51 protein-coding genes (2 of these 51 running past the window's edge) are annotated in these 57,216 nt (G+C 59.6%); 28 read left to right on the forward strand and 23 right to left on the reverse strand.

Features of this window, described 5'->3' with window-relative positions:
- A protein-coding gene (locus KP004_RS08045; protein ID WP_216801817.1) for a hypothetical protein crosses the window boundary here: on the forward strand, window positions 1-1,073 show its 3' portion. It extends 505 nt beyond the left edge of the window; the window shows 1,073 of its 1,578 coding nt (coding positions 506-1,578); its start codon lies beyond the left edge, outside the window; the stop codon is at window positions 1,071-1,073.
- Between the two features lie 62 nt (window positions 1,074-1,135).
- Window positions 1,136-3,742, forward strand: a complete 2,607-nt coding sequence (locus KP004_RS08050; RefSeq protein ID WP_216801818.1) for a hypothetical protein — start codon at window positions 1,136-1,138, stop codon at window positions 3,740-3,742.
- 90 nt (window positions 3,743-3,832) lie between these two features.
- Here KP004_RS08050 and KP004_RS08055 read toward each other — a convergent pair whose 3' ends face one another.
- Window positions 3,833-4,273 carry a PaaI family thioesterase gene (locus KP004_RS08055; RefSeq protein ID WP_216801819.1) on the reverse strand — a complete coding sequence of 147 codons (441 nt, stop codon included), beginning with the start codon at window positions 4,271-4,273 and terminating at the stop codon, window positions 3,833-3,835.
- A 36-nt stretch (window positions 4,274-4,309) separates the two neighbouring features.
- Between KP004_RS08055 and KP004_RS08060 the strand changes: the two genes are divergently transcribed.
- Window positions 4,310-4,636, forward strand: coding sequence for a hypothetical protein (locus KP004_RS08060; RefSeq protein ID WP_216801820.1), 327 nt, complete (start codon window positions 4,310-4,312; stop codon window positions 4,634-4,636).
- Between the two features lie 216 nt (window positions 4,637-4,852).
- A complete protein-coding gene (locus tag KP004_RS08065; RefSeq protein WP_216801821.1) occupies window positions 4,853-5,500 on the forward strand; it encodes a hypothetical protein in 648 nt (215 codons plus the stop codon).
- A gap of 11 nt (window positions 5,501-5,511) precedes the next feature.
- On the opposite strand, the gene KP004_RS08070 is transcribed toward KP004_RS08065, so the two are convergent.
- The 5 genes from KP004_RS08070 to KP004_RS08090 all read right to left on the reverse strand — a co-directional run bounded on the left by KP004_RS08070 (window position 5,512) and on the right by KP004_RS08090 (window position 9,530).
- The gene (locus tag KP004_RS08070; protein WP_216801822.1) at window positions 5,512-6,084 is read right to left on the reverse strand and encodes a hypothetical protein; all 573 of its coding nucleotides are present in this window, start codon (window positions 6,082-6,084) and stop codon (window positions 5,512-5,514) included.
- A 198-nt stretch (window positions 6,085-6,282) separates the two neighbouring features.
- A complete protein-coding gene (locus KP004_RS08075) occupies window positions 6,283-6,813 on the reverse strand; it encodes a GNAT family N-acetyltransferase (RefSeq protein ID WP_216801823.1) in 531 nt (176 codons plus the stop codon).
- 204 nt (window positions 6,814-7,017) lie between these two features.
- Window positions 7,018-7,299 (reverse strand): hypothetical protein, encoded by a 282-nt coding sequence (locus KP004_RS08080; protein ID WP_216801824.1) that lies wholly within the window; start codon window positions 7,297-7,299, stop codon window positions 7,018-7,020.
- A gap of 194 nt (window positions 7,300-7,493) precedes the next feature.
- Window positions 7,494-9,044, reverse strand: a complete 1,551-nt coding sequence (locus KP004_RS08085; protein WP_216801825.1) for a GspE/PulE family protein — start codon at window positions 9,042-9,044, stop codon at window positions 7,494-7,496.
- 99 nt (window positions 9,045-9,143) lie between these two features.
- Window positions 9,144-9,530 carry a DUF4431 domain-containing protein gene (locus KP004_RS08090; protein ID WP_216801826.1) on the reverse strand — a complete coding sequence of 129 codons (387 nt, stop codon included), beginning with the start codon at window positions 9,528-9,530 and terminating at the stop codon, window positions 9,144-9,146.
- Between the two features lie 116 nt (window positions 9,531-9,646).
- Here KP004_RS08090 and KP004_RS08095 point away from each other — a divergent pair, with 116 nt between their 5' ends.
- Window positions 9,647-9,949, forward strand: a complete 303-nt coding sequence (locus KP004_RS08095) for an addiction module antidote protein (protein ID WP_216801827.1) — start codon at window positions 9,647-9,649, stop codon at window positions 9,947-9,949.
- Between the two features lie 176 nt (window positions 9,950-10,125).
- Here the strand turns inward: KP004_RS08095 and KP004_RS08100 are convergent, their stop codons facing one another.
- The 11 genes from KP004_RS08100 to KP004_RS08150 all read right to left on the reverse strand — a co-directional run bounded on the left by KP004_RS08100 (window position 10,126) and on the right by KP004_RS08150 (window position 21,267).
- Window positions 10,126-10,608: a glutaredoxin domain-containing protein gene (locus tag KP004_RS08100; RefSeq protein ID WP_239026986.1), complete on the reverse strand. Its 483-nt coding sequence runs from the start codon at window positions 10,606-10,608 to the stop codon at window positions 10,126-10,128.
- A 35-nt stretch (window positions 10,609-10,643) separates the two neighbouring features.
- Window positions 10,644-11,441: a hypothetical protein gene (locus KP004_RS08105; protein WP_216801829.1), complete on the reverse strand. Its 798-nt coding sequence runs from the start codon at window positions 11,439-11,441 to the stop codon at window positions 10,644-10,646.
- A 652-nt stretch (window positions 11,442-12,093) separates the two neighbouring features.
- Window positions 12,094-12,321 (reverse strand): hypothetical protein, encoded by a 228-nt coding sequence (locus KP004_RS08110; RefSeq protein ID WP_216801830.1) that lies wholly within the window; start codon window positions 12,319-12,321, stop codon window positions 12,094-12,096.
- Window positions 12,322-12,530: 209 nt separating this feature from the next.
- Window positions 12,531-13,772: an MBL fold metallo-hydrolase gene (locus KP004_RS08115; protein ID WP_216801831.1), complete on the reverse strand. Its 1,242-nt coding sequence runs from the start codon at window positions 13,770-13,772 to the stop codon at window positions 12,531-12,533.
- Window positions 13,773-13,987: 215 nt separating this feature from the next.
- Window positions 13,988-14,440 carry a hypothetical protein gene (locus KP004_RS08120; protein ID WP_216801832.1) on the reverse strand — a complete coding sequence of 151 codons (453 nt, stop codon included), beginning with the start codon at window positions 14,438-14,440 and terminating at the stop codon, window positions 13,988-13,990.
- Between the two features lie 126 nt (window positions 14,441-14,566).
- A complete protein-coding gene (locus tag KP004_RS08125; protein WP_216801833.1) occupies window positions 14,567-15,241 on the reverse strand; it encodes a YkgJ family cysteine cluster protein in 675 nt (224 codons plus the stop codon).
- A 276-nt stretch (window positions 15,242-15,517) separates the two neighbouring features.
- A complete protein-coding gene (locus KP004_RS08130) occupies window positions 15,518-16,270 on the reverse strand; it encodes a hypothetical protein (protein WP_216801834.1) in 753 nt (250 codons plus the stop codon).
- A gap of 167 nt (window positions 16,271-16,437) precedes the next feature.
- Window positions 16,438-17,073 carry a hypothetical protein gene (locus KP004_RS08135; RefSeq protein ID WP_216801835.1) on the reverse strand — a complete coding sequence of 212 codons (636 nt, stop codon included), beginning with the start codon at window positions 17,071-17,073 and terminating at the stop codon, window positions 16,438-16,440.
- A gap of 319 nt (window positions 17,074-17,392) precedes the next feature.
- Window positions 17,393-17,509, reverse strand: a complete 117-nt coding sequence (locus tag KP004_RS08140; protein WP_216801836.1) for a helix-turn-helix domain-containing protein — start codon at window positions 17,507-17,509, stop codon at window positions 17,393-17,395.
- A 192-nt stretch (window positions 17,510-17,701) separates the two neighbouring features.
- On the reverse strand, window positions 17,702-19,681 hold the full coding sequence (locus KP004_RS08145; RefSeq protein WP_216801837.1) for an alpha-amylase family glycosyl hydrolase: 1,980 nt from the start codon (window positions 19,679-19,681) through the stop codon (window positions 17,702-17,704).
- A 209-nt stretch (window positions 19,682-19,890) separates the two neighbouring features.
- Window positions 19,891-21,267 (reverse strand): sigma-54-dependent transcriptional regulator, encoded by a 1,377-nt coding sequence (locus KP004_RS08150; RefSeq protein WP_216801838.1) that lies wholly within the window; start codon window positions 21,265-21,267, stop codon window positions 19,891-19,893.
- 141 nt (window positions 21,268-21,408) lie between these two features.
- On the opposite strand from KP004_RS08150, the gene KP004_RS08155 reads away from it, so the two are divergent.
- The 4 genes from KP004_RS08155 to KP004_RS08170 all read left to right on the forward strand — a co-directional run bounded on the left by KP004_RS08155 (window position 21,409) and on the right by KP004_RS08170 (window position 24,556).
- Window positions 21,409-22,170, forward strand: a complete 762-nt coding sequence (locus KP004_RS08155; protein WP_216801839.1) for a slipin family protein — start codon at window positions 21,409-21,411, stop codon at window positions 22,168-22,170.
- A 216-nt stretch (window positions 22,171-22,386) separates the two neighbouring features.
- Window positions 22,387-23,127, forward strand: coding sequence for a class I SAM-dependent methyltransferase (locus KP004_RS08160; RefSeq protein WP_216801840.1), 741 nt, complete (start codon window positions 22,387-22,389; stop codon window positions 23,125-23,127).
- Complete coding sequence (locus KP004_RS08165; RefSeq protein ID WP_239026987.1) at window positions 23,097-23,912, forward strand: dolichyl-phosphate beta-glucosyltransferase; 816 nt, start codon at window positions 23,097-23,099, stop codon at window positions 23,910-23,912. The genes KP004_RS08160 and KP004_RS08165 overlap by 31 nt, the downstream gene beginning before the upstream one ends.
- A 125-nt stretch (window positions 23,913-24,037) precedes the next feature.
- Entirely contained in the window at window positions 24,038-24,556 is a 519-nt protein-coding gene (locus KP004_RS08170; RefSeq protein WP_216801842.1) for a ferritin, read from the forward strand.
- A gap of 217 nt (window positions 24,557-24,773) precedes the next feature.
- On the opposite strand, the gene KP004_RS08175 is transcribed toward KP004_RS08170, so the two are convergent.
- A complete protein-coding gene (locus KP004_RS08175) occupies window positions 24,774-26,099 on the reverse strand; it encodes a peptidylprolyl isomerase (RefSeq protein ID WP_216801843.1) in 1,326 nt (441 codons plus the stop codon).
- 192 nt (window positions 26,100-26,291) lie between these two features.
- Here KP004_RS08175 and KP004_RS08180 point away from each other — a divergent pair, with 192 nt between their 5' ends.
- Complete coding sequence (locus tag KP004_RS08180; protein WP_216801844.1) at window positions 26,292-26,528, forward strand: YtxH domain-containing protein; 237 nt, start codon at window positions 26,292-26,294, stop codon at window positions 26,526-26,528.
- Window positions 26,529-26,570: 42 nt separating this feature from the next.
- On the opposite strand, the gene ptsP is transcribed toward KP004_RS08180, so the two are convergent.
- Window positions 26,571-28,913 carry a phosphoenolpyruvate--protein phosphotransferase gene (gene ptsP / locus KP004_RS08185; RefSeq protein ID WP_216801845.1) on the reverse strand — a complete coding sequence of 781 codons (2,343 nt, stop codon included), beginning with the start codon at window positions 28,911-28,913 and terminating at the stop codon, window positions 26,571-26,573.
- A 155-nt stretch (window positions 28,914-29,068) separates the two neighbouring features.
- Here ptsP and KP004_RS08190 point away from each other — a divergent pair, with 155 nt between their 5' ends.
- The gene (locus KP004_RS08190) at window positions 29,069-29,860 is read left to right on the forward strand and encodes a tetratricopeptide repeat protein (RefSeq protein WP_216801846.1); all 792 of its coding nucleotides are present in this window, start codon (window positions 29,069-29,071) and stop codon (window positions 29,858-29,860) included.
- A 307-nt stretch (window positions 29,861-30,167) separates the two neighbouring features.
- Here KP004_RS08190 and KP004_RS08195 read toward each other — a convergent pair whose 3' ends face one another.
- Complete coding sequence (locus KP004_RS08195; protein ID WP_216801847.1) at window positions 30,168-31,271, reverse strand: NAD(P)-binding domain-containing protein; 1,104 nt, start codon at window positions 31,269-31,271, stop codon at window positions 30,168-30,170.
- 164 nt (window positions 31,272-31,435) lie between these two features.
- Between KP004_RS08195 and KP004_RS08200 the strand changes: the two genes are divergently transcribed.
- Window positions 31,436-31,792: a YtxH domain-containing protein gene (locus KP004_RS08200; protein WP_216801848.1), complete on the forward strand. Its 357-nt coding sequence runs from the start codon at window positions 31,436-31,438 to the stop codon at window positions 31,790-31,792.
- Between the two features lie 95 nt (window positions 31,793-31,887).
- Here KP004_RS08200 and KP004_RS08205 read toward each other — a convergent pair whose 3' ends face one another.
- Both KP004_RS08205 and KP004_RS08210 read right to left on the reverse strand, forming a co-directional pair.
- Entirely contained in the window at window positions 31,888-32,778 is an 891-nt protein-coding gene (locus KP004_RS08205) for a phosphoribosylaminoimidazolesuccinocarboxamide synthase (RefSeq protein ID WP_216801849.1), read from the reverse strand.
- A 107-nt stretch (window positions 32,779-32,885) separates the two neighbouring features.
- A complete protein-coding gene (locus tag KP004_RS08210; RefSeq protein ID WP_216801850.1) occupies window positions 32,886-34,466 on the reverse strand; it encodes a peptidylprolyl isomerase in 1,581 nt (526 codons plus the stop codon).
- A gap of 242 nt (window positions 34,467-34,708) precedes the next feature.
- Between KP004_RS08210 and KP004_RS08215 the strand changes: the two genes are divergently transcribed.
- The 6 genes from KP004_RS08215 to KP004_RS08240 all read left to right on the forward strand — a co-directional run bounded on the left by KP004_RS08215 (window position 34,709) and on the right by KP004_RS08240 (window position 41,122).
- Window positions 34,709-35,752: a rod shape-determining protein gene (locus tag KP004_RS08215; RefSeq protein WP_216801851.1), complete on the forward strand. Its 1,044-nt coding sequence runs from the start codon at window positions 34,709-34,711 to the stop codon at window positions 35,750-35,752.
- 42 nt (window positions 35,753-35,794) lie between these two features.
- The gene (locus KP004_RS08220; protein ID WP_216801852.1) at window positions 35,795-36,808 is read left to right on the forward strand and encodes a glycosyltransferase family 2 protein; all 1,014 of its coding nucleotides are present in this window, start codon (window positions 35,795-35,797) and stop codon (window positions 36,806-36,808) included.
- A 33-nt stretch (window positions 36,809-36,841) separates the two neighbouring features.
- Window positions 36,842-37,411 (forward strand): D-sedoheptulose 7-phosphate isomerase, encoded by a 570-nt coding sequence (gene gmhA / locus KP004_RS08225; protein ID WP_216801853.1) that lies wholly within the window; start codon window positions 36,842-36,844, stop codon window positions 37,409-37,411.
- A gap of 42 nt (window positions 37,412-37,453) precedes the next feature.
- The gene (gmhB, locus tag KP004_RS08230; protein ID WP_216801854.1) at window positions 37,454-38,038 is read left to right on the forward strand and encodes a D-glycero-beta-D-manno-heptose 1,7-bisphosphate 7-phosphatase; all 585 of its coding nucleotides are present in this window, start codon (window positions 37,454-37,456) and stop codon (window positions 38,036-38,038) included.
- Between the two features lie 93 nt (window positions 38,039-38,131).
- Window positions 38,132-40,360, forward strand: coding sequence for a Y4lR C-terminal helical domain-containing protein (locus KP004_RS08235; RefSeq protein WP_216801855.1), 2,229 nt, complete (start codon window positions 38,132-38,134; stop codon window positions 40,358-40,360).
- A gap of 3 nt (window positions 40,361-40,363) precedes the next feature.
- Window positions 40,364-41,122, forward strand: coding sequence for a TSUP family transporter (locus KP004_RS08240; protein WP_239026988.1), 759 nt, complete (start codon window positions 40,364-40,366; stop codon window positions 41,120-41,122).
- 25 nt (window positions 41,123-41,147) lie between these two features.
- Here KP004_RS08240 and KP004_RS08245 read toward each other — a convergent pair whose 3' ends face one another.
- Entirely contained in the window at window positions 41,148-41,816 is a 669-nt protein-coding gene (locus KP004_RS08245; RefSeq protein ID WP_216801856.1) for a hypothetical protein, read from the reverse strand.
- Between the two features lie 151 nt (window positions 41,817-41,967).
- Between KP004_RS08245 and KP004_RS08250 the strand changes: the two genes are divergently transcribed.
- The 10 genes from KP004_RS08250 to KP004_RS08295 form a co-directional block, all read left to right on the forward strand.
- Complete coding sequence (locus tag KP004_RS08250) at window positions 41,968-42,171, forward strand: SlyX family protein (protein ID WP_216801857.1); 204 nt, start codon at window positions 41,968-41,970, stop codon at window positions 42,169-42,171.
- Window positions 42,172-42,186: 15 nt separating this feature from the next.
- On the forward strand, window positions 42,187-43,137 hold the full coding sequence (locus KP004_RS08255) for an aldo/keto reductase (RefSeq protein WP_216801858.1): 951 nt from the start codon (window positions 42,187-42,189) through the stop codon (window positions 43,135-43,137).
- A 29-nt stretch (window positions 43,138-43,166) separates the two neighbouring features.
- Window positions 43,167-44,057 carry a glycyl-radical enzyme activating protein gene (locus KP004_RS08260; protein WP_239026989.1) on the forward strand — a complete coding sequence of 297 codons (891 nt, stop codon included), beginning with the start codon at window positions 43,167-43,169 and terminating at the stop codon, window positions 44,055-44,057.
- Entirely contained in the window at window positions 44,058-46,418 is a 2,361-nt protein-coding gene (hypD, locus tag KP004_RS08265) for a trans-4-hydroxy-L-proline dehydratase (RefSeq protein WP_216801859.1), read from the forward strand.
- Between the two features lie 15 nt (window positions 46,419-46,433).
- Window positions 46,434-46,649 (forward strand): DUF1653 domain-containing protein, encoded by a 216-nt coding sequence (locus tag KP004_RS08270; protein ID WP_216801860.1) that lies wholly within the window; start codon window positions 46,434-46,436, stop codon window positions 46,647-46,649.
- Between the two features lie 349 nt (window positions 46,650-46,998).
- Window positions 46,999-47,835 (forward strand): CheR family methyltransferase, encoded by an 837-nt coding sequence (locus KP004_RS08275; RefSeq protein ID WP_216801861.1) that lies wholly within the window; start codon window positions 46,999-47,001, stop codon window positions 47,833-47,835.
- Window positions 47,835-48,980 (forward strand): NrtA/SsuA/CpmA family ABC transporter substrate-binding protein, encoded by a 1,146-nt coding sequence (locus KP004_RS08280; protein WP_216801862.1) that lies wholly within the window; start codon window positions 47,835-47,837, stop codon window positions 48,978-48,980. Before KP004_RS08275 ends, KP004_RS08280 begins: the two co-directional genes overlap by 1 nt.
- The gene (locus KP004_RS08285) at window positions 48,977-53,068 is read left to right on the forward strand and encodes a response regulator (RefSeq protein WP_216801863.1); all 4,092 of its coding nucleotides are present in this window, start codon (window positions 48,977-48,979) and stop codon (window positions 53,066-53,068) included. The genes KP004_RS08280 and KP004_RS08285 overlap by 4 nt, the downstream gene beginning before the upstream one ends.
- Window positions 53,069-53,104: 36 nt before the next feature.
- The gene (locus KP004_RS08290; RefSeq protein ID WP_216801864.1) at window positions 53,105-55,093 is read left to right on the forward strand and encodes a response regulator; all 1,989 of its coding nucleotides are present in this window, start codon (window positions 53,105-53,107) and stop codon (window positions 55,091-55,093) included.
- A 430-nt stretch (window positions 55,094-55,523) separates the two neighbouring features.
- A protein-coding gene (locus tag KP004_RS08295) for a chitobiase/beta-hexosaminidase C-terminal domain-containing protein (protein WP_216801865.1) crosses the window boundary here: on the forward strand, window positions 55,524-57,216 show its 5' portion. 125 nt of this gene lie beyond the right edge of the window; 1,693 of the gene's 1,818 nt are visible here — the first part of the coding sequence; the start codon lies at window positions 55,524-55,526; the stop codon falls past the right edge of the window.

Raw genomic sequence — 57,216 nt, forward strand, 5'->3', positions numbered from 1 at the left:
TGTTCCTGCTGCCGTTGATCATGATCCCGTGGGCAAACCTGCACGGCGGCTTCATGGGCGGGTTCATTCTTTTGGGTGCGTATTTCCTCGGCAACCTGCTGGATTCCTTCTTCAGTCACGGTGAGGGGAGGACGGAGGGCCTGCGGAGGCTGCGCGGTCTGGGCCTTGCCATACTCGCCTGCCTCGCGGCGAGCGTCGTGAATCCCTACGGCCTCCATATCCTGCTGTTCCCATTCCAGCTCACCTCGTCCAAGGATCTCATGGACGGTGTTTCCGAGTTCCTTTCGCCCAATTTTCACGAATACTACATCAAGTACTTTGAGCTGCTGCTCTTTGTGTTGCTCGCCACCGTGGGGTTGTCCAGGTTCAAGCTGAACCTCGTCGAGATGATTCTGGTCCTGCTTTTTACCCACATGTCACTCTTCTCGGCCCGGTACATCCCGCTGTTCGCCATCATCGTCGCTCCTATCATCGCCAAGAGGCTGAACCAGGTGCTCAGAGAGTCCGATTCCGGCTTCGCCCGCTTCCTGAAACAGCGGTCGTGTAACATCGCCGCCATCGATGCGTGCACCACGGGATACTTTTGGCCGCTGGCGGCGATCGGGGCGGTGGTGGTCATGGTGTACTCCGGGCGGATCAATTTCCAGTTCAATCCCAAAATCAAACCCATGGCCGCCATCGAATTCCTGAAAAGGGAGCAGATACCGGGCAACATGTTCAACAACGACGAATTCGGCGACTGCCTGATCTATGCGGCGGCGCCGAAATACAAGGTGTTTATCGACGGCAGGCTCGACATGTACGGTGCCGATCGGTTGAAGGAATACTTCAACGTCACCGCTTTCAAACCAGGGTGGGAAATGATCCTGGAAAAATACCGGATATCGTGGATCATCTTTCCTGCGGATGCCACGCTTTCGCGCCATTTACTGATTCACCCCGAATGGAAACTGATATATGCCGACAAGGTGACCAACATCTTCGTAAAGAACGTGCCTCAATACCGGTATCTCATGGAGAAGTATCCCAACGTGCGGCCTGCGGTCCTGGACGACAAGAAAGATGAGGCCTGACCGGTAGGTGCTCCTGCCGGTAGATGCGGCACGGACCCGAAACTAGTGGAGTCGACGGATTTATGGACGATTACGTGTGGTTGAACAGAAGGGTAGACCGGGGTGGCATCGTTTGGGCCACCTTGGGCTCCCTTGCGGTCCACACCCTGCTGTTTCTCGTGCTGTCGTCGGCTGTCATCTACTATCCCCAGACCGGAACCGCCGCCAAGTTCGACATCCTATGGCTATCCCCTTCGTCACTCCCAATGGCAGCCACCGCGGCACCAGACAATGCCAGCGCCGCCCCGGCTGCCACCCCGGTTGGCGTACTCCCCGCGAGCCCCCTCGCGGCCGTCGATCCTCCCGCCACAGAGCCTGATACTGCGGCGCAGGCGAATCTGCCGGACCTGCCCGCTGAGGCGGTAGCGGAAGATACGCAGTTAGAGATGGTGGCCGCCAAGAAAGCCGCAGGCAGGCCGAAGCAGCCTGCGCCGGGTCCGAAACAGACGCCGGCCGTGCTGCCCAAGGTCAAAGCCGAGGAGCAGGACGATGACACCGCCGAGGCGGAAGAATCGGTGACGCCGCCGCCCGATCCGGCCGAGGAGGCCAAGGCCCGCGAGGAGGCCGAGCGCAAACGGCTGGCCGTCTTGCAGGCGGAGCAGGAACGGCAGGCCGAGGAAGAGGCGAAACGCCAACGCAAAGTAGCCGAGAAGTTGGAAGCCGAACGCAAAGTTGCCGAGAAAAAAGAGGCGGAACGCAAGGCCGCCGAAGCGGCCCAGGCGAAAGCGGAGCAGGAGAAGGTCGCGCGCGAGAAGGCGCTGCAGGAGCGTAAGGCTGCCGAAAAGGCGCGACAGGAAAAGCTGGCGCTCGAGCGGGAAAAGGCTGCCGCAGAGAAAGCGGAGCAGGAGCGGAAGACCGCCGAGGCCAAAAGAGTCGAGCAGGAGTTACAGGACAAAAGGCAGGCCGAGTTGCAGCGCCGCGTCGCAGAGAGGGCCAAGCAGGAGAGGCTGGTCCGCGAGCGGGAACGGGTCGCCGCGGAAAAGGCGGAGCACGAGCGTCGTGTGGCGGCCGCCCAGGCCGAGCAGGAGCTACAGGAAAAGCGGGAAGCGGAAAGGGAACGTGTCGCCGCGGAACAAGCCCGGGCCGAGCAAGCGGCCCGTGAGCGGGCACAGTTGGCCGTGGAAAAGGCGCGCCAGGAGCGGGAGGCCGCCGCCGAGAGAAAGCGGCTCGCCGAGCAGACCCTGCAGGAAAAGCGCAAGGTCGAGCAGGAGCGGAAAGCGGCCCAGCGTGCCGAGGCGGAAAGGCTCGCCCGCGAGCGGGAGCAGCAGGAAGCCGAAAAGGCCGAGCAGCGGCGCCAGGCGGCAGCGGAGAAGAAGCGGCTCGCCGAGCAGGCCCTGCAGGAAAAGCGCAAGGTCGAGCAGGAGCGCAAAGCCGCCCAGCGTGCCGAGGCGGAAAGAGTTGTCCGCGAACGGGAGCAGCAGGAAGCGGAGAAGGCCGAACAGCGGCGCCAGGCCGCAGCGGAGAAGAAACGACTCGCCGAGGAGAAGAAAAAGGCGGATCAGGAACGCAAAGCGGCCCAGCGCGCCGAGGCGGAGCGACAGGCGCGCGAGCGCGAACAACTGGCCGCCCTGCAGGCGGAAAAGCGGCGTCAGGCTGCAGCGGAGAAGAAGCGGCAAGCCGAGCAGGCCTTGCAGGATAAACGCAAGGCTGAGCAGGAGCGTAAAGCGGCACAGCGCGCCGAGGCGGATAGGGTGGCGCGCGAACGAGAGCGCCTGGCGGCGGAGAAGGCGGAACAGCAGCGTCAGGCAGCCGCAGAGAAAAAGAGGCTTGCCGAGCAGGCACTGCAGGATAAAAAGAGGGCGGAGCAGGAGCGGGTGGCCGCCCTGAAGGCGCAGCAGGAAAAGCAGGCGCAGGAACGCGCCCAGGCAGCTGCCGCCAAGGCCGAACTGGCTCGTCTGGCGGCGGCCGAGAAGATGAGGGTGGAGCAGGAACAACAGGCGCGTAAGAGAGCCGAGGCCGAGCGCCTTGCCGCACTGCGCGCCCAGGCGGAACAGTTGGCCCGGGAACGGTTGGCCGCGGAGAAGGCGGAGCAGGCCCGTCGTGCCGCCGTAGCGGCAGCCGGGCAACTGCCGGCGCCGGCGAAGCCGGTTGAGGCGAAGAAAGAAACGGTAGGCCCGAGGCCTTCGGAGAAGCCGCCCGAAGAGAAAGGTCTGGTGATCCCCTCCATACACGGCGATCTGAAGCTGATCGTAGCCGGGGGGCACGACGTCAAGCTCACCGTTTCCTTCAAGGAGTACCCCAAGTCGAAAAGGGGGAGGGCGCTGACCCGGACCGAATCCAGGCGTGAGAAAGAGCTGTCGCCCATCGTGGTGAAAACGCCGGAGAAGACCAGGGAAGCGATCATCGAAAAGGCAGGGGAGGGGATCTACACCTTCGCGGTGGAAACCGAAGGCAAAGAGCCGGCGCCTTTAAAGTTAACCCTGAAGGTGTACGAGCAGAGCAAGGCCGCGAAGACGAAGCCGTTGGGAGCCAGGACCATCACCGGCAAGGGAGTAGTGGCCCGCGTGCTCATGCCGGAGGGGATCTTGTGGGAAGACGACGAAGCCTTCACAGGCAGCATGCAGGACAGCGAAGGCATCACCAAGTTCAACGCCGACACCGGCTTGGTCTGGAAAGAGTATGCGCAGTGAGAATCGCGCTTTGCCTTAGGAATTGCCATCAACCACATCCCGTGCCCAAACGTCCCCCTCTTGTTAAAGGGGGGATAGGGGGGATTTGATTTACTCTGCCCCCCTTCTCTTAACGATGAAGAACGCCTTGAACTCCGCCACCTTGGTGTCCCCGTTGAAGATCTCCGCTTCTCCGTGGATCTTGCGTTCATCCTGCGGGATGGCCCGCGCCACGGCGCGTACCGAACCTTCCCTGACCGCGGCAAAAAACTTCAGTTGCAAGTCCACCGTAACGAAGTCGGACCCTTCCGGGAGTATGCTCTTGATCGCCATGGCCACCGCGGTGTCGGCCAGCGACGTGATCGCGCCTCCGTGCATGAGGCCCGCGCCCTGGGCCAGCTTCACTTTGAAGGGCATGCTGAGCACCGCACGTCCGTCCTTCGCCTCCTCGATCTGCATGCCCAGGTAATCCTCGAAAGGAGCGCATGCGATCCATCCCGGCAGCCGGAAATGCGGTGTCGCCGTGGTGATGTCCTCGTCGTAGTTGTACATGTGGTGTCCTCTAACCAGTGAGAATAGGAGTAGCGCATGAAACGGAAAGGAATCAGTAGGAACTGGAAACTGGAATCTCTAGGCGCAGTCGTTATCTGCCTCGCCTGCAGCGGGCCGGCCGTTGCCGATACCCTGGTCATAAAATACGCTTCCGGTCAGGTGCAGACCGTCGCCTTGTCCGGACCCGCTAAAGACATCAAGGACATCACGGTAGCCGAGACCTCGGTCCCACTTTCGGACAAAGTGAAGCAGTTTTTGCTGGGGAAGCAACCCGCGCCCGACCAGCCCCCGAAGAAAGAGCCAGAGGCCGGTGTGAAAAAATCGGGTCCACTGCTGCAGTGGGCGCCTCCGCTTGCGGACTAAATTTTTTGCCCTCGTGCCACCGCCATATTGTCCTAAAGATTTGCTGTTTTCAATATGATATTGATGGTTTTGATGCGTGTGGCGTCGCCTTCGTCTTGCACCACATTTTCCTCTCGGCACATCGGTCACCTTGACAGCCTGAAAAGGTGTGGGTATTTTTCTTAGTGCAACCTAATTGTTTAGGTTTGCCTAGACGGTACTAAGGAGGTGACGACGATGCAGCGTAGGATAAAGCGGAACTATCGACAAATGAATCCGGCAAAATTTCTCGCTTTCCTTTTAACGGTGAGGCGTTCTCTCACCAACAACCGGAACTACCCTGATACTTTCTGGGGGACAAATCTAGCGCTGTTACAGTTGTTTTTCGAAAAGACTGATGCCTATGAAGTGGCCTTCCGGGCGGCCAGCAACGGTGACCGGGTCCTGATTCATGATCGGGACAAAATAATGGGTGAGATCGTCGTCATTCTGGACCAGATCGTTCCACTTCTTGAAGGTGGCTCCGTACTGAACCCTGACGCTCTGTCCACCACAGGTTTCCCAGTCACCCATGAACGTAGGGCACATAACAGGACAAAGTCGCCCCTGACCTCCTCCAACGACTTTAACGTGGAGAACCTCGGTGAACTGGGCAAGGCACTTGGCAGTGCCTCCACCGTACCGGGCGCTTACAATCACGAAATTCATATCAACAGGGGGGACCCTTCACGTGAGGCGGACTGGTTCCACCACTCGATGTTCCCAGATGCCTCCAGAATGCTCATGGAGAACCTGCAAGCAGGTAACACTTTTTTCCGTATGAGACACCACGGTGCAGATGGACCTGGCCCTTGGTCCCCGGTCACCAGCGTGACAATCTCCTGATCTGAAAGCTGCTAAGTAATCCCTTGGGGCGCCACCATGGCGCCCCAAGACTCTTCTCCAGTTGGTAAGCCCCCTGATTTTATCCGGCCCCTCATCCCACCCAATCCTCTTCCTCCCGTCAGGAAGGTCATACCCTCGACGATGAGGCTCACACACTCGACAATGAGGCTCATACCCTCGACGATGAGGCTCATACCCTCGACGATGAGGCTCATACCCTCGACGATGAGGCTCATACCCTCGACGATGAGGCTCATACCCTCGATGATGAGGCTCATACCCTCGATGATGAGGCTCATACCCTCGATGATGAGGCTCATACCCTCGATGATGAGGCTCATACCCTCGATGATGAGGCTCATACCCTCGATGATGAGGCTCATACCCTCGATGATGAGGCTCATACCCTCGATGATGAGGCTCATACCCTCGATGGTGAGGCTCATACCCTCGATGGTGAGGCTCATACCCTCGATTATGAGGCTCATACCCTCGACGATGAGGCTCATACCCTCGACGATGAGGCTCATACCTTCGACAATGAGGCTCATACCCTCGACAATGAGGCTCATGCCCTTGATCATAAGGCTCAGTCCTCGATCCTGAGGTCTGGGGCCGAAGGGGATAGGCTGCTATAGGATGGTGACTGCTACTACGTCCACCCCCTTTGCGAAGGGGGTACAGGGGGGATTTTAGCGTGTGCACAGGTACAACGAAACGGAGCACCTCAACAAGAATGGAGCCTGTACGGGACTCTTCAGCAGCGGCGACCCCGCTATAAATTAGCCATCTATCGGATGGCCGGGCGTGTCCAGCAACAACTGGTAGAAGGCGAGGTCAAGCCAGCGGCCGAACTTGAAGCCGACCTGGGGCAGAGTGCCGACATGCCTGAAGCCAAGCTGCTCATGCAACGCGATACTTCCGGTGTTGGTCGCATCGATGCCGCCTATCATGGCATGCACGTCGTTCTTCCGTGCCGCCGCTATCAGCTCCTGCATCACCGCCCGGCCCAGCCCGTGGCCGCGGTGATCCTTATGCACATACACCGAGTGCTCGACGGTGTACTTGAAGGCTGGAAAAGCACGGAAGGTGCCGTAGCTTCCGAATGCCAGCAGCGTCCCGGTGCCGTCCTCGATCCCGATCACGGGGAACCCGCCGGCCCGCTTGGCGTCGAACCAGCCGGCCATGAACTGCCGTGTCCGCTGCTGGTATTCATAGAGCGCCGTTGAGCTCACGATCGCATCGTTGAAAATTTCCAGTATCGCATCCGCATGTCGCTCGAAGTCGCAGCTCACGACAGATTGTTCGCTCATCGTTTGTTCCTAGATCTTTTGTTTTGCTAGTACCTCTTAAATGTCTCGGATGCGGAGACCGACGGAATTGTTCCAGCGAGGAAGGAATAGGCCTCTCAGGAACAGCATGAAGATGGGAAGGAAATGTAGCTCAACCCTGTTTTAATGACAACAGGAAACGCCCGAGGAGCGTTTCCCGTTTGCCGTGGTTCTCGCGGCCGCAGATCAAGCTACCTCGTAGATGCGGACCTCCGGTGCCGCATCGAGATACGGGCTGAGGGCGGTCACGACGTCGTGGGTGAAGAGGTCGCTCTGGAGGTAGGCCTTTGCATCGGCCACGGTGGCGAAGCCGTGCAGCACCTGGACATCCTCATCCCTCACCAACAGTTCCTTGGACTTTGCGCCCTGCACCTGCTTCAGAAACGGTTCCTTGTATTTGTTGTACACGCCGGCGGCGGCGGGACGATTTTCATTCGAAACTTTCAGGGTGATTTCGAGGTATGCCATGATAGTTCTCCTTGTCGTCGTATTGCGGTGCCTGCTGCTAAGGTGATGATACGCCAGCCTGTGTCGAAAGAAAAATGGTCTTTTCACTCAGGTGCTCGAAGAGTGGGCGGGTTTGGGTTAGGAGCCGTGTCCTCGCAGAGGTCGGGTCAAGCTTTGGAAAAGATCCTGCCCCTCTGGCCCCTTAGGTCCGCCTTTCAAGTCAGTCCACTCGCGCGATTGAGCTCTCGTTCCGCGGTGATGATTCTGTAGGGAACCGCTCGCAGGATCTCGGAAAGCGGGATGATGCCCTGACGGGCCTTGTCGAGCGCGTCGTCCAGTAATGAACGCATCCCTTTCTCTATCGCCCGCCGCCGGATGATGTGGATCGACTGCTCGGACGCTATCATGTCGGCGATCTCGTCATCGGGGATGAAGAGCTCATAAATGCCTGTTCTCCCCTTGAAGCCCGAGTAGCCGCAGGCTTCGCAACCTGAAGCCGTGTGATACCTTCCGTCCTCGGGGGGGAGATTGAAGAGCTGATGCTGTTGTTCCGTGGGGGCAGTGGGTATCTTGCAGTGTTCACACAGTTTCCGCACCAGGCGCTGCGATATCGCTCCCAGCAGCGAACCTGAGACAACGCCGGCATCGATCCCCAAGGTGAAGAGCCTCGAGACGGTTCGTACCGCGTCGTTTGTGTGCAGCGTGCTGAGCACGAGGTGTCCTGTCTGCGCCGCACGCATTGCCGCACCGGCGGTTTCTTCGTCGCGTATCTCGCCGATCAGAATGACGTCCGGGTTGTGGCGCATGAAGGAGCGCGCGTAATCAGCAAAATCCATGGACGGCGTGATCTGTTTCTGATTGATCTTGTCGAAGGTGTACTCGATAGGATCTTCAACGGTCAGGATCTTGTTTTCCGGCGTATTAATCCTCTGCAGAGCGGAATACAGCGTCGTCGTTTTGCCGCTTCCTGTAGGGCCGGTCACCAGAATGAGCCCTTCGGGATTGGCCGCTATCTGCTCGAATTGGGTCATGACATCCTTGTGAAAGCCCAGTTTGTCCAGACCGATCATCGCATTTGAGCTGTCGAGGACGCGCATGACAACATCTTCGCCAAAAGGACCCGGCACGACTGACACCCTGAAATCGATATTGCGTCTCTTGCCATCTGTTTCATAGACGGCGATGATGCGGCCGTCCTGGGCTCGGCGGCGCTCGGCGATATCGCATCCAGCGAGGATCTTGATGCGGGAGGTGATTGTAGCGATGTTGTCGTTGTCAACCGCAGTCGAGAGGCCTTTAAGCATGCCATCGACCCTGATCCGCACGTCCACGTCATCCTCATACGTCTCGAAGTGGATGTCCGTCGCGCCGTGATCCAAGGCTTTACCGAGAATTTCGTTCAGCAGTTGCACAGGAGAGAGGTCGGGCGAGAACGACAGTTCATTGACCGGCCTGAGGATCAGCCTTTCCGAGGGATCATTCTGCACCAGGCCGTGACCTGTGTTTATAGCCTTGACGATTTCATGATCGTTAAGCTGCACCGGCTTAACCTTACGTTGTAGTAGGGCCGATACTTCGGTGAGCAGAACAACATTCTTCGGGTCCAGGCAACCAACTGTTATTGAGGAATCAGCGGCCGGATTGACCTTTCCCAGGATGACGATCAGATTACCAAGGCAGTATTTTTGTGGAAGCAACTGAACCGAAGCGGGGTCGACAGTGAACTGGCACAGTTCGGTGAATACTTCTACGGCGTTATTACTCATCGAGTTTTCCTCTCTGCTTGTATCAGCCCTTTCGCCTCACCTTGGGGTATTTTCCCTTTGAGGTTAATCGACGCGTTCTCAAAAAAATGCGTCCTTTGACTACTGCAGCGCTATCGAGTCTATCTCCACTAGTACGTCAGTGTGATGGTGACCAGTAATTGCAGAGGACAGTCTGCCACTTATCCTGACATTCTTCTTTAGGTATATTGAGAGTGGGAGTCTTTTGATATTGATTACTTGCAGTTCTTTAATGTTGTTTTTTGTCTCGTTGATTTCATCTTTTTTATCAGCTATTACTTTAATTGGACTTGTGAGTCTCAGAACGGTTGCGTGTTCCTTGGAATCAGTTTTGGGGTTCTCGCCGTAGCCGGGCGGGCCATAGTAAACCTTTTCTATCAATTTGCCCGTGAGTTCGGCTATTGCTGGTTCATAGTGGTAAGTGTCTTTCGCGAAGACAGTCCCCGTGAGCAGGATCAGAACGGACATCAGCCAAAACCTAAAGATCATATTTGCCTTCCTCGCTCGGCGGTGGAGACAAGTCCACACAAGCAGCCGACATCGCCATCGCCCTGGAGCGCGCAGCCAGATTGGAGAATTGATTCATGCCTGAAAAAATCGTTATAGCCGACCTACCTGAATTCGATCTTGCTGCGCAGCTTAAAAGCGAGGCCGACATTGCCGCGTATATCACCATGGTGATCGAAGAAGGTGATGCGGCAGAGTTGGCCCATGCCTTAGGAGTGGCCGCCCGAGCGCGCGGCATGGCTGAAATTGCTCAAGCTGCGGGGCTAACTCGGGAAGCCCTTTACAAAGCCTTGCGTCCCGGAGCTCATCCACGTTTTGACACGATCAGCAGAGTCTGTTCCGCCCTCGGAGTCCGCTTGGTCGCACAGCCTCGCCATTAGACCTCGCTCCACCCGGTTTTTCTCCTGGTTCGTGCCGAACGGCTCGGCCTTGACTGGCGGCGCTAGCCGTTCGTGTCTAAGGATTTCGTTGGATCTGCCATTCTCCATGATTAAAACGTGCCTGACCCCTTAGGGGCCGGGGCTGACCTGCCGCGCCTTCACCAGGTAGTCCACCATCACTTTGCATTCTCAAGATAGTGGTCTATCGCCTGCGCGGAAAAGCCCGAGATCTTGTTGGAGCCAATAACGATGAGCGGCACGCCTTGGCCTCCCAACTCCTTGTGTCGCCGCTCAGCGGCGGCGTCTTTCTCGATATCATACTCGACGTAAGGAATTCCCTTGCTGTTGAGGTAGGCACGGGCCTTTTTGCAGTAACCGCACCATGAGGTGACGTACAATTCGACCGTGCCGTTGAACTGCTGCTTTGGCAGTGCCTGCTTTTCCGAAGCGACGGAAGCGGTCTTGCGCGGTGGGGTCTTAGCAGCAGGCTGTAGAGTTGGCGCAGGGTCGAAATCTGCGTCGGTGTAAGTTTTGACTTTTTTCTTCTTTTTCGATGCCGGCGGGGGAGTGTCCTTAAACGTTACGGCGCCGGTATCGTCTATCCATTTGTACATCTCCGCATGAATGACGAGAGGGAACGCAAGCAACACTGCAAACATGGCAACAATTGACCGTATCAACATTTTTCCTCCGGTTATAACGAGCCTTCAGTAGGCTTGTACTTTATAAGTTCTGAGTCCACGAAGTAGTTTCCGTAATATTCGTTTGGCCTATCTTTGGCGTAGGTCTCAAAGTCAATGTACGGTGCTGAACAGTGAGGGCAGCGAAAAGGATTTGTGTATTTATACCGAGTCCCATCAGGTGCGAGCGGAAGGATGGCCTCTAATGCCGCCAAGTCTTTTGTATCAGGCTCTGAAAGCACGACCGGGCAACCGGGAACCTGATCACTTACAGTGATAGTGTACTTACCAGAGCCGGAATAGAAGTACCCTGAATTACTAAATCCAGCGTGATACGAGCGAATCTGGAAGGAGTTCTTGCAGTAGTCGCATTCGCAAGAGAGAATAATATTTCCGCTGGTAACTCTTCCGCTAAAGTGAAGGCCTCGGGCAAACAAACCCTTGCCATATAGTTCCTCGTTTTTGACTTTCCCACCCGAGATGAAGAATGGCTGGAGACGGATACCAATAGCTTTTCCAGAGGCAAAAGCTTCAGGGTCATACTTCTGTGAGTCCGTAATAACACAGTCAGCCTGACATGCCAGATTTTCATACACACGAATGGAGAAGTGAAACCAGCCTGAAGTACTACCAAGCTCATGACGATGTTTTACGCCTTGCGCGTCCACAAACTCTATCGTTGAATTTGCCCCAACTTGCATCGCCGGTTCTTTTTCGCATGGCAATTCTTTTCTGCTAAAACTGCAAAGTTCTTTGCCATTGAGCAAAACATGAAGTAACGGAGTTTCCTTCTTCTTAAAAAGTGAAAACATTCTATTTCCTTTCAGGCCAATGTGGGAGAGCTGACCGACCGATTTTGTCTCTGGGCCGGTCCGGCACTTAGTTGAGTCATTTACGTTTCAACCTTTCAGTTACCATGACGATGACCCAAGCCCATATTCCGAGGATTGGGACCATTGACGGCACAAAAAAACAAGGGGTGTCTAGAGTGCTGTTAGGTGTGATGTCCAATGCAAAGATGGGCCAGAATAGCACGTGGTTGATGGCACCAACGGTCCCGTTTATATAGCGTGTTTGCCACATGAGCCTTTCAACTTCGGCAAGCCCGACACCTAAGCCAGTGATCACCGCAAGTAGGACCGTTAGAGAGATTATCTTCTTTGCATTTTGCACTCTGGTACGAGGGCCTTCTCTGACTGACTTTTTCAATTTGGATGCATAACTAGAAGTCCAAAGTAGCATATATTGACCGTTTCCTTTGCTCTGAGCCAGCATCCAAGTTCATAAAAACTGACTGATCTGTGGATCACTGATTCAAGCGCTACCGGTGGATGATCAAGAGGAGGGTAGGGAAGGGACGGTGGACGTAGCGGGCGGTGCACCGGCGGATCGTAGCAGAGTCCGCGTGCCGCCGAGTGTCGGACATCGTTTGTTGGCTCTGCTTCCTTTTCGCCTTGCTCGTGTCTAGATCATATTGATTAGCTTTTGCACGATCTTATCGCCAAAGACGGCTCCTAAAACACCGCATATGACAATGAATGTCAGACTGCCCCAAATGAAATAAACGTTAAAATCCCATGTCATTGATTTGATAATCAAAATGACAACAATCCCGACTCCAGTAACCAAGCCTGATGCAGCACCTGATATATAATCCCTTTTTTCTGGCAGTTTTATGTTCTTCGATTCCATCGCTCTGCCACTTTGATTTTGCCTTTTCTTCGTCCAGCTAGTTATTAGTGGGAATTTTCTTCATCCTCCCACATCTGCGCATAGTCTGAGGGGCCTGAGGGGCCTGAGGGGGACGCCTATAAGATCATAAGATTCTGTAGGAGAAACTTATATTCTTATGTGCGTCCCTCTGTCCTCCCTTGCCTACGAGCCCCATTAGGCTTCTCGTGTTACTGATAAACATGAACCCATTCATGCAGTTCATTTGTACTTTCTTCATCAATGCGTAGTACAGGCTGTCCAAGCCATTTAAGGATTTGTTGCTCTACATTCGGATCGGGATGCTTCGTGCTATTAGGAGGACATGTCGCATATAAAAGCCGTGGGTTTAATCTTCTTAACGCCCCCATACTGTGATTGCGCTTGGACCCATGATGAGCAAGGGACATACAGGCGAGGTTATAATGAGGATGATCATCGTAGTGACGTAAGAAATCTGAAAGAATTGCCGCTTCTGATAACTCAGCATCGCCGGTCGCTAGCCAAGCGGCGTTGCGACAATAACTGAACTCTCCAGTATTTTTTGCTGGTCCTGCACCATAAAAATATTTATGAAAACACCGAAAATCTGCTCGAGCGGGTCCGCTGCGCATGCAAAGCGAAGTCCAGTTGAGGCCAGTGGTAGTAAAGGATATGTAACAGTCCACCAGCTTAGCTCTAGTAGTTTTGGATTTAAGTTGGTCAATCATCCATTTACCGTTGGCGTAAGATTCAATGTCATCGGCTGTCATGCCAAAAACTTCCGCTATTTCACTTTTGATTGTCTTCCAAAAAAAATCTGCGCGCCAACAAAAGAACTTAAATTCCCACTTTGGTATTCTGCCGCTACTTATTACGAGTGGAACTCCATGGTAAATACTTTGTGCGTTTTGTTGCCCTCCGACGGTAACATCTTCTTCTGATAGAGCTTTGATAACTTCCCAACGATGGTTGGGGGCTCCACTCAAGTCAGTTTTCAGAATACCATCGTCGTCCGCCTTTTTCGGGGTCATGATAACTACCCGGCCAACACCGCGTTCACGGAACCATTTCTCTGGTTCTAGTGTGAATGAAATAGTCGAGGCTGTGTCTGTGCTCTTGTAGATTTGCTCGGCAGCTAGCAGGATTTTCTCGAAAGGATCTAGGTACGGGAGGACAACGGTATCTACACTTTTATGGAGGAGAAGTCTATCTAGGCCAGACACGTGATCTGCGTGCAAATGTGATATAACAAGCAGGTCGATTCCCTGATCTTCAAGCGAATCAACATACTCATCAATTTTGGGAAGTAGTCGTTTTCGTGTCTTTTTCGCTCCACAGTCGTAAACATACTCAAATGTTTGTCCTGTATCCGGGAACATAACGCTAGCGGTGTGAAAGAAGCCATGGCCTACAGCGTGCTGATGACGCTCATGTTCGATTGAGGGTAACATGTTAGTAAAACCTTCCTTTGAGATTTCATTTTATACTTAACGTTCTATAGTTGCGCGAGTCTGCAAAGCGATGTGACTCGAGTGAGTTTAAAGACTCAGCAACGTGTTCCCCAGAGTTCCGTTTGAGACTCATGCCAACGTTTATACCGATCAATCGGCAGATAAGTTACCTACGCCCCCCAGGGCTTTGAGGGTTTCCTGCTTCCACAGTTTCCCTAGTCCGGTAGATATTCCCTCCAAGCAGCCATGCAATGTGTAGCGAGTTGGAATGCATCAATCAAGTTTGCTTTATGTTTGACGGCCGCTTTAAATGTGACGACAGGGCTTCCTCCCGTTACAGCAAGGGAGCGGTTCACTCTCTTAGGCTCTGCTCCAGATTTCGGGCGGTGAGTTAGCATCATGTGTTTTGTAGCGTTAGCTAAGTCTGCGCAGATAGCTAGAAATTCATTTTCGTTAACGTATGCATCAGGACTTTTGGCAATCTTATCTGGGCAGAAATGACCTGCTTTGAGCCAGTCCCTGAGATGGAAGCAATTCTGAAAGAAGGACCACATGTCATCAAAATAGTAATCTGCCGGTTCGCCGTGCGCCTCCACGCCCCCATTCATTCTCTCAAATCTGTCGTAGTATCGGTTTACCCTTTCCCACTGCTCCTGCCAATCGGACATAATATCGATTACCTCTTTTCTTCAGGTGGAGAGGACGCTGGTATCTTATGAACCTTTTGCCTCCGCAGTGCTCCACAACCTACGTCCCCTCTCGTCCGGGGGGGGGATAGCTAAGCAATGTCATGGTTACTCGACGTTGATGGCGGTTAGGAATGTTCTCTTCTTCTTGCGGTATTTTTTCAGAAAAGTGGAGTCTGAAACTGCCTCTAGTATTGCCGTGTTCAACTCGTAAACGTTTGAGTCATAACCTTCGTTCTCGGCGGCTTTTACAAAACCATCCGCATGGCCATTTCCAACGGCGTGGACCTCTAGAACAAAACTATTTGGAACCGAGAGGTTGTGGGGTTCGTCAAATGACTTCTTACAACGTAGGACGTCTGTTTGGTGAAAGTTGCGACATTTCAAAGGACGAACCACATAGATTGAGCAAGCTCCGTCATGCAAAAAGGGACACTGAAAATTTCGAGACAAATGTTCTTTGACAGTCAGATGTCTGATTTGTGTCGCATTAGCCGTTGCTGTGGCTAATATTCGATCCACCTGGGGTGGCTTCAACCTTTTCTTGATATATTCTGCAATAACGAGCGCTTCATGTGCTCTTAAATCGATTTTGAAGTAACAGCAATAATTGCATCCTTTTGTACAGGTTGCCTTCGGATCAGAACTTGCCATAGTCTCCTGTATAAGCCGGTCCATTCGGCCAAACGAGGCCTCCAATGCCTCTACGGGGGATTTGCGCCGAATCTCGTTTCTTGCTGTTTCAAATTCCTCAGTTGCCGCTTTGATGTAAATATCCTTCATTTTATCTCCTATATCGGCTCGACAGTCGAACCGCTTGCCCAGTGTCATCTGGGGCTGATGGCAGGTTTTTCTTATTCGTCTCTTCAGCTCCCCCCAAAGGTCAAGACTCAAGACCTGCCCCTCAGGCTCTCGTATGGGGCCTTTGCGATTCTCACGTTTCTGCTGATGCTAGGGCCTGAGTACCTGAGGGGGACGCCTATAAGATCATAAGATTCTGTAGGAGAAACTTATATTCTTATGTGCGTCCCTCTGTCCTCTGTCCTCTGTCCTCCCTAACTAGTCTAATTTGTAAGCCCCCGATATTGCCGACATGATTTTATCATAGTCCATATAACCTTTGTCCTCGGGTTTAAAGCATGCTATGTCATCAGTAAAAATGAAAGAATCGCAGTCACAGCCATCCTCCGGCATACCACAATCAAGGCAGATCGGATTAAGACGGTCAACCAAGATATCAATTGCTTGGGTCGGGTTGTCATGATCAAATTCATCATTGTCGCAATAGAAGTTATATTCACCGTGCAAAATTTCCATAGTTATGTCTTCGGGTAGTTCTTCGTAACTAACTGAGAATAGGGAGGAAACATGCCTTAAAATTATTCGACCATAATCAAATCTATTTATTCCGTTATCAAACCAAATACGGCCATCTTTATTATTAAGCACTTGGATATTCAAGAGTCCATGATGGCCTTGAATGTTAGAGTTGTGCCTTTTAGCTCTGTCAAGACCCACATGTTTAACCGAATTATTCAAAGCATTGATGAAATTAAAAGTACCAAGCTTGAACCTGTTGCCGAGTAAGCCAAATCTTTCATCAAGGCATTTAATTATTTCGTGACGTTGGGTTTGTCTGGATCTTGTTTTTTCGCACTCCCACAGATAATCAGTAAAGTGAGAGACGACAAAACTATATGAGACTGCATTTATCAGGCTTAGATTGTCAGACTCAATTTTACTCTTAATATCACGACTATATGGCGATACAAGATTTTGGAAAAAGTGATTTGCCAATTCAATTGTTTTCATTTCAATCCTTTGGATTCAACGGCTCGGGAGAACAGCTGTAAAGGTCGCTGTTTCTGCCTTGTTGACAATCGCCGTTTCTCGACCGGCTGCGTTGGCTTTCGCCAGCCTTCATCAACTGGGTCAGCTCTCAACCTGGCTTTTACCTTCGTCCATAGCTCAACCTTCGCTTACGTCACTTTGTTTTCTGTTTTTCGTTTGTGTAATAAAAACGCAAAGAGTCCCGGCCACATCAACCGTTTTGTCACACGCTGAAGAATTTCCTCAGGAAATCTTTGAAATAATGGATCTTTATAGTCTTCGGGGAATTGAGCTGCGCGCCATAAAGTATACAAGGCAGCTTCATCCATTTCTGTAACTTCGGAGTATTCCATATGTCCATCATTGATATTTTTTACAGAATTTTGGGCAGCATGATCAATGTCTTCGTTGTGGTTATTAGAGCCATAAAAAAAAGCTGCACCTTTTGATAGATTTCTGTAACCCAATATGGCACTCAATTGATTACGGTATGTCTCTAGAGCAACTGCAAAGACATCAAGATGATCTTGATGGGTAATCCTTTTCGAAATTGTTTCGGACAACTGTAGTATCCGTGCAGCAGAATTCCAGATTATACGATCATTGTTCCCGTCTGAGAGGAGCCCAATTGCCTTATCAAACCCGCCAATAGCAGAATCCAGATGGAACCTCGATCGCTCGTATTTGACCTTTCTGCTGTGAGATAAAATTTGCCAGCAGAATACTCCTGCACTAACGAATAATGCCAGCGAGGTGGCAATATTGGCTATAGCTTGCAAGTTCATATTCCTTCCTTTTGTTTAATGCCAACTAGTTATTAGTGGGAATTCTCGTCATCCTCCCACATCTGCGCATATATATCGATTAACCTGACAGTGCTGCTGCCCTAACATGCTGATGTGGCTAACTACCATGATCGGAATTTGGACCAAATGGCGGGATTGACAGAAAACTGTCTATCCTCCTATCACACCCGCGATAGCAGGTTAGATCGCAATATATAAAATTAATTCATCACTGTAAAGGCGAAGGTTTGAACGCTTTTGCCGGCTTAGAGCTACAACAGGTGGTGAGGGAAGGGAAGGGGGGCGCAGCAGCGGGGGGCTAGAGCGGCATGCCTAGGCGGCGCATCTTTTCTACTAGGGTGGTGCGGTTGATGCTGAGCATGGCGGCGGCACAGGCCTTGACGCCGCCGGCCAATTGCAGGGCTTCGCCGATCATGCGCTTCTTGATCCGTTGATAGCTTGGACCAGGTCGATGCTTGCGGGGTACGTAGCGTTCCCGGTAGTTCTTGGCGATACTGGCGGGGAGGTCGCGCGAGGTGATAGAAATCCATGGTCAGGCTTGCAGTGTTGCAAAGTAACTATCAGAGCGGCTGAGATTGCAACTTCGCAAGCCTGACCATCGATCACTCTAGTGGCTTAACCTGAATATCCTCCCGAAGTTGGACGGAACGACTACTCTGACCGGCATAGATGGGTCGGAGACGTCCCTTTCGTAAGGCGCAGTGTTGTCATGTACTGCTTCTTTGACGGCGCCCTCCAGCACATCCACCCATTTACCGGCATGCCCAAAAGGGATGTCCATAGTGGCGTCTTGGTCCGAGAAGTTGACGGCGGTTATCAAAACCTCGTCATCCAGCCATCTCCGGTAGACCAGGGTCTTCTGGATGAAATTCTCGATTTCTTTCTTCGCGTTTTCACGAGGTCCTCTCAGGGCGCCATACTGAGTCCTGATGGCGCCCAGACAACGATACAGGGTGGTCAGTGGTAGCACTACTGGTGATCCTGAGAGTTCGTACTGGCTGTAGAAGTATTCCCAACAGATCGGCCTGGTGCCTCGAACCCTGCACTGACCGTCGTTTGGTAGCCCGTAGGCTTCCCTGAACTCCTCCCCCTCCCACAGCATCGGCGTTCCGACAGCTGTGAGCAAAGCGATCGCGTATGGCTGGAGTTTAGTCCAGTCCGGATCGCCGGGGTAGTCAAAGCCAGTGTCATCCCACTTCTTCCTCTTGTCGATCCGGTACATTAGGTGCGACTTGTCGTGGCAATTATTGTAGAGGATCGGCGAAACGGGGATCTCGTCACCGTCGACGTTCTTGGTGGTTTTGACGGCTTCCCATCTTGAATCGGAGAGTAGCAGCTCGTTTAAATATGAGCCGTTTAGGCAGTCATATACGGCCATATCTGTGCTGGCATCAAATACGGTTTCTTCCCAGCAGCCGTTGATGGCGCTATTCGAGATCTGTGCAAGCTGATAAGACCCTTTGCTGAGGTCTTCAGCTATTTGGATAATATGCGAAATCCCGCTGGGGCCTTTAAACCTGTCGATGTTTTTGGAGAAGTGGTAGGTGTCCTTGGTAAGCTCCTGGAGAGATCTGAAGGTCGGACGATAGGAATCCCAGTCCGGGTAGCCATTGCGGTCCACGGAAGGACTCTTGTCAAGGAAGCCGTTGACGTGGTCGTATCTGAAGCCGTCGACATGGAATTCCTCGATCCAGTACCGGTTGACTGCCGTATAGAACTCGATGGTCGAGCGCATCCTGAAATCACTTTTATGACCGAATCGTGAATATTCCGAAACGATGGGGTTATACGAGCGATGGAGCCCCGCAGCATCTGTGTATTCGTTGTCCCTCCAGAGATCGAAGAAACGGTCGTATCCTGCCTGGTAGTGGAACTGGCAGTCGGTGTGCGCATACACCATGTCGAGGATCACCGCTATACCCGCTTTGTGGCTCTCGTTCACCAAGTGCTTCAGCGCCTGTGGTCCGCCGTACCTCTCCTCGGGGCTGAAGTAAAACATCGGCATGTAACCCCAGTTGCACTCATCATGGACACTCGTTACAGGCAGCAGTTCCAGCACGTTGACGCCCAGGCTGTTCAGGTAGGGAAGCCTGTCGACGATGCCAAGGAAGTTCCTGTTGAACTCGGCGACGTTTAATTCGTAGATGATCGCATCCCTGATGGAAGGGACCTTGAAAGCGGAGTCTGTCCACTGAAAGGGAGTCTGATCTGTGGCAAAGACTGAGAAGACCCCGCTCGAGGTTTCCCTGGCGCAGGGGTCACCAAGAAAAATGGAGCGCACGTCCCCGCCCCCCTTTTTGGCGGGGCCGGTGATCTCATAGCGGTAGAGATAGGTGGCTCCCGGCTTGATCGGCTGGGGAGCGCTTTCCCACAGCGATTGGTCGAGTTGTCCCCAGTTCCCGTCAGCCTGAGCCGGTTTCAGAGTGACGGCAGTAGACGGGACGTTTTTGTTGAACTGATCCTCTTTGGTTATGTACAGGACTCTGACGGAAAAAGCAGGCGAAACGATGCTCGGCAGAAAAATGGAGAATGTGACAGTGCTCTGGGCCTTGTCGACCCGTGCTCCAACCTTCGATAGATCAAACATGCGTACCTCCTTTCCCTGTTGTTTGCGAAACGGAGGGAGTATATCACTACATGGGTCACGGTAAAGTTAGACCAAGATGGAGCAGAGGGACGCACCTGATTGTCTGCCGGGACACTATGGCAGTGGGCAACGCACAACTCATGGAAGGGATAAGCGAAAGAGGGGTGAAAGAGGAGGGGAGACGAAGACGGAGGAGGACGAACGCAGGACTACAGCGGCATGCCGAGGCGGCGCATCTTTTCTACGAGGGTGGTGCGGTTGATGCTGAGCATGGCGGCGGCACGGGCTTTGACGCCGCCGGACAATTGCAGGGCTTCACCGATCATGCGCTTCTCGATCTCGCTGATGGCCTGGACCATGTCGATGCCGGCGGGGGTGACGCTGACGGTGTGGTTGCCTTCCTGGTAGTTCTTGGCAATGTTGGCGGGGAGATCGCGCAGGGTGATGACGTCACCTTCGGTGAGGGCGACGATCCGCTCCATGATGTTCTCCAACTCGCGCACGTTGCCGTTCCACGGATAGGCCTCGAGGGCCTCGAGCGCTTCCTTGTCGAGATGCATGATGGGACGCTGCATGGAACGACAGTTCTTCTCCAGGAAATGCCGGGTGAGGGGAAGGATGTCCTCGATCCGCTCGCGCAGGGGCGGGATCAGGACCGGGATGACGTTCAGCCGGTAGAAGAGGTCTTCGCGGAAGTTGCCGCGCGCAACTTCTTCCTCCAGGTTCACGTTGGTGGCGGAAACGACCCGCACGTCCAGTTTGATCTGCTTGTTGGAGCCGACGCGCTCGACTTCCTGCTCCTGCAGGACGCGCAACAGTTTGGTCTGCAGATGCATGGGGAGGGTGCCGATCTCGTCCAGGAAGATGGTGCCGTTGTTGGCGGCTTCGAATTTGCCCACCTTCTCCTTCACCGCGCCGGTGAAGGCTCCCTTCACGTGCCCGAACAGCTCGCTCTCGAGAAGGTTCTCAGGAATGGCGGAACAGTTCACGGCGATGAACGGTTTGTCCTTTCGGTTGCCGTTGAAATGGATCGCCTTGGCGACCAGCTCCTTGCCGGTGCCGGACTCACCCAGGATCAAGACGGTGGAGTCGGTCTTGATGATGCGCTTCATGCGTGAGAAGAGCTGCTGCATGGCCTGCGAGTTGCCGATGATGTTGGCGAACTCGTACTTGTCCTGCAACTGCTTCTTGAGATACACGTTCTCGCTTAACAGCTGCCCCTTTTCCACTGCCTTGTCGATGATGATGCGCAGCTCTTCGATGTTGAGGGGCTTGGTGATGTAGTCGTAGGCGCCTTTCTTCATCGCCTGGACGGCGGTTTCGGCGGAACCGTGGCCGGTGACCAGGATGACCTCGGTGCGCGGGGAATCCTGCTTTACCCGGGTCAGGATGTCGATGCCGTTCACGTCGGGCAGGAACAGGTCGCTGATGACGATGTCGAACGGCTCGCCGGCCAGCAGGTCCAGACCCTCCTTGCCGCTGGAGCATCCCTTGATGGCAAAGCCGCTCGCCTTGAGCAGGATGAGCATCGCCTCGCGGCTGCCGTCGTCGTCTTCTATGAGCAGTATCTTGATGTTCGGTTTCATTCGGAAATTTCCCATAGTTAGAGATTTCTTCAATAACATGGATGAGACGATTTGGCAATACGACAATTTGACGTAAGGCCCTGTTTCGATATACTTGGGCGGGTTTTTTAGCTTTAATAAGAGCTGTAAAGGGAGGGAATCATGAATGTCGTGAACCTGTTTCCGGTCCTGGTGGTCCTGTTTCTGATAGTGGCGTTTCTCGCCAATGCCATCCGCATTCTCCCCGAGTACGAAAGGGGGGTGCTGTTCCGTCTCGGGCGGGTCAAGAAGGTGCGCGGGCCGGGCCTCGTGCTCATCATCCCGGGGATCGACCGGCTGGTGCGGGTCTCGCTGCGCATCGTGGCCATGGACGTTCCCTCCCAGGACGTGATCACCCACGACAACGTCACCGTCAAGGTCTCCGCGGTGATCTACTTCCGCGTCATCGACGCGGTGCGGGCGGTGGTCGAGATGGAGAACTACCTCTATGCGACCAGCCAGCTCTCCCAGACTACGCTCAGAAGTGTGCTGGGGCAGGTGGACCTGGACGAGCTCCTCGCCAACAGGGAGAAGATCAACCAGGAGCTCCAGGAGATCCTGGACCGGCAGACCGAGCCGTGGGGGGTGAAGGTATCCACGGTCGAGGTGAAGAATATCGACCTGCCGCAGGAAATGCAGCGGGCGATCGCCAGGCAGGCGGAGGCGGAGCGCGAGCGGCGCGCCAAGGTCATCCACGCCGAGGGGGAACTGCAGGCTTCCGAAAAGCTGGCCCAGGCGGCGACGGTGATGGGGAACGAGCCGATGTCGCTGCAGCTGCGCTACCTGCAGACGCTGACGGAGATCGCGGCGGAGAAGAACTCCACTACCATATTCCCGGTGCCTATCGACTTGATCAAGATCTTCATCGATCGGACGGGGAAGTAGTGGGGAAGGGACTGGCTCCGTTAGGTGCCTGTCCCTTTGTGCAGCTGAGCGCTCCACTCTCAGCGGGCTTTGCAAGCCCGAAGGGGACAGGCACCTTGCGGAGCCAGTCCCCTCCTCCGGTGGAGGGCTCGGTAGCCGCAAGCTTGACTATGACCTGACGATGTGAGACATTGGCGCCATCTTATTTTTAGCTGACAAAGGCATGGTTACGGCAGCATGGACCTGAAAGAGGCACAGACGGGCAACCTGATCAGACACCCATGGGAAACCTCTCGGCTTGATGCCTTGCAGGAGATTCTCTCGGAGTTCCTGACTCCGGGAATGCGGGTCCTTGATATAGGTTGCGGCGACGGTTTCGTCGCCGAGAGTCTTTGCAAAGAGATGCCAGGTATAAAGATCACTGCCGTAGATACTCACCTTTCCGATGAACAGGTGCGTAACTTCACGGTGAACAAGGCCGAAATCTCGTTCCGGAAGGAGTTGCCCGAACAGGGGCGCTTCGACCTGGCCCTGCTTTTGGACGTGCTCGAACATATCGAGGAGGACGCCCCTTTTCTAAAGAACGTGGTGCACCGTTACCTCGCTTCCAAGGGGCTGGTGCTTGTAACGGTGCCGGCTTTTCAAGGCCTCTTCAGCTGCCACGACACCTTCCTGGGGCACTACCGGCGCTACAGCCTGCCGCAGTTGCTGCATCTTGTCGAAGGGGCCGGGCTGAAGGTGCGGCGCTCGGGCTACCTTTTTTCCACCTTGCTTCTGCCTAAACTGGTGCTCTTCAAACTGCTCGCGCCGGCCGATGCCCCTGGCGGGGTAGGGCAATGGAGCAGGGGGGCGCTGATCACTTCCCTGGTTCACCTGGTGTTGAAGCTCGACAACAAACTGCTCTTTGCCGCTGGCAGGTTGGGTATAAAGATACCCGGCCTCACAGGATGGGTGCTGTGCGAAAAACAAGGATCGTAATCCCCTGTTACAACGAGTCGCAGCGCCTCCTGCCGCAGGCTTTCCTATCAGCCCTGCATAACGATCCCTCTTTGTCTTTCCTCTTTGTCAACGACGGCAGCACTGACAGTACGCTGCAGGTACTGAACTCCATCAGGGATAAATATCCGGCGCAGGTCGACGTACTCGATCTGGAGACCAACTGCGGCAAGGCCGAGGCGGTGAGGCGCGGGGTCCTGGAGGCCAGCGAGGGGCCGTTTCAATACGTGGGGTATTGGGATGCCGACCTGGCAACGCCGCTGGACGCGATCGACGAGTTCTGCGCGGTGCTGGATAAACGCCAGGTCGATGCGGTGCTGGGATCGCGGGTCCGCCTGCTGGGGAGAAGGATCAAGCGCAGGCCGGTGAGACACTACCTGGGCAGGATATTCGCCACCTGCGCTTCCGTACTGCTCGGCATGAACATCTATGACACCCAGTGCGGCGCGAAGATCTTCCGCAACTCGACGGCGTTGCACATGGTCTTCGCCTCGCCGTTCAAGGTGAGCTGGATTTTCGACGTGGAGATGCTGGCCAGGTTCCCACTGGTGCTGGATGCATCCTGTGCCGAAGTAAGCGCCAACTGGGTGGAGTTCCCGCTGCACGAATGGCAGGACGTCAAGGGGTCGAAGCTGCGCGGCACGGATTACTTCAAGGCTCTCGCGGAGTTCGGCACGCTGTTTTTCTTCCTCAAAACCCCGGTCCGCAAGGCCTACCGACGCTACCTGCAGGGGGGAGGCAGCCGCCCGGCAGACTCCCGCACCTGACCGACACTCCCTGCTTCGCGTATACCTTGCTTGCCAACGGCACAGCCTTGGGTAACATAGTACGTGCATGACAAAGAGCGAATAGAAAAGACCACGTGCTATTTGATTACAAGGAGGAACACCTGATGCTGACCGACAAGCTGTGCACCGCTCTCAACAAACAACTCAACAACGAACTTTACTCTGCCTATCTCTACCTTTCCATGTCTTCCTATGCCTCTTCCATCGGCCTCAAAGGCAGCGCCAACTGGTTCATGGTTCAGTACCAGGAGGAGATGGTTCATGCCATGAAGTTTTACAACTATATCAACAGCCGCGGCGAGCACGTGAAGCTGCAGGCGATCGACGCTCCCCCCGCCGAATTCAAGAACCTTTTGGACATGTTCGAGCAGACCCTGAAGCACGAATTGACCATCACCGCCTCGATCAACGAGCTCACCGACTTGGCCCTCTCCGAAAAGGACCACGCCACCAACATCTTCCTGCAGTGGTTCGTAACGGAGCAGATCGAGGAGGAGGAGAACGACCGGGACATCATCGGCAAGCTGAAGCTGATCGGGGACAACGGGCAGGGGCTTTTGATGCTGGACAACGAGCTGGCGACCAGGGTCTTCGTGCCGCCGCCGACGACTGCGGCACCGTAGGAAATCCCCCCCGTCCCCCTTTGACAAGGGGGGGGCATGAGGGGGACTGGCTCCGCAGGTGCCTGTCCTCTTAGTGCTTGGGTTTCGCAAGGGGGGACGTGAGGCGCGTTCGGTGGGGCGTGGACCACATGGTCGCAGCTTCCACACACTTTTCGAAACAATTAAAAAGGGCCCGTTGCTACGGGCCCTTTTTTTATCGCGATGAAAGTTTATAGAACTAGTTCTTCTCGATCTTGGCGGTCTTCTTCAGCTGCTCTACCAGGGTGGTGACTTCCTGCTGCACTTTCTGACGCTTCAGGAAGTCGGCAATCTTGTCCTTCACGTTCTCGAACTTCTCGGCACCCGCTTCCTGCTTGTCGGTCACTTTGATGATGTGATAACCGAACTCGGACTCGACTACGCCGCTTACTTCGCCCTTCTTGAGACCAAAGGCTGCTTTCTCGAAGGCGGGGACCATCTCGCCACGACCGAAAGCCCCGAGGTCGCCACCCTGGCTGGCAGAGGGACAGGATGACTCGGCTTTGGCTACAGCCGCAAAGTCCTCACCCGCCTTCACCCGCTTGAGCAGCGCCTCCGCCTTCTCCTTGGCGCGCTTGCGCTCTTCAGGGGTCGTATTCACGTCGGCACTTACCAGGATGTGACTGGCTCGAACCGCTTCGGGCTGCTTGAAGTACTGGTCCTTGTTGTCTTCGTAGAACTTCTTCGCTTCGGCATCGGTGGCTGCCGCCTTGGCGGTGAACTTCTGCTCGATGAAGTTGTTGATGACGATGTCCTTGCGGGTGAAATCCTGCATGTCCTGCATGGTCATGTCGACGCTCTTCAGCGCGTCGATGAATTCCTCGTCGGATTTGAACTTCGCCCGGTTCAGGGCCACTTTGTCGTTCACCTGCTGATCCAGGTCGGGTACGTCAATCTTGACGGCCTCCTGGTACAGGAGCTCCACGGAGGTGAGCTGGTCCAGGACTGCGGCCTCGGCTTCCTTCTGAGCCTCGGGCGCCAGAGGCTGGGTCACCTTGCTTTGCGCCAGCATGACCTTGAGAGCGCGATCCATGTCCAGCTTGGTGATGACGGAGCCGTTGACGCGCAGCACGGCGATGTTGGCGGGATGCTGGGACTGCTGGGACAGCTCCTTTTGCTGCTGTTCTTTGGCCAGATCAGCGACTTCCTTGAGCGCATCCTTTGTCGGTTCCTTGGCCGCCTCGTTGACCGGTTCCTTGACCGCGTCTTTGGCAGGGGCCTTGGCTGCCTCTTTATTTGCCGCCGGAGCAGAAGCCTCGGCAGGTGCCTTTGCCGCAGGTTTTGCAGCGGCCTTTACGGCAGGGGCCGGTGCCTTGGCCGCGGTCTTGGCCTTGGCAGCGTGCTTGGCTCCCTTCTTGGCGTGCTTCTTCGCGGCAGCTTTCTTCGCAGGCTTGACCGCGGTTTTCGCTGCCGGTTCGGCAGCATCGTTTCCGGCGGCTTCCTCGGCAAGAGCGCCGACGGGTAGCGTCAGGGCCAAAAGAAGGGCGGCAACGGCAGGCATGGTCGATTTCTTGAAGGAAAACATGCACATCTCCTTTGAGAATAATTTATCAACGGATAGTAGCATCTATGTGGGGTCAATTCAAATCAGAAAACCGTATAGAAGGAAAAGCGTCATTATTTGTTGTTGGGGGTTTTATTGCGCTGCGGAATGTGATAAGTATGACTGCACATTTTTCTCCGGTTATAACTTCCAGAACCAAAAGGAGCATACGACATGTCGAAGAAAACCGAACAGGCCGCTCTGTTGGCCTTCCTGGCCGGAGCCGCGGTAGCTGCGGGTGCCGCTCTCCTCTTTACCCCGAAAACCGGCCGCGAGGTTCGCGAAAAGCTGGGCGAAGCGAAAGACGAGGCGTTGGACAAGCTGAAAGGGTGCGTGAAGAACGCGAAGCTGCGCTCCAGGAAGAACGGCTCCGATCAGATGAACTACGACGGCGGAGACTGCTGGATATAAAGTAAAGAGGCCGGATCCCTTACGGGGTCCGGCCTTCGTTTTTTACAGCCCCAGTTCCCGCTGGGTCGCTTCCAGGTATTCCCTGATCGATCGGGCGCTCTCCATGGCGAGCACCCGGTCGCCGATCTCACGCGCCTTTTGCAAAGTGATGCGACGCACCGCCTCTTTTACCCGGGGGATATTGGGCGCCGACAGGCTGAAGCTGCGCAGGCCAAGTCCCATGAGCAGTATCGCGTTGATCGGTTCTCCCGCCATCTCGCCGCACAGCGAGGCCGGCTTGCCCGCGCCCGCGGCGGCATCCGCCACCTTTTTTATGGAATGCAGTACCGCCGGATGGTACGGGTCGTACCATTTCTTCACCCTCGGGTTGTTTCGGTCGCAGGCCAGGGTGTACTGGATCAGGTCGTTGGTCCCGATGCTCAAATAATCCACTTCCTTGACCAGCATGTCCGCCACCATCACCGCCGCGGGCAGCTCCACCATCACCCCCAGCCCGATCTCCCGGTCGAAGCTTCGTCCCTCGCGGGTCAGCTCGTCCTTCACCTGCGCCAGGATCGTCTTGATGCGGCGCACCTCGTCCACCCCCGAGATCATCGGGAACATGAGGTTGCACTTCCCGGACGCCGAGGCGATCAGGATGGCGGCAAGCTGTTCCCTGAGGATGTCCTCCCGGTCCAGCGAGATGCGCATGGAGCGCCAGCCCAGGAAGGGGTTGTCCTCTTTGGGATGGGGGAAGTAGGAGAGTCCCTTGTCGCCGCCGATGTCGAGGGTACGGATGTTGACCGGCAGCCCCGGGAACCCCTCCAGCATCTTGCGGTAGACCGCGGCCTGCACCTGGCGGGAAGGGAGGGAGGAGCGGGTCATGAAGGGGAACTCGGTGCGGTACAGGCCGACCCCCTCGGCCCCGTGCAGGTGCGCCACCTTGAGGTCGCTCAAGAGGCCGACGTTGGCCAGAAGCGAGACGGTGCAGCCGTCCGGGGTGCAGGCGGGAAGGTCGCGGATCTCTTCGAGGGCGCGCTGCTTCTGGTCGAAGTCCCCCTGCAGGCGCACGTACTCCTGCTTCACGCTCTGGTCGGGATTGACGTAGACGCAGCCGGAGTTGCCGTCGACCACCACCTCGCTGCGCACGCCGACCCGCTGTAACAGCCCTTCCACGCCGAAGACGGCGGGGATACCCAGGGCGCGCGCCATGATGGCGGAGTGGGCGTTCAGGTTCCCCTTTTCGGTGGCGATGCCGATCACCTTGCCGTGGTCCATGATGGCGAGGTCGGAGGGGAGCAGTTCGCGCGCCACGATGATGCGCTCGTCGCGCAGACGCTCGCGGTGCGTGCTGTGACCGTTCAGGGCGTCGCAGATGCGGCGGCCGATGTCCTCCATGTCCGCGCTGCGTTCGCGCAGGTAAGGGTCCTCCATCCTGGCGAAGGCGGAGACGTAGGCCTCGACCACCTGGTTCACCGCCCGGTGGGCGCCGAGTCCGTCCTCGATGAGGGCGGTGATTTTGGCGATGAAGCCGCGGTCCTCGAGGATCATGAGGTGGCTGTGAAATATTGAGGCGTCGGCCTCGGAGAGGATCTCCCCCATCCGCTTTTCCATGTAGATGGTGTGGATGCGGGCCTTCTCCAGGGCCTGGTGGAACATGTTCAGCTCTTCCGAACGGGGGCGGGCGCGCTCCAGGATCGCCTCCTCGCTCGGGCCGCGGTGGTGCAGGATGGAGACCTTGCCCAGGGCGAAGCCGGGGGAGATGCCGATGCCGACCAGGGCAGCCGAAGAGGGGCCCTTGCGCGAGGAACGGCCCCCCTCCTTGAGGACGCCGTTCTTCTTGAGGCGGTCCACCTCGGCGGCGAAGAAGGCACGCTCCTCCTCCTTCTTGCGGATGGAGTCGAGCAGTTTGGCGTTGGAGACGATGCTGGAGATCTGCCAGGCTATGGTTGAGACGGCGCTGATCTCCTGGGGGGTGAAGGTGCGGGCTTCGCGGTTCTGGATGACCAGGACCCCCATCGGGATGTCGCGCTCGAAGAAGGGGACGCCCAGGAAGGAGAGAACCTTCTCTTCCTTGGTCTTGCGGAAGTACTTGTAGCGGGGGTGCCTTGGGGCGTTGTCGGTGGCGACCACGCCGCGCTGCTCCACGACCAGACCGGTCAGGCCCTCCGAGATCTTCATGGTGATGCCGACCGAGAGCCTGGAAAGGCCGCGGGTGGCGTGCAGGCGCAGGGTCTCGCCGTCCTCCTCCAGCAGGTAAATGGAGCAGACGTCGGAGGACATCCTCTTAGCCACCAGGTTTACGATGTTGTCCAGAGTCTCCTGCAGATCGTGAGACTGGAGAATCAGCGCGCTGATATCCTCCAGTGTCCTCAGTCCCAGTTGCTCACCAGCCTCCTCTGGCATTGCCTTCCCCTTTGCGTGTGATTGCTGCAGTATAAATGAGAAAAATGATATGTGAAAGGTTTTAATGCATTTTGAGTCGCTCTTAAGTTGGCAAAGGGATCGCTTCCTGTTATAGTGTGCGCCAATGAAATCCGATTGGAGTCGTGGAGGTGGCAATGGCAACAACTTTTGACGAAAAGCTGGCAAGCGGCATAGCGCAGATGGAGTCCGGCGAATACGCCCAGGCTGTCGAGGCTTTCAAGGGTTGCATCGCGCTGGAGCCCCAGAATGCGGAGGGATACTTCTACCTCGGCGAGGCACACTCCGAGGCGGGGCAGGCCGATGACGCCATCGCGGCGCTCAAAAAGGGGCTGGAACTGGCACCGGGCGACCTGGACGGTCTGACCGCCCTGGGCGACGTCTACTTCGAATCGGGCAAGCACAAGGACGCCCTGGGGTGCTACCGCAAGGTGACCGAACTGCAGCCCAAGGATTGCGACGGCTACGTCAGCATGGGGCTCGTCTATAACGCCATGGAGCGCGCCGACGATGCGCTCAAGGCCTTCGAGAGGGCGCTGGAGCTCGACCCCGGCAACGTCTTTGCGCTGAACGCCATGGGGGATCTCTACTACGGTCTGGGCGACAACGAGAAGGCCATCGCCGCCTACCACCGCGGCATCGAGATCGATCCGACCGACGCCACCGCCCGCTTCAACCTGGGCGAGCTTTACTACGATATGGACGACCTGGAGGCGGCCGAGCGCGAGACCCTGGAGGCGATCCGTCTCGACCCCGATTTCACCATGAGCTACCTGACCCTGGGGAACATCTGCATCGACCAGGACCGCACCGCGGAGGCCATCAAGCACTTCGAGAATTACCTGAAGCGGGAGCACTCGCCCCAGGCCAGGGAGATGATCGCGGAGGTGAAGGCGGTGATCGAGGGGCTCAGGGAGGAGATGAAGTAGAGGCAGGGGCTGGGAGCTAGACTGGGGACCAGGGACTGGCTGAAGAACATAACTGATAAAGGGAAGGGGAGCCGAAGGGGGCTCCCCTTTTTTTTGTATAAAGGCAAATCCCCCTTTGACAAGGGGGGGACGTGAGAGGGAGGAGGGGAGGAGGGGACTGGCTCCGTCAGGTGCCTGTCCCCTTAGTGCTTGTGTAGCGCTTGGGATGCTGCAGTGCTTGGGATGCTGTAGCGCTTGGGATGCTGGCTGAGCTGAAAGACGCGTTCCGCGAAAGGGACAGGCACCTTGCGGAGCCTGTCCCTTCTGCTTATTTCTTGATCTTCTTGAGCATGGCCTCGATGACGTGATGGGCGTCGTTGACGGCGGTGTAGATCAGGTTGGGATGACGCTCTTCCTGGATCGCTCCCTGGTTGATGCGCATGTAGGAGGGGGAGATGGCGCCGCCGATCACGTAGACCCCCTTCCTGGTCGATTCGAAGTCCGCGGTCAGCAAGAGCAGGCGATCCCCTTCTTTGGCCACCTGGCAGACACCTTCGGCGCAGGCGATGGTCTGGACGCCGATCTTGTCGTAGATGGAGGTCGGGCCCTGGCTGCCAATGCAGGCGATGACGTTCTTCATGGGGAAGCTCATGGCGTGGTAGCGCTCGATGCCGCCCTCCATCTTGTCCTCGCTGACCCGGATCACCAGACGGTCCACACCTTCATCATCGACTTCGCCGATCCTCGGGGTCGCGCCGGGAAGAAGCCTGATGTTGCCGCCCAAAAGGATTTCCTCGCCCAGCCGCTGCGCGGTTTCCTTGTTCACGTCGAAGGTCTCGGCGACATGCGCCCAGTACACCGGCTCCTTGTCGTTGGCGTTCCTCTTCTCCTTCAGGATGGAGATGATGACGTCGGCGGCCGAGTTGCCGCCGCCGATCACCAGGGTGCGCACGCCGATGTATTTCTTCGGGTCGTCGAGCCCCTTGGCGACCATCTTGGCGTCGCCGTACACGGAGAGCTCCTTGGGGATGGAGCTGCCAAAGGCAAGAAGCACCTTCTTCGCCTGGAAGGTCCCCCTGGAGGTGTGCACCTTCAGGTAGTCGCGCCCCTCTTCGAGGTTCTCGAACTGGGTGTCGGTCAGTACGTTGAGCCCCTCGTGCTGGACGAAGTGCTGCACGTACTGGATGTATTTCTCAACGGTGACCGGTTTGTCAGGCGGACGCAGTTCCTCGACCAGGAAGGGCTCGGGGTTCTCCTTGGGTTTGGAGGGATAGACGTTCTTCCCTTCGGGATAGGTGTTGGCGATGCCCTGGAAAATGGACTTGCCGGATTCGATCAAGATATGGCTCAGGCCGTTTTTGTGACACAAGTAGGCGGCGGCCACACCACCTGGGCCTCCGCCGACGATTAGTACATCGTATTTCTGATCCATGGTGCTCCTCGCGGGTCTTTCACTGGATGTTCTATAACGGTACAACTATACACGTTTAGCCGGGGGCTTCCTAGCAATAATGAGAAGCGGGCTTGGCAAAGAGTCGGCATCGGGTAGTATAGGGAGGGCAGAGCTAAAAAAACGCTGGCGAAGGAGGAGGGGCTATGGCCGAAAGAGACAACAAGGTGATGGTTGGGGCACTGCTGCTCCTGGCCGGAGGGATCATCGGGGCAGGGGTGGCACTTATGTATGCGCCGCAAAGCGGCGAGAAAACCCGCAAGGAGATCGGACGCTACGCCAAGAAGGCGCGCCGCAAGGGCGAGGAGGCACTTGAGGCGGTGGAGGACTTCACCGAGCAGGTAGGCGAGATGGCCGAGGCGGTCGGTGAGCGCGCCAACGAGATCCTTGATCGCGGCAAGGACATGGCCTACAGCGCCAAGAAGGGGCTCCTCAAGGCCCTCGAGGACGGCGAGGCCAGGCTGATGAAGGAGAGGTCGAGGCTGGCCAAGCTGATAGGTTAGGGCGTCCCGCTAGGGGAGGGGGATGAAGACTGTTGAACGAAAAAAAGGCCCCGCATCGATGATGCGGGGCCTTTTACGTTTGAAGTGCGGGGATGCTAGATCCCCTTGCCGGTCAGCTTCACCAGCGCTTCCATGTACTTCTCGCCGGTCTTCTTGACGATTTCCTCGGGAAGCGGCGGTGCCGGGGCGGTCTTGCCCCAGTCCAGGGTCTCCAGGTAGTCCCTCAGGAACTGCTTGTCGAAGGAAGGCTGCGGGCCGCCCGGTTTGTAGCTCTCCTTGGGCCAGAAACGGCTGGAGTCCGGGGTCATGCACTCGTCGATGATGATCAGCTCGCCTTCGTAAATGCCGTACTCGAACTTGGTGTCGGCGATGATGATCCCTTTCTGGTCGGCCAGGTCGCGCGCCTTCTCGTAGATCTTCAGCGTTACCTCGCGTACCTTCTCGGAGATCTCCTTGCCGCAGATCTCGCACATCTGCTCGAAGGAGATGTTCTCGTCGTGGGTGCCGAGCTCGGCCTTGGTGGAGGGGGTGAAGATCGGCTGCGGCAGGCGGTCGCTCTCCTTGAGCCCTTCGGGGAGCTTGATGCCGCAGATGGCGCCGGTCTGCTGGTAGTCCTTCCAGCCGGAGCCGGAGATGTAGCCGCGCACGATGCACTCGGCCGCCAGCGGCTGGGCCTTCTTCACCCACATGGAGCGGCCTGCCAGGACGTCGGCGTAGGGCTGGCACTCAGCGGGGAAATCGGCCACATCGGTGGAGATGATGTGGTTCTTGATGATGTCTTCCATTTGGCGAAACCAGTAGGCGGAGATCTGGGTCAGGACGTAACCCTTGTTGGGAATTCCTTCGTTCATGATGACGTCGAACGCGGAGATCCTGTCGGTGGTGACGATGAGCAGCGTTTCACCGAGGTCGTAGATGTCGCGCACCTTCCCGCGTGCGGCAAGTTTGAGGCCGGGGAAGTCAGTGTTGAGTACCGGTGTTGTCATTGGTGCATTCTCCTTTTATTCGCGCTGAGCGTGAAAAGTGAAAGGTGAAGAGTGCACCCGCACCCTCCACCTCGCACTGTAAGCTGTTTTTCTTCCCTGCTGCCCGATTAGTCCTGGAGCACCAGCGGGTTGATGTCGATCTTCGCCTTGTCGCGCAGCCCCTTGATCCACTTGTCCAGGGCCTCCTGCTGCTTCTTGGGCAGCAGGGCCGCCTTGATGGTGCCGGAGTTCTTGGCGAGGTCGGTAAGCGGCGCCTCGGTGCGGGACTTGAGCGCCACCGCGTACCAGCGGTCGCCCACCTTGACGGGCTGCTTGGCGGCCTGGTTGGGAGCGTTCAGGGTGAAGGCCGCTTCCATCAACTCGGGGGAGGTACCGATGGTCGGGACCGCGCCGGTCGGAGCGTAGCCGAAGCTGCCGGTTTCCTTGGCGGCGACGCCGCCTTTGCCAAGCTGCTGCAGCGCTTCCTCGGCCTTCTTCTTGGCCAGGTCGGCGGCCTTGACCTCGACGGCCTTGGCTTCCACGGCACCCCTGATCTGGGCCAGCGGCGGCACAGCGGCCGGCTTCTTGTCCAGCACCTTGACCAGGTAGATCCCCTTGGAGGTCTCGACCGGACCGCCGAGTTCGCCCTGCTTGAGGGCGAAGGCGCGGGCGAGGACTTCGGTTTCGCCGGCAAGGGCGGCGGCCGGCGCCTTGGCGGTGAACAGCGGGGTCTTCTCGACCTTGCCACCGAGGGCTGCCGCGGCCCCGTCCAGGTCGCCGTTGGCTTTGAACTTGTTGACCGCCTCGGCGGCCTTCTCGTAGGCTTCCTTGGCCGCCTTCTGTTTCTGGGCGTCGGCGGTGGCCTTGTCTTTCACTTCGGCGAACGGCAGTATACCACCTTTGCCCTGGTAGCGGTCGATGTTCTTCTGGTAGAAGGTCTGCACCTCATCCGGGGTGACGCTCACCTTGGCGGCGATCTGGGCGGGGTTCACCACGGTGTAGGCGATGGAGGCCTGCTCCGGGGTCTTGAACTCGTTCTGGTGGTCCTGCAGGTAGGAGGTGAGCTCCTGGTCGGTCAGCTTGATGCTCCCCTTGACATCGGCGGGGGAGAAGGAAACGTAGGCGAGGTTCACCTTGTCGTTTTGCTTCTTGAAGGCTTCTTTCACCTCGGCATCGGTCACCGTGGCGGATTCTTTGATCTTGTTGCGGGTCTTCTGCAGCACCATCTCCTGTTCCTGGGACTCCTCGAAGTCCTTGGGGGTGATGCGGTTCGCTTTGAGGGTCTGCTGGTAGATGCCGAAGTCGAAGGCGCCGTTTTTCTGGAAGGCGGGGATCTTCGCGATCTCTGCAGCCACCTGGTCCTTGTTCACCTTGACGCCCATCTTCTTCGCCTCGTCCAGGACGAGGACGTTGTCGATCAGGGTGTCGATGGTGAGCTTCTTGATCCCCATCTGCTTTTCCAGTTCGGGGGTGAGGCTGCGGCCGTAGATCTGCTCGTAGAGACCGCGGGTGCGGTAGTAGCTCTTCTGGAACTCGTCCAGGGATATCTTGGTGCCGTTCACCGTTGCCGCATAGCTCTTGCCACCGCGCCCGTCACTGCCGCCTTTACCCCAGACCAGGAAAATGGTCCCTATGAAAGAAAGAACGATGACGACGAATACAACCTTGATGACAATGGATTGCTTGTACTTCCTCATTACGCCTAGCATTCCGGTTCGGCTCCTTTGCGCACATAATAATAGAGTCTAATTCACAATCAAGAGTGGCGAATGATAATATACTTTAATCGCAAAAGCAACGGTAGAATGAAGCAGTATACCGGCCGTGGCAGGGCCGGCATGACTCAAGGCGCGGGTTTTCTTTGTTGCAAGGGTGCGTACTATTTGCTATATTTCCACCTTTGACGCCGGGCAGGGGCCCGGTTATTGCGATAATTCAAAGGAGTTCATGCATGCTCAAGTTTCTCGATGCCTTTTTCGGCATGTTTTCTAACGACCTGGCCATCGACCTCGGCACGGCCAACACCCTCGTCTACCTCAAGGGCAAGGGGATCGTGGTGCGCGAGCCCTCCGTGGTGGCCGTTCAGAAGATGCCGAACGGTCAGCAGAAGGTGCTTGCCGTCGGTATGGAGGCAAAGAAGATGCTCGGTCGCACTCCCGGCACCATCACGGCCATCCGGCCGATGAAGGACGGGGTCATCGCCGATTTCGACATCACCGAGGAGATGCTGCGCTACTTCATACACAAGGTTCACAACAGAAAGACCCTGGTCCGTCCCAGGATCGTCATCTGCGTCCCCTCCGGGATCACCCAGGTTGAGAAGCGCGCCGTCAAGGAGAGCGCCGAGTCCGCGGGCGCCCGCGAGGTGTACCTGATCGAGGAGCCGATGGCGGCCGCGATCGGTGCGGGGCTCCCCATCACCGAGGCTTCCGGCAACATGATCGTCGATATCGGCGGCGGCACCACCGAGGTCGCCGTGATCTCCCTGGCCGGCATCGTCTATACCAAAAGTGTCCGGGTGGGCGGCGACAAGATGGACGAGGCCATCGTCCAGTACATCAAACGCAAGTACAACCTCCTGATCGGCGACCGCATGGCCGAGCTGATCAAGATCGAGATCGGCGAGGCGTACCCCGGCACCCAGCTTCTGCACATGGAGGTCAAGGGGCGTGACCTCGTCTCCGGGATCCCCAAGACCACCGAGATCGACTCCAACGAGATCCGCGAGGCGCTCTCCGAGCCGGTTACCGCCATCGTCGACGCGGTGCGCAACTGCCTGGAGCGCACCCCGCCCGAACTGGCGGCGGACCTTGTCGACAAGGGCATCGTCCTGGCCGGCGGCGGCGCACTGCTCCGAAACCTCGACGTGCTGCTGCGCGAGGAGACCGGGCTCCCCGTGGTGACCGCGGAAGACCCGCTTTCCTGCGTCGTGCTCGGTTCCGGCAAGGTGCTGGACGAGCTCGCGCTGCTGCGCAACGTTGCGGTGAGCTCCTAGTTTCCCGTTCTTCCATTTGCCGTTTCTACCCGAGGGATCTCCATGACCGACGCTATCATAGACGTCATCATACCCGTTTGGAACCGGCCCGAAGAGACTCGAAACTGTCTGGTCAACCTGATCAACCACACCCCGAACGCCCGGTTTATCATCGTCGATTGCGGCTCCGAGCGCGACACCGAGAGGATGTTGCAGGAGTTCGCGGACGGGCTGGACGAGCGCGCCCTTTTGATGCGCGACGACAGCAATATCGGGTTTGTCCGTGCCGCCAACCGCGGTTTCGAGAGCTCGACGGCCCCTTTCCTGGCCCTGGTGCGCAGCACCAGCATAGTAACCGCCCGCTGGCTCGACCCGCTGCTGCAGTTCGCCCAGGAGCACCCGCAGGCCGGCATCCTGCTACCCTGTCTCGATCCCGGTGAACCCTTTGAGGGACCCTGCGAGGTCGAGAGCGCTTCCTTCGCCGCCATGGTGCTTCGCCGCGAGCTGTACCAGGAGACCGGCGGCTTCGACGAATCCCTGGACGGGGGCGCCTGGTGCCTCAAGGATTTCACCAGGCGCGCCTGCGCCAAGGGGTACGTCACCTGCCAGGTGCCCGGCCCCGCGGTCAGCCACCAGGAAGAGGTGCCGCTGGGGTCGGAGCTGAGGCGCCGTGAGACCCTGCAGAGGAGCCTGACCACGTTCCGCGAGCGCTGGGGCGAGGGGGGGAGTTACCTGCTGCACGTTCCCAAGGGGGTCGAGCTGGACCTGCTGCGCCAGAAACTCGACTGGCTGCTCCAGGGGGCGCGCCACGGAGACTGCTACACGGTGCTGCTGCCCCATGCGCTGAACCAGGCCGCCCAGCTGTCGGGACTCACCTGCCTGCACGAGAACGTGAAACTGGTGCCGCTGCCCCGGCTGGCCTGGGACGGCATGAAGCGCCGCATGTACGAAAAGCTGATCGCCCAGCGCCCCGGCACCATGCCGGTCACCGCGGTGGACGGGCTGCCGTTTCCCTGGAGCGAGCGCTACCTCTCGTTCTCGGAGCTCACCGAGCGGATCAAGGCCCGGGTCCACTAGCACCCCTGCGGGGAGCCGCAGCACGGAGGGTTGATGAAAGAAGAGATCAAGGCCCAGCTTCAGGCCCACGCCCACGTCATAGCGGCGCTCGAAAGGGACCTCTGTCCGTCCCTGGAGAGCGCCGTTTCGCTTTTGGCCGCGGCGCTGCGCGACGGCAAGAAACTCCTCGTGTTCGGCAACGGGGGCTCCGCCGCCGACGCCCAGCACTTCGCGGCCGAGATCGTGGGGCGTTTCAAGCTGGAGCGGCGCGCGCTTCCGGCCATCGCCCTCAGTACCGACACCTCCATCCTCACCGCCGTGGGCAACGACTACGGCTTCGAACGCATCTTCTCCCGGCAGGTCGAGGCGCACGCCGTCGAGGGGGACGTGCTGGTGGGCATTTCCACCAGCGGCAACTCCCCCAACGTGCAGCTGGCCCTGGAGGCGGGGCAAAAGCTCGGGTGCCGCAGCATCGCCCTTTTGGGCCGGGACGGAGGGTGCATCAAGGGTGTGGCCGAGCTCTCCCTGGTGGTGCCCAGCAACGACACGCCGAGGATCCAGGAGGGGCATATCACCATGATCCACATCCTGTGCGACCTCGTGGAGCGGGAACTTTTTTCATGACGGCACGGCTGGGTTAGGTCAGCAAGAAAGGCCAGGGTATCCATGGGCAAGCAGCGTGCGGTTTTCCTCGACCGCGACGGAACCATCAATCACGAGGTGCAGTACCTGAGCAGGGCGGAGGACTTCCGTCTCATCCCCGGGGTTCCCTACGCCCTGCAGCGGCTCAAGGACGCCGGTTTTCTCCTGGTGGTGGTCACCAACCAGTCCGGGATCGGTCGCGGCCTGTACGACGAGGCGGCGCTGCAGGCGGTACACGACCGCATGCACGAGGAGCTGGGGTATTTCGGCATCACCATCGACGCCTGCTACTTCTGCCCGCACCATCCCGAGCACGGCGTCGGCGACTACCGGGTGGAGTGCAGCTGCCGCAAACCGCTGCCGGGCATGCTGGAGCAGGCGGCCCTCGACTTCGACATCGACCTGTCCCGCTCGTACATGATCGGGGACAAGCTGGGCGACATCGAGGCGGGGATCAACGCCGGCTGCAAGTCGCTCATGGTGCTCACCGGCTACGGTGCTACCGAATCGGCGCGGCTCCCCAAAGGGGTGCGGGCCTACCTTGACCTCCAGGCCGCGGTCGAGGCGATCCTGGTCGCCGAAGGGAAGAGGAAACGCAAGAAGGGGTGAACCGGCAGCGCAGCATGACGACCGCCTCCTTTCAGCGGCCGCTACCGACCGGTCCCCGCACCGGCAGGAGCGGCCTTTTTCACAGGAGTGGGCATGAAGCCGTACCACCAGATCTTTCCGAATGCGGCCGGGGGCACCATGACCCTGGAGCTGCTGGCGCAAAGTGGTCGGATCCCGAAGGGGAGCTACGCCTTCGTCGAGTGCTACTGCACCAGTCCCGGGTGCGACTGCCGCCGGGTCACCCTGTTGGTGCTGGACCATAAACAGCGGCAAAAAGCGATGATCAGCCTGGGCTTCGACGGCGACGGTCCCTTCTCGGGTCCCTACCTGGACGGTTCCAGCTACCAGGTTCCCTACGCCCCTGAGCTCCTCGATTTCTGCGTGCATACCCTCAACTCCCGGCCGGACTGGGTGGAGCGGATGTACCGGCGCTACCGTGAAGTGCGGGAACTGATCGACGGCATCCCCTACCGCGGCAGGCCGTTCCCGCTCCCCGGCGACCTTTTCTACCGTGCCATGCCGGCGCCGGACCTGGAGAGAATGCTCACCGAGTCGGTCCGGCACGGCTTCACCCCCAGCTGCCCCCAGCCCCCCTGCGCCGGACAGGGGGAGCCGTCGGGGACCATGCGCCTGGTCGATCTGTACGCCCGATCCGGGGTGAGCGCGCCGGTATCGATCCTGCTCACCCTGCAGGATGAGCTGCACCGCCACCTCCTGGCGGACCCGCTCGCGGTGGAGGAGCTGGCGGCCCTCCTGGCGGCCCTTGGACGCTGCGCCACTGTTGATCATGACCGGATCTCGGCGGCCCTGAGGATGCTCGCTCTTACCCTTGAGTTCTACCAGGTGGAGACGGCGGGAGGGCGCCCGGGGGCGAGGCAGCAGCTGCAGCGGCTGCAAAGCGCGCTCGCGCTGCGGGTCTACCGGGAGAGGAGCAGCATGGAGCTGCGCCTCTCGGTGACCGACATCCTGGTGCGCAGCCGCTTGAACCTGATCCCCGAGTTGCAGGCCATCTGCCGCGAGGGGGAGGGTGAGGCGGAGGGACGACTCGATCTGACCGCGGCCTCGAGTGAGGAGTTCGTTCCCGGCATACTCAGGCATTTCGCCTCGGCGGGGCTGACCTGTCCCTTTGCCGGCGCGCAGGAGATGCTGGAACTGTTCGCGGTGAACGACCCGGAGCTGAGGCCGGGGCTGACCTGGGAACTGCTCACCGCCGATGCGCCGTTTCTGCGCGAGATCGCCGCACTGCTCATCTTCAACGCCGAGCCGGAGCTCTCCCGCGAGGTGGCCCGCATGCTGGTCTCGGTGGCGGGGGCGACGCTCACGCCCACTACGCTGCGGCGCCTGATCATGGCCCGCAACTGGTTTCCGGAACCGACCCGAAGCATCGTGGACCAGACCATCAGCAACGCGCGCCGCGCCCGGGTGCCGTGCGCCCACCTGGAGCCCCCGGACGAGGAGGCGGTGTACGCCAGCTGCCTGGACGGCTCGGGCATGCAGGTGTTCCACGTCATCGTCGCGGACCAGGCCGCCTATGCCGGCTGCACGCTGATGCTGCAGGAGGGGGGCGGCATCGTCGACTGCACCGTGGTGCGCCTGGAGACCCGCAGGGACAGGGAGGATTTCGTCAGCACCGCCCGCAGCCAGCGCTGCTGCCTCCAGTCGACCGGCGAATACCTGGACCGCCGCGTGGGGATGGCGATCGCGGCCGGGAGCGAAGCGGGCCGCGTGCCGGGACACTGGCTGGTGCGGGCTGCGGAGCTCTTGGGGCGCGACCACTGGAAAGGATGCCTCCTGGACCCTCGGGAGACGCTGCGGCAACTGGGGGAAGAGGTTGTAGGGGACGGGGGAAAAGGGGACAGGCACCTGCGGAGCCAGTCCCCACTGCGGAGCCAGTCCCCAGAGGCCGACGACGGTCCCAGCGCGGAACTGCTCGCCCTGGAGGAGTCGGGACAGTGGCACCGCTACCGCGCGCTGTTCGGCAACTGGCGGGTGGAGGGAAGCGCCGTCGATCGCGTCATCGAGTCGGCGCGCGCTGGGAGAAGCACGGTCAAGACAGCCACTGTGCTGGAGCGGCTGTGCGACCAGGTCCTGGAGCAGCAGCGCCCCGTTCTCCTGGAACGGCTGGTGCTGCAGACGCTCTGGCTGAAGGCGGCGGCAGGGGAGGCGCCCATCCGCTGGCAGCAGATGTATCACGTGGCGCAGGCAGTCGCCGACCAGACCATAGCACTAAAAGAGATTCCGTTGGCAGTATCGATAGCACGGCAGAGTTACACGGCATACCGCAAACGTAACGAAAACAGCAGGCAGGGGAGTGGCAGTTAGATTATGGAAGTTTCACCGGTTCTTTTTCCCGTCCTGTTCCTGACCGGCGCAGTCGCCGGTTGTATTGACGCCATCGCAGGTGGTGGCGGGCTTATCACCATCCCGGTGCTGCTCGGCCTCGGGTTGCCGCCGCAGGCGGCGCTGGGCACCAACAAGCTGCAGGCCAGTTTCGGCTCCTGCAGCGCCATGGCGCACTTCGTCAAGGCGGGCACGGTCAACCTGCGCGATGCGCTTCCCGGCGTCATCTGGACCACCATCGGCGCCATTCTCGGCTCCTATACGGTGCAGCAGATCGATCCGGGCTTTTTGAAGAAGTGCATCCCGTTTCTGCTGCTCTCCATCCTCTGCTACACCATCTTCACGCCGAAGCTCGGCGCCGAGGAGGTGCACCCGCGCCTGCCGCGCCGGCTCTTCTACGCTCTGGCGGGGCTCGCGCTCGGCTTCTACGACGGCTTCCTGGGACCGGGGACCGGCTCCTTCTGGGTCATCGCCATCATGCTGGGGCTCGGCTTCGATATGCGCAAGGGGACCGGGTACACCAAGCTCTTCAACTTCGTGAGCAATATCGTGTCGCTGGTGGTGTTCGTGGCGGGCGGCCACGTGCTCATCTGGGCGGGGCTGCTGATGGGGGCGGGGCAGGCGGCCGGCGCACGGGTCGGGGCCAGGCTGGTCATCCACAAGGGGACCCGGTTCGTGAGGCCGGTGTTCATCTGCTCGGTGCTGGCGGTGACGGCGAAGCTGTTTTGGGATAGTTACCGGTAAAACCGGTGGACGGCGGCAACCTGCGCTATATCTCGCGCAGGTTGCCGGCCTCGGTTTCGGCTCCCAGGTCGCGGGCATTCAAGTCCTGCTCCAGATGACCTAGCAACTCGCTTACCTGCTGCACATAGACCTGCGGCACACCCTCCAAAAGCCGCAGGGCGTTGTCCAACCTCTTGGCGGCGGAAACGGCGGCCTTCAACGGCACCAAGGGGTTCGGCTCTTCACGCAACGCGGCTATTTCCTTGAACTTCTTCAAGACGGTCGGATGACTCTTGTCATCCTCGACGACACGCTTTCTCAAATCGCCATACTCTTCGGCGGAAAATCCCTTCTCTTCCTTGGCCTGACGCAACAGGTCTATGGACCTGAAGTCGGGCAGGGGACGCAACTCCTCACGCCGGTCCAACAACTGCGGCTCTTCTTTCTCCATGAAACGGTAGGCCATGGTCAGCTTCTCGGCGGTACCACGCTTGATGCGGATCTCCTGCACGCAGTACTCTTCAAAGGTCCCGTAACCCCACTCGCGAAAACGACCCCTCTTGCTGACGTCCAACAGCTTCTCGCCCAATTCGACCCACGACGACTTGAAACGCTTCGCCTTGTCCAACACCTCGTACCGGTCGCTCCCCGGCTCCAGATGCTGCATGATGGCTTCGATGTGACGCTCGCTGCTCGACTTCGGTGTTTCCTGCATCGCTTCCTCCTGTGCCCGGCACTTCACGCGCTCAAAGCGAGAGCGAAATTATCAGAATCCGTCCTGTTTTTGAAGTTTTTTATCTTGGCTATCGGTTTGAATCGGGTTAAACTTTTGCCTGCTTCACAACCGGCACCATAAGGAGCTCACTATGGAACAGCGTCTGACTGACATGGAGATGCTGATCATGCACCAGGGTCACATCATCGACCAGTTGAACGAGGTGGTCACCGGGCAGCAGGCCCTCATCGATCAGCTCACCAAGGAATTGAAGATCATCAAGGAACACCTGCGCGGCCTGAGCGCTTCCGAAAACAGGCTCCCCTCCGAGGAAGAACCTCCGCCACATTACTAACCGAACAGGAATCACATGAAGAAAGTTGCCCTCGGCTGCACCGGTCTCCGCATCAATCCTCTCGTTTTCGGCACCCTTCCGCTTGGTCCCCTGCAGGCATCCCTCTCTCCCGAGGAGGGGGGGCGCCTGATCCGCTACGCCCTGGAACGCGGTGTCAACCTCTTGGACACGGCGGAACTCTACCAGACCTACCCGCACATCCGCTCCGCTTTGGCGGGCTTCACCGGCGAGGTTCTCATCGCCTCCAAGACCCACGCCAATACGGCTCAGGCCGCGCGCGGCCACGTGGAGCGGGCTTTGACCGAGCTCGGCCGTGAGCGACTGGACATCGTGCACCTGCACGGTGCCCGGGTGGCCGACCCCTTCGTGGAGCGCCCGGAGGTGATCGAGACCCTGCTCAGGATGAAGGAGGAGGGGAAGATCGCCCACGTGGGGCTTTCGTCGCACTTCGTGAGCGCCATGAGAAAATCGGTGGCGCACCCGGAGATCGAGGTGGTGCACCCGCTCATCAACCGGACCGGCATGGGGATCATCGACGGCACCCACGAGGAGATGTCCGCCGCCATCGCGGCCTGCGCCGCGGCGGGGAAGGGGGTGTACGCCATGAAGGCGCTGGCGGGGGGAAACCTCATATCGACGGCACGCGAGAGCCTGCGCTTCGTGCTGGGGCTCGCCGGGGTGCACGGCATCGCCCTGGGCATGCTCTCCGAGGCGGAGATCGACGGCAACCTGGCGCTCTTCCAGGAAGGGCGCGCGGACGACACGCTCTGGACCACGCTGGAGGGGAGAAGGCGCAAGCTCACCATCATGGAGGCCTTCTGCAAGGGGTGCGGCGCCTGCGTGCCGGCCTGCACCAACAACGCACTGGCCATGGTGGACGGCAAGGCTAAGGTGGACGACGAGGCCTGCATCCTGTGCGGCTACTGCGGGGCGGCTTGCCCGGAGTTTATGATCAGGGTGGTGTAGGGGACGGGGCTGGGGGGGCAGGGATCGCCATGACTGAGGGCATCATCTTTAATGTGCAACGCTACTCGCTGCACGACGGACCGGGCATCCGGACTACGGTCTTCCTGAAGGGATGCCCGGCACGCTGCTGGTGGTGCCATAACCCGGAAAGCCAAAACCCTTCTCCACAGACGGCCTGGTCCCAAAACCGCTGCATCTCCTGCGACGCCTGCCTCCTGGCCTGCCACGAAGGACTTAAACCACGCGAGGCCTGCCGGGCCTGCGGCGACTGCGCAGAGGCCTGCCCTACCGGCGCTCGCGAACTGCTCGGTACACCGACTTCGGTCGAGGAGGTGCTGCACCTCATCCTCAAGGACCGCATGTTCTTCGAGGACTCCGGCGGCGGGGTCACCTTCTCCGGGGGCGAACCGCTGTGCCAGCCCGCTTTCCTCAAGGAACTCCTGCTCGCCTGCCGCGCCCGGGGCATCCATACCGCCGTCGATACCGCGGCGCTCTGCCCGCCGGAAACCCTGCTCGACCTCGCGCCGCTGACGGACCTCTTCCTGTTCGACCTGAAGTGCGCGGACGATGCGCTGCACCAAAAGGGAACCGGCGTGGGCAACGCCCGCATCCTGGACAACCTGACACGGCTGGGACGGATGCACCGGAACATCTGGCTCAGGATCCCGGTCATCCCTGGCTTCAACGACACGGAGGCGGAGATGACGGCGCTCGCGGATCTCGCCGCCCGCGCCGCCGGGGTGCGCCAGGTCTGGCTGCTCCCCTACCACGGCACCTGGGCCGCCAAGCCGGCACGGCTGGGCACGGAGCCCGCCGCCGAGGCTCTGGCCGCTCAGACGCCGGCGCCGCAAACGATGGAACATTTCGCCCGGCTCTTCGCAGCCCGGGGATTGGATACGCAGATAGGAGGGGGAGCATAGATGACCGGAAGAATACAACGACTGCGCCAGGAAAGCCTTGCCGCCGAACCCGCCATTTCCGCCGAGCGGGCGCTGCTGCTCACCGAGTTTTACCGCGAAAACGAGGGACGCTGGTCCGTCCCGGTCATGCGCGCCAAGTCCTTCCATTACCTGTGCGAGAAGAAAACGATCTACATCGGCGAGGGGGAGCTGGTGGTGGGGGAGAGGGGACCGGCGCCGAAGCTTGTCTCGACCTACCCGGAGCTCACCTGCCACTCCGTCGAGGACCTGCGCATCCTCAACTCGCGCGAACTGACTTCCTACCGGGTCGACGACGCCTGCCTCAAGGCGTACCGGGATACGGTGATCCCGTACTGGGGCACGCGCAGCCTGCGTGACAAGATCTTCGCGGCCCTCCCCGAGGAGTGGCACGAGGCCTATAACTACGGCATCTTCACGGAGTTCATGGAGCAGCGCGCCCCCGGGCACACGGTGCTGGACGACAAGATCTACAAAAAGGGGCTCCTCGACTTCAAAAAGGAGATCGCGCAGGCCATCGCGGCGCTCGATTTCGCGACCGACGCCGACGCCTGGTCCCGCCGCGAGCAGCTGACCGCGATGGACATCTCCTGCGACGCCGTCATCCTCTTCGCGGAGCGCCACGCCAAACTCGCCGAGAGCATGGCCGCTGCCTGCACCGACCCCGCGCGCAAGCAGGAACTCCTTAAGATCGCGGCCAACTGCCGCTGGGTTCCGGCGCACGCTCCCTCCGACTTCTGGGAGGCGCTGCAGTCGTACTGGTTCTGCCACCTGGCGGTGATCACGGAGCTGAACGGTTGGGACGCGTTCAGTCCCGGGCACCTGGACCAGCACCTGTTCCCCTTCTACCAGGCCGAGCTGTCCAAGGGGTCGCTGACCCGGGAGGTCGCCCGCGAGCTGCTGGAGTGTTTCTTCGTCAAGTTCAACAACCACCCTTCGCCTCCCAAGGTCGGGGTGACCGCGGCGGAGAGCGGCACCTACACCGACTTCGCCAACATCAACCTGGGCGGGCTCCTCCCGGACGGCTCCGACGGCTCCAATGATGTCTCGCACCTGCTTTTGGACGTGATCGACGAGATGCATCTCCTGCAGCCGTCCAGTAACGTGCAGTTGTCGCGCAAGTCGCCGGACGCGTTTTTGAAGCACACCCTCAAGGTGGTGCGCAGCGGCTACGGCTTCCCGTCCATCTTCAACGCGGACGCGGTGGTCGAGGAACAGCTGCGCCAGGGGAAAACCCTGGTGGACGCCCGCGCCGGCGGTTGCAGCGGCTGCGTCGAGGTGGGGGCCTTCGGCAAGGAGGCCTACATCCTGACGGGCTATTTCAACCTGGTGAAGATGCTGGAGCTCGCCCTGCACGACGGCGTCGATCCCTTGACCGGGGTGCAACTCGGACCGAAGACCGGGACCGCTGCGAGTTGCGGCAGCTTCGACGAGCTGTTCGAGGCATTCCGCGCCCAGCTCGCCCACTTCCTGGACATCAAGATCCGCGGCAACCGGCTCATCGAGATGATCTACGCCTCCCAGATGCCGGCGCCCTTCCTGTCGGTGCTGACCGATGACTGCATCAGCAGGGGCGTCGACTACAACGGGGGGGGCGCCCGCTACAACAACAGCTTCATCCAGGGGGTGGGGATCGGGAGCATCACCGACGCGCTCTCGGCCATCAAGGAGCACGTCTTCGAGCGCAGCACCCTGTCACTAAGCGAGCTGGTGGCAAAGCTCGATACCGATTTTGCCGGCGACGAGCCGCTCAGGCAGCGCCTGTGGAACAAGACCCGCAAGTACGGCAACGACGACGATTACGCCGACGACCTGATGCGGCTGGTCTTCGACGCCTTCTTCAACGAGGTGGACGACCGTCCCAACACCAAGAACGGCGTGTACAGAATCGAGATGCTTCCCACAACCTGCCACGTCTACTTCGGCTCCGTCACCGGCGCGACCCCCGACGGGCGCAGGCGCGGCACACCGCTCTCCGAGGGGATCTCCCCGGTGCAGGGTGCGGACCGCGGCGGCCCGACCGCGGTGATCCGCTCGGCCGGCAAGATGGACCACATCAGAAGCGGCGGCACGCTGTTGAACCTCAAGTTCTCCCCGACGCTCCTCTCCGATGCAGGCGGCCTGGACGGCGTGGCGAGCCTGGTGCGGAGCTACTTCCGGATGGACGGGCATCACGTCCAGTTCAACGTGGTGAACGTGGAAACCCTGAAACGGGCGCAGGCGAACCCCGCCGAGCACCGCGACCTGATCGTGCGCGTCGCCGGGTACAGCGATTACTTCTGCGACCTTTCGACCGAACTGCAAGACGAGATCATCACCCGGACCGAGCACACCTCGTTCTAGGGAAGGGGAGGGAGCATGGCCGTGGCCCCGGGACGGTACCGCCACTACAAAGGGAATTACTACGAAGTTATCGGCACGGCCAGGCACAGCGAGACCGAGGAGCCCATGGTCGTGTACCGCCCCCTCTACGGCGAGGGGGGGCTCTGGGTGCGTCCCGAGGCGATGTTCCTGGAGACCGTGCTCGTGGACGGCAAGCCGGTACCGCGCTTCAGCCCCTGCCCGGAAGATTGACCAGGCCGGCCCCGTGTCGGGGCCGACCACATCCGCCTTACCCTTCTCTTTTTCCCCGTGATACCGCCTTCGGGATGGATCCTCACGGAGCCCCCCTCCCAGCCTCCCCCCTCCAGGGGGAGGGGCTTTTGAACTCACAACGGCCTTGCCCACTGACACAGATCCAGTCCTCACAGAATGTTTACGAAAGTTGTTCTTTTGTATCGTTTTATAAAGTTGATTCTCATTGACTTGTGATAGTGAAAGGGTGTAATTGAAGTTTGCCTATTCTAAGCCTCAAGTTCCCTGTGCCAATGCCGACCTAGTCAATGTGACATTTGAGCTTTAGCACTCTTCCTGGAGGATCTGCTTGGGTGAGCCGGCAGTCGAGATACTGAGTTTTCTCACCGATCATTTCGGGGAAGATTTCCAGTCCTATTCCCAATCCCTTGCGGAAAAGCGCATCGCCGAGCGGATGAAGCAGCTTCGCTTTACCGCACTGGCTGAGTATCGCGAGTTTCTTAAGGCCGATCCCGACGAACCCGCCTATCTTTCCCGCATGCTGCGCATCAGGTTCAGCAGCTTCTTCCGGGACCCGCTCCAGTTCGAACTCTTGAAATCGCAGGTCATCTCCAGCCTGCTCCCGGTCTCCACGCAGGGGGGCTTTTTGCGCGCCTGGTCCGCCGCATGTGCCGGCGGCGAGGAGGCCTGCTCGCTCGCCATCATCATCGACGAGACATTGCAACTGCTCGACGTGTATCCCAAGGTGCAGATCTTCGCCACCGACGTGGCCGAGGACGCGCTCGAGGAGGGGCGGGCCGGATATTACGGGGCGGGAAGCCTGGGCGGCGTGACCTTGCAGCAGCTTAAGGCCTACTTCACCCCCGACGGCAGCGGCTACCGGATTTTGCCCAGAATCCAGTCCATGATCAGCTACGGCCGTCATGACCTGCTCGATCCCCATACCTACGCGCCCCCCGAATCCCTGTTCGGCGGCTTCGATCTCATTTCCTGCCGCAACTTCCTCATGTACCTCGACCCGCAGGCCTACCTGAGGGTATTCGACAACCTGTTCCGCGCCCTGAACCCGGGAGGCGTGCTGTTTCTGGGCAAGGCCGAATCCGTCCCCGAGCGCTACCACAAGCACCTGGTGCGGATCTTCGAATGCGGCAACCTGTACCGCAAACAGCTCACCGGGAGGACCTGATGCGTGCCGTGACGAGATGTCTGTCGATCGCCCTGCTGATCTCGTTGTTGATGCCGCTTTGGCTGTGCGGCTGTTCCCGCAAGGACGACGACCGCGGCGCTGCCGGGAAAGGGGCGGCGGCCGACAGGTACGCCGGGTACCGCTTCGGCGGAGACGAGGTGATCGACCTGGGCTCGCAGCCGCTCACCCTGCCGGAGGGGGCGGTGGCGGAACTGGTTTCCCGCGATGCCGTCCTCGCCTCCCGGCTGGCCGACGGCGGAGTCTCGGTGCGGGTGCATCCCTTCTTCAAGGGGAGGGATCTGGCCGAGTTCCTCAGTTCGGGGAAGCTCCAGGGGGGCATCTTCGCGGACATGCCCGCACTGACTGCAGCCGCCACCGGCGACTTCGTCTGCGTCGGACTCCTGAAGCAGGGCTTCGCCACCATCATCTCCAGAAAACCCATGCTGGTGCGCGAACTGAAAGGGAGGCGGGTGGCGACGGGGCTTGGATCGGCCGCCCATTTCACCCTGCTGAGCGCGCTGCAAAACGAGGGGCTGAGCGAGGGGGACATCACGCTGGTGCCGATGGAGGTAAGCGACATGCCCAACGCGCTGGCGCAGGGGAAGATAGATGCCTTCAGCGCCTGGGAGCCGACGCCGACCCTTGCTTTCGCCGCCCACCCCGAGTACCACATGGTGCACAAGGGGGTGAGCTACGGCTTTCTCTGCCTGCGGCGCGACTTCGTCCGCAGCCACCCGGACCAGGCCCGGGAAGTTGCCGCCGCCGTGGCCAGAGCGTGCGCCTGGATGCGCGGCCCCCACGGGCTCGAGCAGGCGGTCGGCTGGACCGCCGCATCGGCTGCGCGCCTGCAGGGGGCGCCCTTCCTGGTGCCGCGGCCCGCGATGGGGACCATCGTCCGCAACGACCTGCTCAACGTACCCGGTGCACCGCGCATCACGGCGACGCTGCTGAGCGAAGACGGGCTGCTTTACAAGAAGTTCACCTTCCTGAAGCGCACCGGAAAGATCCCTGAAAGCACACCGTGGGCCAAGATGCGCGACTCTTTTGATACTGAAATGATGCGGCAGGTCATGGCCGAGGGCGACCGGTTCGCCCTGCAACGATTCGACTACCGCAACCCTGACTCTTCGGATGGTGCTCAATGAAAAGACTGCTCTTGCCGACGCTGAAAGGGCGTCTGGCTTTCTGGTTCACCGCGATCTGTCTCGTCCCGCTGGCGGTGTTCACCACGGCGATCTATTCGCAGCGGGTGCAGCTGGCACGGTCGCTGATGCTGGACAAGCTCTCTGCAGTCACGGCGCTGCGCCAGGACCAGATCAACTCGATGCTCGACAACCTTTTAAGCGACGCTTCCACGTTGGGATCGGGAAAATCGGTGCTGGTCGCGGCGCAGGCGCTGATGGCCGACCCCGCCGCCTGGTCCGGCGCCGCCGCAACGGACAGTCTTAAGCTGCTGCGCGGCTACCAGGACGAGTACGAGCCGGTCGCCGACGTCTCCGTCGTTGCGGAGAACGGCACCATCCTGCTCAGCACCGATCAGGCCAGGAGGGGGCACCGGGTCGCCCGACCCGAGATGATCGTCACCGCCCTCAACGACGCGGTGCCGGTGATCGGCGAGGCGTACCTGCTGGGTAGCGAGGTGAACGCGAGCCTCGACATCGCCGCGCCGATCAAGAAGGGGGGGGGCGAGGGGGGCAGGTCTGCCGTTGTGGTGCGCTACAACCTGCGCAAGCTCCTCAGCGTCACGCTGGAAAACAGCACCGGCATGGGCAAGACCGGAGAGGTCGTGCTGGTCGACCGCAACGTGCGGCCCCTGATCGAGCTGCGCGGCATCCCCAATGCCGTGCTCAAGGTGAAACTGACCGGCAAGCCCGCGCTGCTGGCGGCAGGGGGGCAAAGCGGCATCGCCCAGACCATAGACTATCGCGGCGTCGACGTCCTCTCCGCCTATTCCCACATCCCGCGCACCGGCTGGGGGCTGGTCTGCAAGCAGGACTCTTCCGAGGTCCTGGCGCCGATCCGGCGGGCTCTCTACCTCACCTACGGCCTGGCCGCCGTCATCTCGCTGCTGGTCTGGGGCTTCGCCCTGAAGCTCGCCGGCGGGATCTCCGCACCGCTGGTCAAGCTCTCCGAAACCGCGAACGAACTGGGGGAGGGTCACTACGAGGCGCGCGTCGAGGCGGAGGGGACTCTCGAGCAGATCTCGCTGGCCGGTTCCTTCAACGCCATGGCCGATACCCTGCAGATGAAGATGGCGGCGCAGCAAGGGTTCGCGCGGTTGTCCGAGCACCTGGTCGATGCGGTGAGCCTGGACGATTTCTTCAAGAAGCTCCTCCCCGCCTTCGTCGACGTTACCGGCGCCAGGATGGCGACCGCTTTCGTGCAGGACGGCGCGGGCGACGACTTCGTTCCGGCACACGCCATCGGGGCAGACTGCGCCAGGATGCGCCGCTGCAGCCGGTCGCAGCTCGAGGGGGAACTAGGCATACTGCTCACCTCGCGCAGGATCGCGCGCTTCTCCCCCGGCCCCGGCGGGGAGTCCCTGCGCTTTGTCACCCCCTTCGGCGAGATCGTCCCGGCGGAACTGGTGACGGTGCCGGTAGAGGCCGACGGGGAGCTGCGGGCCTTCGTCTCGCTCGCCTCGGAACACCCGTTTCCGCTTTGGGTGCACGACACGCTGGAGATGGTCCGGGTGCCGCTTGGCTCAGCCTTCTCCCGGGTGGTGGCGGCCGAGGACGTGCGCCGGCTCGCCTCAGAGCTTGCCATCAAGAACGCAGAGCTGGTGCAGCAGTCCGAGGAACTGGTGCAGCAGTCCACCGAGCTTGCCCAGCAGTCGGACGAGCTCGCCCGCCGCAACCGGGTCCTGGACCAGCAAAAACAGCTCCTCGAGGAGGCGACCCGCCTTAAGAGCGAGTTTCTTTCCAACATGAGCCACGAGCTGCGCACGCCCCTCAACTCGGTGCTGGCGCTGTCGCGGGTGCTGGCGGTGCAGGGCGCGCAGCGGCTCAGCGAGGAGGAACGCGGCTACCTGGGCATCATCGAGAAAAACGGCAAGCATCTGCTCTCGCTGATCAACGACATCCTGGATCTCGCCAAGATCGAGTCGGGTCGCCTCGACCTCTTCATGGAGTCGGTGGAGCCGGCCAAGGTGGCCGCCGAGGTGGTCGACAGCCTGGCGGTGCTCGCACGCGAGAAGGGGGTAGCCCTCTCGCTGGTCGTGCCCGAGCCGCTCCCCCCGATGCGGATCGACGTCAAGAAGCTGCGCCAGATGCTGCAGAACCTGGTGGGGAACGCGGTCAAGTTCACTTCCGAGGGATCGGTCACCGTGCGCCTGACCGTGCAGGCGCAGGAAATCGTCTTCGAGGTGGCGGATACCGGGATCGGCATCGCCCCGCGTTACCTGGAGAGCATCTTCCACGAGTTCCGCCAGGCCGACGGTTCCACCTCGCGCTCCTACGAGGGGACCGGGCTCGGGCTCGCCATTGTCAAGAAGAGCGCCCTTTTGCTGGGAGGGGACGTCGGCGTCACCAGCGAGGTCGGGAAGGGCTCCGTCTTCACCCTGCGTCTGCCGCTCGACTGTGCCGGCGGCGAAGCGGTCCGGGAACCCGCCCCGGAGGCGGTACCGGTGCAGGCGTGGCAGGCGCCGCAGCCCCAGGTGAGATCCGTACTGGTGGTGGACGACGACCAGGAGGCTGTGTCCCTGATCACCGCTCACCTGGCCCAAGCCGGTTTCGACACGTTAAGCGCCCTGAACGGGCCGGATGCGCTGCGGCTTGCCCGCGCCCACCGCCCCTTCGCCATCACCCTCGACATCATGATGCCCGAGATGGATGGGTGGGAGGTCATGAGGGCGCTCAAGGAACATCCCGAAACCGCCGATATACCGGTTATGATCATCTCCCTCTCCGAGGACCGCGCCACCGGCGTCGCCCTGGGAGCGGTCGGTGTGATCAGCAAGCCGGTCGGCAAGGAACAGCTCATGGACGCCTTCGCGCGCCTCACCGGCGCCGGGTGCCGCCTGGTGCTGGTGGTCGACGACGCCGAGTACGACCGCTTCTTCCTCGCCTCCCTGTTCAAGGAGCAGGGGCTCGACGTGCTGCTGGCCGAGAGCGGCCCCGAGGCGCTCGAGCTGGCCGTCACCGATCACCCCGACCTGATCACGCTGGACCTCCTGATGCCGGGGATGGACGGCGCCGCGGTGCTGGACCGGTTGCGGTCGAACTCGTCCACGGCGGACATCCCGGTGGTGGTGATCACCTCCAAGGAGCTCTCCCACAGCGAGCTGGAGCGGCTCTCCAGCGGTGTGAGTGCCGTCATCTCCAAGAACGGGCTTGAGCGGCGTGCGGTCCTGGACGAGCTGGTCAGGAGCCTCAACCGCCTCGGGTGGCGGCTGCCGCAGCGCGACCCCGGCCAGGGGGCCCGGATCCTGATCATCGAGGACAGCGAGGCCGCCACCGTGCAGCTCCGCTTCGCCCTCGAGTCGGCCGGGTTCCGCGTGGATGCCGTGTCGGGGGGGCGTTACGCGCTCACCTACCTCAAGTCCCACGTACCCGACGGCATCGTCCTCGATCTGATGATGCCGGAGGTGGACGGTTTCCAGGTGCTGGAGGCGGTCCGTGCCAGCAGCCTCACCGCCGCCGTGCCGGTGATGGTGATGACCGCCAAGACGCTCTCCCCGGGTGAATTCGAGCGGCTCAGGGGACTGCAGGTGCGCCAGCTGGTGCAGAAAGGGGACGTCGAGCTCCAGGAACTGCTGCAGCGGGTCTACGAGATGCTGGGGTGCGACAATCTGTTCCGGACGGGGAGCGGCTCCGCCCCTCCCGCGCGGCCGGACGCACCGAAGTGGGAAGGAAACGGCTCCGTGCTGGTGGTGGAGGACAACCCGGACAACCTGGTCACCCTGAAGGCCGCACTGGGAGGGAAGTACCCCATCGTGGAGGCGTGCGACGGAGCCGCCGGGCTCGATGCCGCCCGGAGCGCGCCGCCGTCACTGATCCTGCTGGATATGCACCTGCCGGTGCTGGACGGCTTCACGGTCCTGAAGCGGCTCAAGGAAGACCCGGCCACGGCCTCCGTCCCGGTGGTGGCGCTCACGGCGAGCGCCATGGCCGGGGATCGCGAGAAGGTGCTGGCGGCGGGGTGCGCCGGATACCTTTCCAAGCCTTACCAGCCCGAGGAGCTGCAGGAGCTGGTCGCGAGTTTCCTTGCCCCGCAGGGGGCGGACCCGGTGTAGCAGGCGGTGTCAGTATCCCGAAAGGACCCAGTGATCATGAAGCTTCTTGCCATCGACGACAACCAGGACAACCTACTCACCCTGAGCGCGCTGCTGAAGACCTTTTTACCGGAGGCACAGCTGATCACGTCCCAGTCGGCGCAGGACGGGATTCGGCGGGCCGCCATGGAGGCGCCGGACGCCATCCTGCTCGACATCCAGATGCCGGGCATGGACGGCTTCGAGGCCACCCGGCGCCTGAAGGCTGCCGCTTCTACGCAGCACATCCCGGTCATCCTGGTTACCGCCCACCGAAGCGACTCCACCTGTCGCGTCATGGGGCTTGAGTGCGGCGCGGACGCCTTCCTCTCCAAGCCCTTCGACGAGGCGGAGCTGGTGGCCCAGATCAAGGCGATGGTCAGGATCAAGCGCTCGGAGGACGCCCTGCGCCATGAGCGTGACTCCCTGGAAGCGCTGGTGCAAAGAAGGACCTCGCAGCTGTTGCAGGCGAACGTCGAGCTGCAGCAGAACCTGGAGCGGCTGGCGCAGAACGAGGCCCGCTATTCGCGCGCCGTGCGCGGCACCAGCGACGGCCTGTGGGACTGGGACCTGGTCAGTAACGACTACTACTATTCACCCCGCTGGAAGGAGCTGCTGGGCTTTGCCGACGACGAGCTTGAGAACCGGCCTGAGACCTTCTTCGACCGGCTCCACCCCGACGAGCGTGCCGAGGTGCAGGAGTCGCTCTGCGCGCACTTCCTGGGGCACACCCCCTTCGATCAGGAGATCAGGTTGAGGACGCGGGGGGGAGAGTATCTGCGGGTACGCTGCCGCGGCCAGGCGGAATGGGACGGAGCGGGGGAACCGGTCCGGATGTCGGGCGCGATCACGGACATGACCGAGCGGCAGCTCATGGAGGAGCAACTGCGCCAGGCCCAGAAGATGGAAGCCATCGGCCAGCTGGCCGGCGGGGTCGCTCACGATTTCAACAACGTCCTCACCGTCATCGCCGGCTACGCCAACATCCTCAAGATGGACCTCGGCACGGAGAGCCCTCAGCACGAGTTGGCGGACCAGATCTCGGCGGCCGCCGAGCGCGCGGCGCAGCTCACCCGCGGACTGCTCGCCTTCAGCCGCAAGCAGGCGATGAACCAGCAGCGCTGCGACCTGGGGGAGATCGTGCACCGCGTCGAACAGTTCCTGGGGCGGGTCATCGGCGAGGACATCCAGCTGAAGACCGAGACCCTTCCCGAACCGCTGCCGGTGCAGGTCGATCTGGCCCAGATGGAACAGGTACTGATCAACCTGGCGGCCAACGCCCGCGACGCCATGCCGGGGGGCGGCGTCTTCACCATCGCCACCGGGGTACGGGACGGCGAAGGTCACGGCTACGGCGACCCGGCCGGGCGCTGCGCGGTCATCATCGTGGCCGACAGCGGGGAGGGGATGGACGACGAAACCAGCCGCAGGATCTTCGAGCCTTTCTTCACCACCAAGGAAGTGGGGAAGGGGACCGGTCTGGGGATGGCCATCGTCTACGGCATCGTCCAGCAGCACAAGGGGAACATCAGGGTCAGCAGCAAGCCGGGGGAGGGGACCGTGTTCACCATCGAGCTACCGCTGGCCGAAGGGAGCGCGGCGCTGGAATCGGTGCTCAATCCGCAGTCGCTGCCGCAGACCGGGACCGAGACCATACTGGTCGCCGAGGACGATCCCAACGTGCGCAGCCTGGTGGATATGGTGCTCACCCGGCACGGTTACCAGGTGATCCTGGCGGAAGACGGCGAGGAGGTCGTGCACCGCTTCGCCGCCCAGCAGGATGGGATAGAGCTGGTCCTGATGGACATCATCATGCCCCGCAAAAACGGCATCGAGGCGTACGCCGAGATCAAGAAGATCCGGCCCAAGACGAAGGTCATCTTCACCTCGGGGTACACCGCGGATTTCATACAGAGCCGGGGGATGCAGGAGGGGGTCGAACTGATCATGAAGCCGGTGCAGCCGGTGGAGCTGCTGCGCAAGGTGAGGGAGGTGCTGGAGCGTTAAATGCCCCACCGCTTGATTACGAAATCTTACATTAAAACAAATTATTCTTATCGATTTCCTCCTTTTTTGTGTGGGAATATGCAGCCGACTTGATCCCGCATATCACGCATAAATTGATGTCTTTATATGGTTTTCCCTAAAACCGCCTCCCGGTCGAGGCGGTTTTTTCGTTTCAAGTATTCCAATACTACGATTTTTGAGTGGAACGGATGATGCTCTGATTGGGGTTAACTGCCCACCGATTGGGTGAAGCTCCCGTATCGGTGTTGGATGTGTTGACGGTTAAGTCGTTGTTCCAATTGACTTAAATTGTTAAACATCCCGGCGGTCTATTTTGAATTTGAGTTTTTATCCTGTTTTCAAGCTGAGTGGTTTACCCCAACGGGTGGGATAAATCCCTCAGCGTCACTCAAAAGGAGGTAGAACGAAAATGAGAAAATTGATTGCTGCACTAACTTGCGTCGCATTGGTTCTGGCGATGGCTGTCCCGGTGGCTTTTGCCGCGAAGCCGGCTGACACGACGCCGCCTGTCACCACCGCTTCACCCTTGGGGGGGACCTACAGCGGTTCCGTCGCTGTCACGCTGACTCGCAACGAGGCCGGCACCACCTATTACACGACCAACGGCACAACGCCGACCACCGCTTCACCGATCTACAGCGCACCGCTGAACTTCACCGCGACCACGACATTGAAGTACTTCTCAAAAGACACCGCCGGAAACAGTGAGACGGTGAAGACCCAGGTCTACACGATCACCGCCGCTGGCACCACCCACTCGAGCCTGACCTGGACCGGCTATGCCATGTGCTCCTCCTGTCACTCCAGTCAGGCTCAGGCCATGTACCAGAGCGTGCACTACCAGTGGAAGGGGTCCGCAGCCGAGATGACCACCGGCCCGGCCACCCAAGGCAAGATGGATGCCGTTGACGGTTCCTCCGCGTTGAATGCCTACTGCATCAACATTCAGGGCAACTGGGGCCCCTGCGGCGCCTGCCACGCGGGTACCGGCGCCAAGCCGGTGGCGACCGGCAACCCGAGTGCCGCCCAGCTTGCCTCCATCGACTGCCTCATGTGCCACGCCGATGCCACCAACGCTCCCTACAGCCGCGTGCGTAACGCCACCACCGGCCTCTTCGAGCCGGCAGCCGGCCTCGACATGAACCTCGTTGTCCAGAAAGCCGGCAAGCCGACCCGCAAGAACTGCCTAGGGTGCCACGCCAAGGCGGGCGGCGGCGATGCGGTGAAGCGCGGCGACATCGCCCTCGCTTCCGGAACCACTTCCGATGTGCTGTACGACACCCACATGGCTATGGGCAACGGCGGGAACATCCAGTGCCAGGGCTGCCATACCTACACCAGCCACCGTGTTGCCGGTCGCGGTACCGATCTGCGCCCCGAGGACAGCACCGTGGAACTGTCCTGCGCCACCAGCCTGTGCCACTCCACCAAAACCAGCCTCACCACCGGCCACAGCACCTATGACACCAGCCACCATGTCGGTCGCGTGGCCTGCCAGGCCTGCCACCTCCCGAAATATGCCAAAAACGCCAACGACACCGCAAGCACCGAGGCCACCGAGACGCATCGCAACTGGCAGGTCGGCGAGTGGAACGCCACTTTGAACCGCTACGAGCCGATGCCGACCAAGGCCAACGACCTGCTGCCGAAGTATGCCTTCTGGAACGGCAACAGCTGGGGTAACAACGCTTTCGACGCCGCGGTTCTCGATGCCGCTACCGGCGCCTACAAGATTTCCCGTCCGGTCGGCGCCATCAACGACCCGGTCGGCACCAAGCTGTTCCCGTTCAAGTACAAGACTTCCAGCCAGGCGCTTGCCAACGGCAAGCTGGTTACCCTTTCCACCGCCACCTTCTTCGCTACCGGCAACTACGATCAGGCCGTGAAGGACGGTTTGGTCTACATGGGTCTGCCCAGCACCACTCCTTACACGACGGTAACCACCGACGAACTGCAGCTGCTGAACCACCAGATTCCGCCTGCGACCGGCAACGTGCTTGCCTGCGCCGATTGCCATGGCACGACCACCCGGGTCAACCTCCCGGCCCTCGGGTATGCTCTCAAGGCTGCCGAGTCCGTGGTCTGCGTACAGTGCCATGCCC

Origin of the sequence: Geomonas oryzisoli (assembly GCF_018986915.1) — a bacterium.
GTDB classification, from domain to species: domain Bacteria; phylum Desulfobacterota; class Desulfuromonadia; order Geobacterales; family Geobacteraceae; genus Geomonas; species Geomonas oryzisoli.

Coding starts and splice junctions, on each gene's coding strand:
- KP004_RS08125 (WP_216801833.1), bottom strand. CDS start 15,241: ATGAAGGATATTTACATCAAAGCGGCAACTGAGGAATTTGAAACAGCA.
- KP004_RS08140 (WP_216801836.1), bottom strand. CDS start 17,509: ATGATCGGCGAAGCCCTGCAATTGGCCGGCGGCGTCAAGGCCTGTGCC.
- KP004_RS08060 (WP_216801820.1), top strand. CDS start 4,310: ATGAAACGGAAAGGAATCAGTAGGAACTGGAAACTGGAATCTCTAGGC.
- KP004_RS08200 (WP_216801848.1), top strand. CDS start 31,436: ATGGCCGAAAGAGACAACAAGGTGATGGTTGGGGCACTGCTGCTCCTG.
- KP004_RS08080 (WP_216801824.1), bottom strand. CDS start 7,299: ATGGCATACCTCGAAATCACCCTGAAAGTTTCGAATGAAAATCGTCCC.
- KP004_RS08115 (WP_216801831.1), bottom strand. CDS start 13,772: ATGTTACCCTCAATCGAACATGAGCGTCATCAGCACGCTGTAGGCCAT.
- KP004_RS08120 (WP_216801832.1), bottom strand. CDS start 14,440: ATGTCCGATTGGCAGGAGCAGTGGGAAAGGGTAAACCGATACTACGAC.
- KP004_RS08235 (WP_216801855.1), top strand. CDS start 38,132: ATGAAGCCGTACCACCAGATCTTTCCGAATGCGGCCGGGGGCACCATG.
- KP004_RS08090 (WP_216801826.1), bottom strand. CDS start 9,530: ATGTCCGTTCTGATCCTGCTCACGGGGACTGTCTTCGCGAAAGACACT.
- KP004_RS08070 (WP_216801822.1), bottom strand. CDS start 6,084: ATGATCAAGGGCATGAGCCTCATTGTCGAGGGTATGAGCCTCATTGTC.
- KP004_RS08160 (WP_216801840.1), top strand. CDS start 22,387: ATGGACCTGAAAGAGGCACAGACGGGCAACCTGATCAGACACCCATGG.
- KP004_RS08240 (WP_239026988.1), top strand. CDS start 40,364: ATGGAAGTTTCACCGGTTCTTTTTCCCGTCCTGTTCCTGACCGGCGCA.
- KP004_RS08065 (WP_216801821.1), top strand. CDS start 4,853: ATGCAGCGTAGGATAAAGCGGAACTATCGACAAATGAATCCGGCAAAA.
- KP004_RS08215 (WP_216801851.1), top strand. CDS start 34,709: ATGCTCAAGTTTCTCGATGCCTTTTTCGGCATGTTTTCTAACGACCTG.
- KP004_RS08255 (WP_216801858.1), top strand. CDS start 42,187: ATGAAGAAAGTTGCCCTCGGCTGCACCGGTCTCCGCATCAATCCTCTC.
- KP004_RS08130 (WP_216801834.1), bottom strand. CDS start 16,270: ATGAAAACAATTGAATTGGCAAATCACTTTTTCCAAAATCTTGTATCG.
- KP004_RS08170 (WP_216801842.1), top strand. CDS start 24,038: ATGCTGACCGACAAGCTGTGCACCGCTCTCAACAAACAACTCAACAAC.
- KP004_RS08195 (WP_216801847.1), bottom strand. CDS start 31,271: ATGGATCAGAAATACGATGTACTAATCGTCGGCGGAGGCCCAGGTGGT.
- KP004_RS08165 (WP_239026987.1), top strand. CDS start 23,097: ATGGGTGCTGTGCGAAAAACAAGGATCGTAATCCCCTGTTACAACGAG.
- KP004_RS08095 (WP_216801827.1), top strand. CDS start 9,647: ATGCCTGAAAAAATCGTTATAGCCGACCTACCTGAATTCGATCTTGCT.
- KP004_RS08055 (WP_216801819.1), bottom strand. CDS start 4,273: ATGTACAACTACGACGAGGACATCACCACGGCGACACCGCATTTCCGG.
- KP004_RS08270 (WP_216801860.1), top strand. CDS start 46,434: ATGGCCGTGGCCCCGGGACGGTACCGCCACTACAAAGGGAATTACTAC.
- KP004_RS08075 (WP_216801823.1), bottom strand. CDS start 6,813: ATGAGCGAACAATCTGTCGTGAGCTGCGACTTCGAGCGACATGCGGAT.
- KP004_RS08280 (WP_216801862.1), top strand. CDS start 47,835: ATGCGTGCCGTGACGAGATGTCTGTCGATCGCCCTGCTGATCTCGTTG.
- KP004_RS08250 (WP_216801857.1), top strand. CDS start 41,968: ATGGAACAGCGTCTGACTGACATGGAGATGCTGATCATGCACCAGGGT.
- KP004_RS08260 (WP_239026989.1), top strand. CDS start 43,167: ATGACTGAGGGCATCATCTTTAATGTGCAACGCTACTCGCTGCACGAC.
- KP004_RS08100 (WP_239026986.1), bottom strand. CDS start 10,608: ATGTTTGCAGTGTTGCTTGCGTTCCCTCTCGTCATTCATGCGGAGATG.
- KP004_RS08245 (WP_216801856.1), bottom strand. CDS start 41,816: ATGCAGGAAACACCGAAGTCGAGCAGCGAGCGTCACATCGAAGCCATC.
- KP004_RS08175 (WP_216801843.1), bottom strand. CDS start 26,099: ATGTTTTCCTTCAAGAAATCGACCATGCCTGCCGTTGCCGCCCTTCTT.
- KP004_RS08220 (WP_216801852.1), top strand. CDS start 35,795: ATGACCGACGCTATCATAGACGTCATCATACCCGTTTGGAACCGGCCC.
- KP004_RS08105 (WP_216801829.1), bottom strand. CDS start 11,441: ATGTTTTCACTTTTTAAGAAGAAGGAAACTCCGTTACTTCATGTTTTG.
- KP004_RS08205 (WP_216801849.1), bottom strand. CDS start 32,778: ATGACAACACCGGTACTCAACACTGACTTCCCCGGCCTCAAACTTGCC.
- KP004_RS08145 (WP_216801837.1), bottom strand. CDS start 19,681: ATGTTTGATCTATCGAAGGTTGGAGCACGGGTCGACAAGGCCCAGAGC.
- KP004_RS08155 (WP_216801839.1), top strand. CDS start 21,409: ATGAATGTCGTGAACCTGTTTCCGGTCCTGGTGGTCCTGTTTCTGATA.
- KP004_RS08110 (WP_216801830.1), bottom strand. CDS start 12,321: ATGGAATCGAAGAACATAAAACTGCCAGAAAAAAGGGATTATATATCA.
- hypD (WP_216801859.1), top strand. CDS start 44,058: ATGACCGGAAGAATACAACGACTGCGCCAGGAAAGCCTTGCCGCCGAA.
- KP004_RS08150 (WP_216801838.1), bottom strand. CDS start 21,267: ATGAAACCGAACATCAAGATACTGCTCATAGAAGACGACGACGGCAGC.
- KP004_RS08180 (WP_216801844.1), top strand. CDS start 26,292: ATGTCGAAGAAAACCGAACAGGCCGCTCTGTTGGCCTTCCTGGCCGGA.
- KP004_RS08085 (WP_216801825.1), bottom strand. CDS start 9,044: ATGAGTAATAACGCCGTAGAAGTATTCACCGAACTGTGCCAGTTCACT.
- KP004_RS08050 (WP_216801818.1), top strand. CDS start 1,136: ATGGACGATTACGTGTGGTTGAACAGAAGGGTAGACCGGGGTGGCATC.
- KP004_RS08285 (WP_216801863.1), top strand. CDS start 48,977: ATGAAAAGACTGCTCTTGCCGACGCTGAAAGGGCGTCTGGCTTTCTGG.
- ptsP (WP_216801845.1), bottom strand. CDS start 28,913: ATGCCAGAGGAGGCTGGTGAGCAACTGGGACTGAGGACACTGGAGGAT.
- KP004_RS08210 (WP_216801850.1), bottom strand. CDS start 34,466: ATGCTAGGCGTAATGAGGAAGTACAAGCAATCCATTGTCATCAAGGTT.
- gmhA (WP_216801853.1), top strand. CDS start 36,842: ATGAAAGAAGAGATCAAGGCCCAGCTTCAGGCCCACGCCCACGTCATA.
- KP004_RS08135 (WP_216801835.1), bottom strand. CDS start 17,073: ATGAACTTGCAAGCTATAGCCAATATTGCCACCTCGCTGGCATTATTC.
- KP004_RS08290 (WP_216801864.1), top strand. CDS start 53,105: ATGAAGCTTCTTGCCATCGACGACAACCAGGACAACCTACTCACCCTG.
- gmhB (WP_216801854.1), top strand. CDS start 37,454: ATGGGCAAGCAGCGTGCGGTTTTCCTCGACCGCGACGGAACCATCAAT.
- KP004_RS08190 (WP_216801846.1), top strand. CDS start 29,069: ATGGCAACAACTTTTGACGAAAAGCTGGCAAGCGGCATAGCGCAGATG.